43 protein-coding genes are annotated in these 55,768 nt (G+C 73.1%); 8 read left to right on the top strand and 35 right to left on the bottom strand.

Annotated elements, in window-relative coordinates:
• Positions 1 to 137 precede the first annotated feature (137 nt).
• The 13 genes from ACFRCR_RS00580 to ACFRCR_RS00520 form a co-directional block, all read right to left on the bottom strand.
• Positions 138 to 2,162 carry a hypothetical protein gene (locus tag ACFRCR_RS00580; RefSeq protein WP_377674566.1) on the bottom strand — a complete coding sequence of 675 codons (2,025 nt, stop codon included), beginning with the start codon at positions 2,160 to 2,162 and terminating at the stop codon, positions 138 to 140.
• A gap of 87 nt (positions 2,163 to 2,249) precedes the next feature.
• A complete protein-coding gene (locus ACFRCR_RS00575) occupies positions 2,250 to 3,890 on the bottom strand; it encodes a PQQ-binding-like beta-propeller repeat protein (RefSeq protein ID WP_377674564.1) in 1,641 nt (546 codons plus the stop codon).
• A gap of 118 nt (positions 3,891 to 4,008) precedes the next feature.
• Positions 4,009 to 5,583: a PQQ-binding-like beta-propeller repeat protein gene (locus tag ACFRCR_RS00570; protein WP_377674563.1), complete on the bottom strand. Its 1,575-nt coding sequence runs from the start codon at positions 5,581 to 5,583 to the stop codon at positions 4,009 to 4,011.
• A gap of 48 nt (positions 5,584 to 5,631) precedes the next feature.
• Positions 5,632 to 7,176 carry an alpha/beta hydrolase family protein gene (locus ACFRCR_RS00565; RefSeq protein ID WP_377674561.1) on the bottom strand — a complete coding sequence of 515 codons (1,545 nt, stop codon included), beginning with the start codon at positions 7,174 to 7,176 and terminating at the stop codon, positions 5,632 to 5,634.
• A 69-nt stretch (positions 7,177 to 7,245) separates the two neighbouring features.
• Positions 7,246 to 8,193 (bottom strand): GTPase Era, encoded by a 948-nt coding sequence (gene era / locus ACFRCR_RS00560; RefSeq protein ID WP_191795386.1) that lies wholly within the window; start codon positions 8,191 to 8,193, stop codon positions 7,246 to 7,248.
• On the bottom strand, positions 8,190 to 9,665 hold the full coding sequence (locus tag ACFRCR_RS00555; protein ID WP_377674559.1) for a hemolysin family protein: 1,476 nt from the start codon (positions 9,663 to 9,665) through the stop codon (positions 8,190 to 8,192). The genes era and ACFRCR_RS00555 overlap by 4 nt, the downstream gene beginning before the upstream one ends.
• On the bottom strand, positions 9,662 to 10,114 hold the full coding sequence (ybeY, locus tag ACFRCR_RS00550; RefSeq protein ID WP_030151649.1) for an rRNA maturation RNase YbeY: 453 nt from the start codon (positions 10,112 to 10,114) through the stop codon (positions 9,662 to 9,664). Before ybeY ends, ACFRCR_RS00555 begins: the two co-directional genes overlap by 4 nt.
• On the bottom strand, positions 10,114 to 11,241 hold the full coding sequence (locus tag ACFRCR_RS00545; protein ID WP_377674557.1) for a PhoH family protein: 1,128 nt from the start codon (positions 11,239 to 11,241) through the stop codon (positions 10,114 to 10,116). Before ACFRCR_RS00545 ends, ybeY begins: the two co-directional genes overlap by 1 nt.
• Before the next feature lie 143 nt (positions 11,242 to 11,384).
• Positions 11,385 to 11,753, bottom strand: coding sequence for a histidine triad nucleotide-binding protein (locus tag ACFRCR_RS00540; RefSeq protein WP_377674555.1), 369 nt, complete (start codon positions 11,751 to 11,753; stop codon positions 11,385 to 11,387).
• A 70-nt stretch (positions 11,754 to 11,823) separates the two neighbouring features.
• Entirely contained in the window at positions 11,824 to 12,660 is an 837-nt protein-coding gene (locus tag ACFRCR_RS00535) for a 16S rRNA (uracil(1498)-N(3))-methyltransferase (RefSeq protein ID WP_377674553.1), read from the bottom strand.
• A gap of 1 nt (position 12,661) precedes the next feature.
• Positions 12,662 to 13,774 carry a molecular chaperone DnaJ gene (gene dnaJ, locus ACFRCR_RS00530; protein ID WP_030151645.1) on the bottom strand — a complete coding sequence of 371 codons (1,113 nt, stop codon included), beginning with the start codon at positions 13,772 to 13,774 and terminating at the stop codon, positions 12,662 to 12,664.
• Positions 13,775 to 13,889: 115 nt separating this feature from the next.
• Positions 13,890 to 14,906: a heat-inducible transcriptional repressor HrcA gene (hrcA, locus tag ACFRCR_RS00525; protein ID WP_377674551.1), complete on the bottom strand. Its 1,017-nt coding sequence runs from the start codon at positions 14,904 to 14,906 to the stop codon at positions 13,890 to 13,892.
• A gap of 244 nt (positions 14,907 to 15,150) precedes the next feature.
• Entirely contained in the window at positions 15,151 to 16,593 is a 1,443-nt protein-coding gene (locus tag ACFRCR_RS00520; RefSeq protein WP_377674549.1) for an MFS transporter, read from the bottom strand.
• A gap of 132 nt (positions 16,594 to 16,725) precedes the next feature.
• Here ACFRCR_RS00520 and ACFRCR_RS00515 point away from each other — a divergent pair, with 132 nt between their 5' ends.
• Positions 16,726 to 17,592 (top strand): DUF3097 domain-containing protein, encoded by an 867-nt coding sequence (locus ACFRCR_RS00515; protein WP_377674547.1) that lies wholly within the window; start codon positions 16,726 to 16,728, stop codon positions 17,590 to 17,592.
• Between the two features lie 83 nt (positions 17,593 to 17,675).
• On the opposite strand, the gene ACFRCR_RS00510 is transcribed toward ACFRCR_RS00515, so the two are convergent.
• From ACFRCR_RS00510 to lepA, 5 genes are all read right to left on the bottom strand, one after another.
• Positions 17,676 to 18,227, bottom strand: coding sequence for a DUF4870 domain-containing protein (locus tag ACFRCR_RS00510; protein WP_377674545.1), 552 nt, complete (start codon positions 18,225 to 18,227; stop codon positions 17,676 to 17,678).
• Between the two features lie 224 nt (positions 18,228 to 18,451).
• Complete coding sequence (locus ACFRCR_RS00505) at positions 18,452 to 19,519, bottom strand: hypothetical protein (protein ID WP_377674543.1); 1,068 nt, start codon at positions 19,517 to 19,519, stop codon at positions 18,452 to 18,454.
• Positions 19,520 to 19,678: 159 nt separating this feature from the next.
• Complete coding sequence (locus tag ACFRCR_RS00500; protein ID WP_377674541.1) at positions 19,679 to 21,571, bottom strand: acyltransferase family protein; 1,893 nt, start codon at positions 21,569 to 21,571, stop codon at positions 19,679 to 19,681.
• Between the two features lie 179 nt (positions 21,572 to 21,750).
• The gene (gene hemW, locus ACFRCR_RS00495) at positions 21,751 to 23,154 is read right to left on the bottom strand and encodes a radical SAM family heme chaperone HemW (RefSeq protein WP_377674539.1); all 1,404 of its coding nucleotides are present in this window, start codon (positions 23,152 to 23,154) and stop codon (positions 21,751 to 21,753) included.
• A gap of 76 nt (positions 23,155 to 23,230) precedes the next feature.
• Positions 23,231 to 25,153 carry a translation elongation factor 4 gene (gene lepA, locus ACFRCR_RS00490; protein ID WP_377674537.1) on the bottom strand — a complete coding sequence of 641 codons (1,923 nt, stop codon included), beginning with the start codon at positions 25,151 to 25,153 and terminating at the stop codon, positions 23,231 to 23,233.
• Between the two features lie 251 nt (positions 25,154 to 25,404).
• Here lepA and ACFRCR_RS00485 point away from each other — a divergent pair, with 251 nt between their 5' ends.
• Together ACFRCR_RS00485 and rpsT are read left to right on the top strand one after the other, a co-directional pair.
• Positions 25,405 to 26,094, top strand: a complete 690-nt coding sequence (locus tag ACFRCR_RS00485) for a type II toxin-antitoxin system PemK/MazF family toxin (RefSeq protein ID WP_377674535.1) — start codon at positions 25,405 to 25,407, stop codon at positions 26,092 to 26,094.
• A 255-nt stretch (positions 26,095 to 26,349) separates the two neighbouring features.
• Positions 26,350 to 26,610, top strand: a complete 261-nt coding sequence (rpsT, locus tag ACFRCR_RS00480; RefSeq protein WP_030151635.1) for a 30S ribosomal protein S20 — start codon at positions 26,350 to 26,352, stop codon at positions 26,608 to 26,610.
• 161 nt (positions 26,611 to 26,771) lie between these two features.
• Here the strand turns inward: rpsT and ACFRCR_RS00475 are convergent, their stop codons facing one another.
• From ACFRCR_RS00475 to ACFRCR_RS00455, 5 genes are all read right to left on the bottom strand, one after another.
• Positions 26,772 to 27,287: a GNAT family N-acetyltransferase gene (locus ACFRCR_RS00475; protein ID WP_377674532.1), complete on the bottom strand. Its 516-nt coding sequence runs from the start codon at positions 27,285 to 27,287 to the stop codon at positions 26,772 to 26,774.
• Positions 27,284 to 28,300: a DNA polymerase III subunit delta gene (gene holA / locus ACFRCR_RS00470; protein ID WP_377674530.1), complete on the bottom strand. Its 1,017-nt coding sequence runs from the start codon at positions 28,298 to 28,300 to the stop codon at positions 27,284 to 27,286. The genes ACFRCR_RS00475 and holA overlap by 4 nt, the downstream gene beginning before the upstream one ends.
• Positions 28,301 to 28,489: 189 nt before the next feature.
• Positions 28,490 to 31,186 carry a ComEC/Rec2 family competence protein gene (locus ACFRCR_RS00465; RefSeq protein WP_377674528.1) on the bottom strand — a complete coding sequence of 899 codons (2,697 nt, stop codon included), beginning with the start codon at positions 31,184 to 31,186 and terminating at the stop codon, positions 28,490 to 28,492.
• Positions 31,187 to 31,190: 4 nt separating this feature from the next.
• Positions 31,191 to 32,174, bottom strand: a complete 984-nt coding sequence (locus ACFRCR_RS00460) for a helix-hairpin-helix domain-containing protein (RefSeq protein WP_377674526.1) — start codon at positions 32,172 to 32,174, stop codon at positions 31,191 to 31,193.
• Between the two features lie 107 nt (positions 32,175 to 32,281).
• Positions 32,282 to 33,136, bottom strand: coding sequence for a DegV family protein (locus tag ACFRCR_RS00455; RefSeq protein WP_377674524.1), 855 nt, complete (start codon positions 33,134 to 33,136; stop codon positions 32,282 to 32,284).
• A gap of 83 nt (positions 33,137 to 33,219) precedes the next feature.
• Between ACFRCR_RS00455 and ACFRCR_RS00450 the strand changes: the two genes are divergently transcribed.
• Both ACFRCR_RS00450 and ACFRCR_RS00445 read left to right on the top strand, forming a co-directional pair.
• Entirely contained in the window at positions 33,220 to 35,136 is a 1,917-nt protein-coding gene (locus ACFRCR_RS00450) for a helicase HerA-like domain-containing protein (protein ID WP_377674522.1), read from the top strand.
• A gap of 94 nt (positions 35,137 to 35,230) precedes the next feature.
• The gene (locus tag ACFRCR_RS00445; RefSeq protein ID WP_377674520.1) at positions 35,231 to 37,579 is read left to right on the top strand and encodes a hypothetical protein; all 2,349 of its coding nucleotides are present in this window, start codon (positions 35,231 to 35,233) and stop codon (positions 37,577 to 37,579) included.
• A gap of 75 nt (positions 37,580 to 37,654) precedes the next feature.
• Here ACFRCR_RS00445 and leuS read toward each other — a convergent pair whose 3' ends face one another.
• A complete protein-coding gene (leuS, locus tag ACFRCR_RS00440) occupies positions 37,655 to 40,564 on the bottom strand; it encodes a leucine--tRNA ligase (protein ID WP_377674568.1) in 2,910 nt (969 codons plus the stop codon).
• A 226-nt stretch (positions 40,565 to 40,790) separates the two neighbouring features.
• Positions 40,791 to 41,495 (bottom strand): vitamin K epoxide reductase family protein, encoded by a 705-nt coding sequence (locus ACFRCR_RS00435; protein ID WP_377674518.1) that lies wholly within the window; start codon positions 41,493 to 41,495, stop codon positions 40,791 to 40,793.
• Between the two features lie 186 nt (positions 41,496 to 41,681).
• Between ACFRCR_RS00435 and ACFRCR_RS00430 the strand changes: the two genes are divergently transcribed.
• Entirely contained in the window at positions 41,682 to 41,915 is a 234-nt protein-coding gene (locus ACFRCR_RS00430) for a PLDc N-terminal domain-containing protein (RefSeq protein ID WP_377674516.1), read from the top strand.
• 52 nt (positions 41,916 to 41,967) lie between these two features.
• Here ACFRCR_RS00430 and ACFRCR_RS00425 read toward each other — a convergent pair whose 3' ends face one another.
• The 8 genes from ACFRCR_RS00425 to ACFRCR_RS00390 all read right to left on the bottom strand — a co-directional run bounded on the left by ACFRCR_RS00425 (position 41,968) and on the right by ACFRCR_RS00390 (position 51,474).
• Entirely contained in the window at positions 41,968 to 43,272 is a 1,305-nt protein-coding gene (locus ACFRCR_RS00425) for an MFS transporter (RefSeq protein ID WP_377674514.1), read from the bottom strand.
• A 103-nt stretch (positions 43,273 to 43,375) separates the two neighbouring features.
• Complete coding sequence (locus ACFRCR_RS00420; protein ID WP_377674512.1) at positions 43,376 to 44,080, bottom strand: metal-dependent transcriptional regulator; 705 nt, start codon at positions 44,078 to 44,080, stop codon at positions 43,376 to 43,378.
• A 103-nt stretch (positions 44,081 to 44,183) separates the two neighbouring features.
• Positions 44,184 to 45,083: a metal ABC transporter permease gene (locus ACFRCR_RS00415; protein ID WP_377674510.1), complete on the bottom strand. Its 900-nt coding sequence runs from the start codon at positions 45,081 to 45,083 to the stop codon at positions 44,184 to 44,186.
• Positions 45,080 to 45,862 carry a metal ABC transporter ATP-binding protein gene (locus ACFRCR_RS00410; RefSeq protein ID WP_377674508.1) on the bottom strand — a complete coding sequence of 261 codons (783 nt, stop codon included), beginning with the start codon at positions 45,860 to 45,862 and terminating at the stop codon, positions 45,080 to 45,082. Before ACFRCR_RS00410 ends, ACFRCR_RS00415 begins: the two co-directional genes overlap by 4 nt.
• 110 nt (positions 45,863 to 45,972) lie before the next feature.
• Positions 45,973 to 46,941, bottom strand: coding sequence for a metal ABC transporter substrate-binding protein (locus ACFRCR_RS00405; protein ID WP_377674506.1), 969 nt, complete (start codon positions 46,939 to 46,941; stop codon positions 45,973 to 45,975).
• A 120-nt stretch (positions 46,942 to 47,061) separates the two neighbouring features.
• Complete coding sequence (locus ACFRCR_RS00400; protein ID WP_377674504.1) at positions 47,062 to 47,778, bottom strand: YceI family protein; 717 nt, start codon at positions 47,776 to 47,778, stop codon at positions 47,062 to 47,064.
• 85 nt (positions 47,779 to 47,863) lie between these two features.
• Positions 47,864 to 49,831: a metallophosphoesterase family protein gene (locus tag ACFRCR_RS00395; RefSeq protein WP_377674502.1), complete on the bottom strand. Its 1,968-nt coding sequence runs from the start codon at positions 49,829 to 49,831 to the stop codon at positions 47,864 to 47,866.
• A gap of 68 nt (positions 49,832 to 49,899) precedes the next feature.
• Positions 49,900 to 51,474: an MFS transporter gene (locus ACFRCR_RS00390; RefSeq protein ID WP_377674500.1), complete on the bottom strand. Its 1,575-nt coding sequence runs from the start codon at positions 51,472 to 51,474 to the stop codon at positions 49,900 to 49,902.
• Positions 51,475 to 51,578: 104 nt separating this feature from the next.
• Between ACFRCR_RS00390 and ACFRCR_RS00385 the strand changes: the two genes are divergently transcribed.
• Positions 51,579 to 52,148 (top strand): TetR/AcrR family transcriptional regulator, encoded by a 570-nt coding sequence (locus tag ACFRCR_RS00385; RefSeq protein ID WP_377674498.1) that lies wholly within the window; start codon positions 51,579 to 51,581, stop codon positions 52,146 to 52,148.
• A 413-nt stretch (positions 52,149 to 52,561) separates the two neighbouring features.
• Here the strand turns inward: ACFRCR_RS00385 and ACFRCR_RS00380 are convergent, their stop codons facing one another.
• Both ACFRCR_RS00380 and ACFRCR_RS00375 read right to left on the bottom strand, forming a co-directional pair.
• The gene (locus tag ACFRCR_RS00380; protein WP_377674496.1) at positions 52,562 to 53,194 is read right to left on the bottom strand and encodes an SGNH/GDSL hydrolase family protein; all 633 of its coding nucleotides are present in this window, start codon (positions 53,192 to 53,194) and stop codon (positions 52,562 to 52,564) included.
• Complete coding sequence (locus ACFRCR_RS00375; protein WP_377674494.1) at positions 53,191 to 54,012, bottom strand: FadR/GntR family transcriptional regulator; 822 nt, start codon at positions 54,010 to 54,012, stop codon at positions 53,191 to 53,193. Before ACFRCR_RS00375 ends, ACFRCR_RS00380 begins: the two co-directional genes overlap by 4 nt.
• Positions 54,013 to 54,106: 94 nt before the next feature.
• Here ACFRCR_RS00375 and ACFRCR_RS00370 point away from each other — a divergent pair, with 94 nt between their 5' ends.
• On the top strand, positions 54,107 to 55,732 hold the full coding sequence (locus ACFRCR_RS00370) for an ABC transporter substrate-binding protein (RefSeq protein WP_377674492.1): 1,626 nt from the start codon (positions 54,107 to 54,109) through the stop codon (positions 55,730 to 55,732).
• Positions 55,733 to 55,768 lie beyond the last annotated feature (36 nt).

The following is a 55,768-nucleotide window of genomic DNA, read 5'->3' as shown; positions in this document are numbered from 1 at the left end:
CCTCATGGCGGGACCGGACGAACCAGCGACGCCACGACAGTGACGCCGTCGGCCCGCCTCATGGCGGGACCGGACGAACCAGCGACGCCACGCGCGCGACGCCGCCGGCTCGTCCCAGCGCGAGGCCGCCGGGGAGGTCAGCGGCGCGAACGCAGCGCCGCGTCGACCGCCGGGTCGCCCAGGTTGCCGAGCCACTCGAGCAGCGCGGGGTACGTCGACGGGTTCGCCGCGACCTGGGGCCGCAGGTGCGGTGCCTCCTGGACGATCTGCGCGAGCACCTCGAGCGGGGTGGACGGGTCCAGGGCCTGAGCGGCGCTGAACCCCACCGGCTGCGGGTCCTGGTACGGGGGCAGGACCGCGGTGTCCCCCACGGGCTGTGCGGCGTAGCCGGGACGGGCCGCGTAGCCCGAGCGTTCGGGCACGACCGGTTGCACGGGGTGCGACGACGAGCCGCCCTGGGCCGGCAGGACCTGCGTCGGCTGGTACTGCTCGACCGGGCGGGCGGGCTGCGGCTGGGGGTCCTGCCGGACGGGCTGCGTCGGCTCCTGACTCGGCTGGTAGCGGACCTGCTGCACGGGCTGAGCCTGCTGCGGCTGGGCCTGCGCCGGCGTCTGGGCGGGCGTCGGACGCGACGACGGTGCCGCGACCGGATCGGGCTCGTGCTCACCGGCCTCGGGACCGTAGCCGTCCGGGCCGGTCGCATAGCTGCCGCTGCCGTACGGACCCGCGACGGGCTCCCGCACGGGCTTGGGGCGCGCAGGGCGCGGTGCGGGCGGCTGCCAGACGTACGCGCTCGGCGCGGCGTCCGACCCGACGGGCGACGCGGGCCGGTTCTCCGCGAAGTGGGTCCTGACCTCTGCCGGCACCGTGAGGGCGAACACCACGAGGAGCGGCAGTCCGTAGGCCAGCAGCAGGAGCGAGGTCCCAAAGCCTGTACCGGGCTGGTTCGTCGCGACGATCAGAAGGACGATGCCGAGGATCGCGACGACGCCCGCCGCACCCAGGGCGAGCGTCCGCCCGGCCACCGCGTCACGCGCGAGCGACCGACGGGCCACGAACGCGGCGCCCGCGGCGAGCAGCCCGAACACGATCGACAGGATCAGGATCGAGCCCCGACCGCCGTCTGCGAGGGTGAGGACACCGGACAACGCGGTCCCGACGGCGACCACCACGACGAGGTCGAGCGCGTGCACCGCGACCCCGACCCAGGTCGAGACGGGCGACGTCGACGAGGCGGTGGTGCGGGCGAGGGCGGGCGAGGCCGCGACCGCTGCCGCGGCCGGGACCAGCAGCAGCCCGAACTGCCCGAGCGCGAAGGAGTCGAAGCTGACCAGCAGGTTGCTGGTGTTGAGCACGAACAGCACCACGAGAGCGACACCCAGCCCGACGAGCACCAGGCGCCAGGCCTCGTCACGCCGCAGGATCCCCCACACCGGCCACCCGACGAGCGCCACGGTCACGGCCCCGGCGACGAGGAACCGGAGCACCAGCAGGACGGGAACCCCCAGGGAGAAGGTGAGGAGGAAGGCGACGAGCGCACCGACGACCGCCACACCGGCGATCACCGTCAGCACGAGCGACCAGAGCCGCGACACCGCCGCGTCCTGCTCGACCGGGCCGAGCTCGGCCTGCCGCGGCTGTGCCGCCAGGAGCGCCCCCGCGAGGCCGAGCGAGAGCGCCGTACCGACGCCGCCCCACCCGTTGTCGACCGACCGGTTCACCAGGTCCAGGACGATGTAGACCGCGGCCAGGAGCACGTACGGGGCGTTCGCGACCAGACGCGCGAGGCGGGTCGTGTGCACCGTCCACGTCGTCGGCAGGGCACCGGTCCGCGCCAGGTACGGGAGGGCGAGCGAGAGGAGCGAGACGACCGTGACGAGGATGACCTCGACCTTGTCCGACGCCTTGTGCCCGGCGTCCCACGGCATGGTGAGCGAGACGAACAGGAGCAGCGCCGCCACGCCGTCCCGCACGTAGTCGCTCACGGGGATACCGACGAACGGGTTGCTCCCGGCAGCCGGTCCCGGCTTCTGCTCGGCACCACCCGCGGGCTCGGCGGACACGTTCACGGGCCCGTCCGACGACGGGGCCTTCCGGGCCCCTCCGGCGGGAGTGCGTGGCTGCTGATCGGGGCCGGGCCCAGGGTCGGTCTCGTTGGTCATCGCGTTCTCCCTACAGATCACCCCGGGCTCGGTGTCGGTCGAGCGCCGGATCAGGCCACGACGGCCCCGTCAGTTTCTACCGGTAGATCACCGATGGCTCAAGTCTCCCACTCTGTACCTGCGCGTCCCACGACCCAGACGTACGACCTCGGTCCTCGTCACGGCGAACAGCACCCCCTGCGCGGAGACGACCTCCCGGTACTCCCCGTCGAGGGTCCTGCGCCACTCGGTGCGGCCGTCGAAGAGACTCACGGACACGACGCTCGTCGAGGCACCGTCCGTCCCGCCGAGCTCGTCGCCGACCGTCGCGAGCAGCACCGAGTCCCCGTCGGTGAACACCCGGACGATCTCCGTGGGCAACCACCGCTGCCACACCTCGCGGCCCGTCCTGGTCTCGAGCGCCAGCAGCCGCGATCCCGACTCCATCACGACGACGTCGTCGGTCTGGAGCCAGAGCACCTCGGGCCACTCCTCCCGGTGCCACAGGCGGTGCCCCGTGGTCGCGTCGTAGCCCGTGAACCCGGGCATCCGGACCACGAGCACCTGGGGCGGGCCGCCGTCGGTGACCTGGGGCACGAACGGCTCCCCGGCCACGCTGAACCTCTTCCGACCGTCCGGCCCGACCACGTCCACGCGGTCCTCCTGCCCGGTCCGGCGGTCGTCGACCACCCTGGCCGACGAGCCTCCCGGGAGGCCGCGCTCCCGCAACCATCCGCGTGCCTGCGCGCTGGAGAACTCTGCCGACGAGTCCCCCGCAGCGTCGAAGGTCTCCGAGACGTCGCCGGAACGGACGTGCAGCAGACCGCGCGCCACGACCATGCCGACGTCCGCGACGGGTGCGTCCGCCGTGGAGGTCCCTTCGGCCCCTGCGGACCCGACCGCGTCCACGGGAGCCGGCGCCACGCCGACGGTGCGGACCCGCTCGACGGCACCGTCGAGCGCGCCCTCCCAGGTCACGACGACGCCGTCCGCCCCACGAGCAGCGGTCGCGACGCGCCCTCCCGCGAGCGGTGTGGCCGCCTCGACGCCGTCGGTCAGCACCCGTGACCCGACGACCCGCCCGGTCCGGTCCAGGACCGACACGAGGAACGGGAACCCGTCGTCGTTCCGACCGGCCCCGACCGACGCGCCCCGGTCCGTGACGCACACGAGCGGCGAACCCTGGACGGCAGGGTCGAGGAGATCTGGCCCGCACGTCGTGGGCCCGGACGGCAGGTGGGCGGTCCACAGCTCGTCGCCCGTGGTGATGTCCCGGGCCGTCACCGTGCCCTCCGCTCCGGTGAGCACCACCTGCCCGTCGACGGCCGCGGGAAGCCCGTCCCCCGTCGAGGCCCGCCACAGGCTCGCAGGCTCGGAGGCGACGGGCCAGAGCCCTCCGGCCTGCGCGGCCACCCGGTCGGCGCGAGCCCGCTCCAGGACCGCCCCGACCGCGAGCGAGGCGCCTGCACCACCGGCCACGAGGACGACGGCGAGGACCACGCGGACCGGCCGGCCCCTCGTCCTGCCGCGCGCGCCGGGTGCGTCCTCTCCCCCCGACATCCGCCCGGCGCCGACCGACGACGAGCCTGCCCCTGCCCTTCCGGCAGCGGTGCCTCCCGGGTGCGCTCCGCCGCTCCCCGTCGTCCGTCCGGTGGCCCCCGCCGGCCCCGCGTCGAAGTCGTCGTCGAGCTCGGCCACCTCGACCAGCTCGACGGCGTGGGCATCATGCTCACGACGTCGTGGAGCCACCTCTCCACGGTAGTCCCGATGGGTCGACCGGGCCGGGCGGGGCGGGGTGCCGCCACCTCGGCGGTGCGCCACGACATGGCGCCGGGCCGTCCGCGCGACCTGGAGCTCCGGCGGGCCGTCAGCCGATGCCCAGCAGCGTGCCGTCGTCGGTCGCGACGACGAGCGTCCCACGCGCGCTGGCCCCCCACACGAAGAGATCGGTGAGGTCGCTCGACCACAGTTCCTGCCCGGAGTCCACGGAGACAGCCGTGATCCGGGTCCCGCCCCCCGCGCTCGTCCCCACGAGGTACAGGTCCGTCCCGTCGGTGTACGCCGACGAGTAGGCCAGGAGGTCGGAGGACTCCCACAACCGTCTCCCGGAGCCCAGGTCCACCGCCCGCAGCCGACCTGCCTCAGACAGGATCCCGACCTCGCCCACCTGGGCGACCGGGGCACTGACCCCGTCGGCGCTCCACCGGGTCCGTCCGGTCGCCGCGTCGAGGGCGGTCGTGCGCGGCGGCTCGATGTTCCCGGACTCGTCCATGACACCGCCGCCCTCGGTGACGAGGAACACCCGCGACGGTCCTCCGTCCGTCACGGCGAACTCCTGGACGGTGCCCCGGGTGCGGAAGAGCTCCGCCCCGCCGGGATCGAGGACGGTCGAGGCGCCGTCGGGATGCTGGACGACGGCGAGCCCGTCCCGCAACGGGCTGGTCCACGAGTCCTCGGCCTCGTCCACGGTCCGGCCCTGCGCGTCCAGCGTCACGAGGCGGCCCGCGACCGCGACCATGAGCACCGACCCTCCGTCCTGCAGGCCCAGGTAGTCCTCACCCGGCCCGTTCCCTCGGTCCTCGTCGATCTCCCGCGACCACCGCAGCTCACCGGTGGCGAGGTCCTCCAGGTCGACGACCACGTGCCCGTCGTCCCCCCACCTGACCGAGGCGACGCCGTCGTCGAAGACGGCCGCCCCCTGCGTCCCCTCGCGGAACGTGCGGGAGCCCGTGACCTCCCCGGTCGCGGCGACCATGACGTCGATGCGCACCGGGAGCGACTGCTCGAACGTCGCCCCGTCCGTGGGGACCGACCGGAGCTCGAACGTCGTGCAGACCAACGGGTCCTCCTGCTCCGCCCGCGTCCCGGTGCCGGTGCACCCGGTCGTGACCCGCGCCGTGTCCGACTCCGGCCGGGGCGCACCGCGCCACAGCTCCCGCCCGGTCGTCGGGTCGTACCCGACCGCAGGGCTACCGGGTACGACGAGCGTCCCGTCCACCACGACAGGTGACAACCACCAGCCCGAGTCGTCGTCGCCCGAGGCCCCCGGTTCGATCCGCCACCGGACTCCCACCTCCGGGCCCAGCGGTCTGATCCCCCCGGCGGCGACCACCCGCTCGACGCGCGCAGACTCGTTCATCTCGCCACGGACGACCCCTCCGACGGCGAGCAGGGCGACGACCGACACCCCTGCCCCCACGAGGAGGCGTGCCCTGCGCGACCACCTTCGACGGGCGGGCCGCTCGTCGACGCGCGGTTCGTCACCGGCGCCGACCTGCGGCACCCGGCCGACGCCCGCCCCCTGGACGGGCGCCGCACCGTCGGGCACCTCGCCGTGCGACCGCGGGCCGGGCCCGTCCGGCCCGCTCTGGTCCTCGTCGGTCTCCTCGATCACGAAGACGCGCACGCTCGACCTGACCGTGCCCCGCGAACGTCGTCCCATGGGACGACCCTAAGCGCCGGGACGACCCCAGGCGCCGACGACCGAGAATCAGATGCCGAGCTGGTACACGCCCCAGTAGGCGAGCGTCACGAGCAGGATCGTCGACCCCGCGACGGTCGCCCACAGCGTCGTGCGGGCGCCGACGCCGGTCGCCGGGCGCACGACGACGCCCCCGCCCGAGGCGTCGACCGCCTTGCGCGCCGTCCGCAGGTCCGACAGACGGTTGATGATGAGCGCCGCCGCGACGACGGTCGCCAGGCCCAGCAGACGCACCGCGACCCAACCGCCCTGGACCACCCACGCGTCCGTCCGGTAGTCGAGCGCGAGCCTCGCGACCGAGACCAGATAGACGACGAGGCCCACCATGGTCGCGACGGACCCGGCCGCAAGACCGACGAGCGGCCAGCGAAGACCCGCGGCGAGCCGTCCTGCCGGACGCGGCGTGCGGCGCAGCCGGCGTGCCACGCCCGTCACGAGCCACACGAGCGGACCGACCACGAGGAGCGCACCACCCACGATCACGAACCCGATGACGATGTCACCGTTCCCGTACCACCGAGGGTTGGGCACGGCGGACGCGAGATAGAGCTGGTTCGGCTGGCCGCCCGCCACGGTCGGGACGGCACCCGCCGTGCCCATGAGCCCCTGGACCCACGCCGAGACGTCGCGCGCGAACTCCGGCACGAGGACGTCGTCGATCTTGATCCCGTGGTTCGCACCCTCGTAGTAGCGCACCGTCACGTCGTGGTTCCCGTTCGCACCGGCCTCCGCGATGATGCGCAGCGCCCCCTGCTCGACCGGCATCGACGGGTCCGCCGTGCCGTAGACCACGAGGGTCGGCACGTCGAGGCGCGCGAGGTAGGGCGTGACGTCGAAGTCGGCGTACTCGAACCCTCCCCCCGGCATCTCCATGCCCACGGCTCGTGGGATCGCCCGGAAGACTCCCTGCGGCACCCCCGTGTTGCGCAGGTAGGAGTCGACCGCGAAGCCCGCCTGCTGGCGTGGCGGCACCACGGGTGCCGAGACCATGACCAGGAAGGACACGTCGGGATCCTGGTCCACCAGGACCGGTGCGATCCACGTGCCCTCCGACTCGGCGTACAGCCCGACCCGGTCAGGGTCCACCGAGGGCCGGGTCCGCAGGAGGTCCACCGAGTGCTGGTAGTCGGCCGCCATGCCGACGTAGTCGCGGTGCCGGGTCGTGTACGTGTCGAGCCGCTTGGAGGGCACGAGCGTCACGACGCCGGCGCTCGCCATCTCGGTCGCGACGTCGACGAACGCCTCGTCCGCCGCTCCCGTCCCGGCACCGTGGAGGAACACCACCGCGGGGCGCCCCTCGGGGGCGTCGACCGGCTCGCGCACGATCCCGTCGACGCTCGTCCCGTCGAGCCTGATGACGACCGGGGTCTCCGTGACCTCGTAGGTCCCCACCGGCTGGACGTCGGGCCCCTGACCGCCGATCGTCGTGTCCGACGTCGTGGGTTCGAGATGGTCGGTGACCGGCACGGGCGACCACTGGGGTCCGGTGACGGCCCCCACCAGGGCCAGGCCGATCGCGAGGGCGGCGCTCGTCGCCGCGGTACGGAAGATCACGACGGCATCGTCTCGCGCGAGCGGGGCCACCCGCCCTGGGAACGGCCCGACGTCGGACGGGGGTACACCCTAGAACCCGAGCCGGCGCAGCTGCTTGGGGTCGCGCTGCCAGTCCTTGGCGACCTTGACGTGCAGGTCGAGGTACACGCGCGCGCCCAGCAGCGCCTCGATGCCCTTGCGGGCCTCGGTCCCGACGTGGCGCAGGCGCGAGCCGCCGCGCCCGATGATGATCGCCTTCTGGCTGTCACGCTCCACGAAGAGGTTGACCCGCACGTCCAGGAGCGGCGGCCGGCCGGTCTCCGGGTTCCCCGACCCCTCGCGCGGCACGATCTCGTCGACGACCACGGCAAGGCTGTGCGGGAGCTCGTCGCGCACGCCCTCCAGGGCCGCCTCGCGGACGAGCTCGGCGACCATCACGGCCTCGGGCTCGTCGGTCAGCTCGCCGCCGGGGTACAGCTCGGGGCCCGGCGGCAGGTGCTTGATCAGCACCTCCTCCAGGGTCTCGACCTGGAAACCGTCCTTGGCCGAGACCGGCACGATGTCCTGCCACTCGCCGAGCTGGTCCACCGCGAGGAGGTGCTTCGTCAGGGTCTCGCGGTCGACGAGGTCGGCCTTGGTCACGACGGCCACGACCGGGGTCGGACGGCGGCCCTTCATGAGCTCCGCGAGCTGGGCCGCGATGTACTTGTCCCCCGGCCCCACCTTCTGGTCCGCCGGGAGGCAGAACGCGATGACGTCGACCTGGGCGAGGGTCTCACGGACCAGGTCGTTGAGCCGCTCGCCGAGGAGCGTACGCGGACGGTGCAGCCCGGGCGTGTCCACGAGGATGAGCTGTGCGTCGGGACGGTGCACGATGCCACGGATCGTGTGGCGGGTCGTCTGCGGTCGCCCGGAGGTGATCGCGACCTTCTGCCCGACCAGGGCGTTCGTGAGCGTGGACTTGCCCGCGTTGGGCCGTCCGACGAAGCACGCGAAGCCGGCCTTGTGCTCTGCTGCTGCGTGGTCGTTCTGGGTCACCGGTGTGCTTCTCTCTCGTTCGACTCTCCCGCTCGACGCGGGGTGTCACTGGTCCGCCCGGCACGCTCGGCGCGCTCGGGGGTCGACTGGTGGTCTCGGTGGCCGCGCTCGCGCGGCTCGGTGCGCTCGCGCACCTCGTTGCTCGACGACGCCCCCGGGTCGTCCGGGTCCTCGCGGTCGGCGACGACGGCGCACACGAGCACGGTCGCGAGCTGCTTGCGGCGCCCCTCGACGCGTTCACCCGTCATGTGCACGCCCTGGGCCTCCGCGGCCGACCCCGGCAGCGGGACCTTGCCGAGCGCCTTGGACAGCAGGCCCCCGACGGTGTCGACGTCGTCGTCCTCGATGTCGCGGTCGAAGAGCTCTCCGAGCTCGTCGAGCGACAGGCGGGCGGGCACCCGGAAGGTCCCGTCCCCCAGGTCCTCGACCTCGGGGCCGGACCGGTCGTGCTCGTCGGTCAGCTCTCCGACGATCTCCTCGAGAGCGTCCTCGATCGTCACGAGGCCCGCGACGCCGCCGTACTCGTCGACCACCATCGCGATGTGCGACGCCGAGGCCTGCATCTCGCGCAGGAGGTCGTCGACCGGCTTGGACTCCGGCACGAAGATCGCCGGGCGGGCGACGTCCTCGACGCGGCGCGACGCCGCCTCGGGCGAGGCGTGCACGACCTTGACGACGTCCTTGAAGTAGACGACGCCCACGAGGTCGTCGACCGACGTCCCCGTGACCGGCAGCCGCGAGAACCCGGAGCGCAGGAACAGGGCCAGCGCCTTGGACAGGGGCGTCGACGCCGGGGTCGTGATCATGTCGGTGCGGGGCACCATGACCTCACGGGTGAGGGTGTCACCGAGCTCGAAGACGGAGCGGATCATCTCGCGCTCCTCCTCCTCGATGATCTCGGACTCGTTGACGCGGTCGACCATGTCCCGCAGCTCACGCTCGTACGGCCCGTCGGCCTCGTCGCGCGAGGCCGTGACCCGCACCAGCCAGCCCGTCAGGGCGACCGCGGGGGTCAGGATCCCCGACAGTGCCACGAGCACCCGCACCGGGCGCTGGCGCCCGAGGGCGCGCGGCGCGACCCGGGCGAAGCCCAGCGCGACGAGGACCGAGAACAGCAGGGCCGCGAGCAGCGCCTGCCACCAGTCGTCGAGCCACGCCAGGACGAGCAGCGTCACGCAGGCGGCCGCCAGCATCTCGGCGACGACGCGCAGGAACGCGAGCGACGCCGCAGTGTGCGGAGGGTCCTCGGCCAGCGCCTGGACCCTGCGCACCCGGACCACGCGCGGCGGCAGCGGGCCACCCGCACCACCGCCGTTCGTGCCGGTGGTGGCGCCCTCGACCTCCGCGGCCGCCTCGCCCACCGCGGCCCGCGTGACACGCATGACCGCCGCCTCGCCCGCGCCGAGCGCCCCCGCGAGGACGACTCCGACGACCGCGAGGACCAGCAGCAGCGCGACGGGGACCTCGGTCATCGGCTGGCGAGGAAGGTCAGGAGCAGCTTGCGCTGCAGCGCGAACATCTCCTTCTCCTCCTCGGGCTCGGCATGGTCGTAGCCGAGCAGGTGGAGGATGCCGTGCGTCGTGAGCAGGAGCATCTCCTCGGCCGTCGAGTGGCCGGCCGTGACCGCCTGCTGCGCGGCGACCTCGGGGCACAGCACGATGTCGCCCAGCTCGCCCGCAGGGGTCACGTCCCCGTCGCGCCCGGGACGGAGCTCGTCCATGGGGAACGACAGGACGTCCGTGGGGCCAGGCTCGTCCATCCAGCGCACGTGCAGCTCGGCCATGACGTCGGACTCGACGAACCGGATGCCGAGCTCGCTCTGGGGGTGGACGTGCATCGCGTCCAGGACGTAGCGCGCGAGGGCCGCGAACTCCGCCTCGTCGACCTCGTAGCCGGACTCGTTGTTGATCTCGACGCTCATCAGCGTGCCCCTTGCTCTCGTTGGTCTCGGGTGTCTCGTGGGCGCTCGCGGCGTGCCGTGCCGCCGCGCCCGGCGCCGTGCGCGTGACCTCCGCCGTCGCGCGCCGGACGCGCGGTGCTCACGTCCCAGCGCGCATAGGCGTCGATGATGTCGCTCACGAGGCGGTGCCGCACGACGTCCGTGGAGGTCAGCCGGCAGAACTCGACGTCGTCGACCCCGGTCAGGACGTCCTCGATGACCCGCAGCCCCGACGGCGTCCCACCCGGCAGGTCGACCTGCGTCACGTCGCCCGTGATGACCATCTTGGAACCGAAGCCGAGGCGGGTCAGGAACATCTTCATCTGCTCGGTCGAGGTGTTCTGCGCCTCGTCGAGGATGATGAACGCGTCGTTGAGCGTGCGACCGCGCATGTATGCCAGCGGCGCGACCTCGATGGTCCCGGCCTCGATGAGCTTGGGGATCGACTCGGGGTCGATCATGTCGTGCAGCGCGTCGTACAGGGGGCGCAGGTACGGGTCGATCTTCTCGGAGAGCGAGCCGGGCAGGAACCCGAGACGCTCCCCCGCCTCGACGGCCGGGCGGGTCAGCACGATCCGGCTGACCTGCTTGGCCTGGAGCGCCTGGACGGCCTTGGCCATCGCGAGGTACGTCTTGCCCGTGCCGGCGGGACCTATCCCGAACGTCACGGTGCTCGCGTCGATCGCGTCGACGTAGCGCTTCTGCCCGACCGTCTTGGGACGGATGGTCCGGCCGCGGCTCGAGAGGATGTTGAACGTCAGGACCTCGGCCGGGCGGGTCGCGGTCGCCGCGGTGAGCATCGCCACCGAACGCGTCACGACGTCGGGCGTGAGACGGGTACCGGACTCGACGACCTCGACGAGCTCGTCGAGCAGCCGGGAGGCGAGCGCGACGTCGCCGACGGGGCCGGTGACCGCGATCTCGTTCCCGCGGGCGTGGACGTCGATCGTGGGGAACCCGGACTCGATCGCTCGCAGGACCACGTCACCGCTGCCGAGCAGGTCCACCATCGGCACGTGGGGCGGTACGACGATACGGTGCTCGACCCGGGTCCCGGAGGGGTGCGCGGCCGCTGGGCCGTCCGGTGCGGGTGGTGTCGAAGATGGCATGAGCCGGCTTGCGCCGAGGCACTCCTTCAGCAGGTCGGGTGGTTCGTGGTGCGTCCATGATATCGAGCGTGCTCGCGCGGGTCAGGGCGAATACCGGGCGCACCGGGCGGCCCGCAGGACCGGGCGGACGAGCGTCCTTGCGGTCAGGCCGGGTTCCACCCCAGCGCGGTCCCGCCGATGACGTGCCCGTGGACGTGGAAGACGCTCTGCCCGGCGCGCGGCCCCGAGTTGAAGATGAGCCGGAACTGCCCGTCGGCCTGCTCGCTCGCGACCTCGTCGGCCAGGGCGACGACCCCCGCGAGGAGGTCCGGGTCGGCGGCGGCGAGCTGCGCGATGTCGCCGTGGTGCGCACGAGGCACCACGAGGACGTGGAGCGGGGCCTGCGGGTTGATGTCCTTGAACGCCACGGCCTGGTCCGTGGTCGCCACGACCGTCGCGGGGATCTCTCCTGCGACGATCTTGCAGAACAGGCAGTCCGGGTCGGTCGGGCGCGAGGTGTCGTTGCTGGTCATGACGGCAGGCTACCCCCGGCTCGCCGGCACGGCCCGGGAGGCAGGTCGTGCGTCGGCACCACGCGCGAGGTCACCGCTCGTCGTCCGCCCCGCCCCACCGGCCGAGCCGCTGGACGAGCATCGCGATCGCGACCGGGCCTGCCGTCGAGGTCCGCAGCACGTGCGGGCCGAGGCGCGCGGTGCGCGCGCCGGCACCGGTCAGCGCTTCGACCTCCTTCTCGGAGATCCCACCCTCCGGCCCGACGACGACGAGCACCTCGGGCGCTCGTCCCGCCGCGGCCACGTCCTGGGACGCGGGGACGGGCAGAGCCACCTCGGCGAGCGGGGCGACGGCCTCCTCGTGCAGCACGATGACGGCACCGCCCGCGTCGACGACCTGACGCGTGCGCTCGACGAGCCCGCGCGTGTCGATCGCGACGTCGACCCGGGGAAGGCGGGCACGTCGCGCCTGCTTGGTCGCGGCGCGCACGGTCGCGAGCCAGCGGGCGCGCGACTTGGCCGCGCGGTCGCCACGCCACACCACGATCGAGCGCTCGGCCTGCCACGGGACCACGGCGTCGGCGCCGACCTCGGTCGCCGCCTCGATCGCCATCTCGTCACGGTCGCCCTTCGCGAGGGCCTGGACCAGCGTCACGACGACGTCGGGCGCGGGCTCCTCGACGACCTCACGGACGCGCAGGTGGACCCCGGAGGGCTCGACCCCTTCGATGGTGCACCGCAGGCGCAGGCCCTCGCCGTCGACGACGTCGGCCGCCTCCCCGACCCCGCGCCGCTGGACGACGCCCGCATGGCGCCCCTCGGCGCCGTCGAGCACGTAGAGCGAACCCGCCGGGAAGGCGGCGAGGCCACCCGCCGCCCCGCTCTCCGACGGGCTGCTCGCCTCCGCGAGAAAGACCGGCGCGCTCATGTCAGCGCCCCGAGAGCTTGTCGCGCAGGCGGGAGAACACGCCCGGGTGCGCGGCGGACAGGCGCGGGTCCGGGCGCTCCTCGCCGCGGGCCTTCGCGAGCGAGCGCAGCAGCTCCTCCTGCTCCTCGTCGAGGCCCGTGGGGACCTGGACCTCGACGTGCACGTTGAGGTCACCGCGACCACCGGTGTGCAGGTGGCCGACGCCGAGGTTCTTGAGCGTGACGATCTGACCGGGCTGGGTCCCGGGGCGCAGGTCGATCTCCTGCGGGCCGTCGAGGGTCTCGAGCTCCAGGACCGTCCCGAGGGCCGCAGCCGTCATGGGCACCTGGAGCGTGCAGTGCAGGTCGTCGCCACGACGCACGAAGACCTCGTGGTTGCGCTCGCGGATCTCGACGTAGAGGTCGCCCGCGGGGCCGCCGGCCGGGCCGACCTCGCCCTGCGACGTGAGCTTGATGCGGGTGCCCGTGTCGACGCCCGCGGGGACGTTCACCGTCAGGGTGCGACGGCTGCGCACGCGACCCTCGCCCGCGCACTCGGCGCACGGCTCGGGGATCACGGTGCCGAAGCCCTGGCACGCGGCACAGGGGGCGGTCGTCATGACCTGGCCGAGGAACGAACGGGCCACGCGCTGGACCGTGCCGCGGCCGTTGCACACGTCGCACGTGCGGGGCGACGTGCCGGGGCGACAGCACGAGCCCGAACAGGTTCCGCAGATCACCGCGGTGTCGACCTGGAGCTCGCGGCGCGCCCCGAAGGTCGCCTCCGAGAGGTCGATGTCGAGACGCACCAGGGCGTCCTGGCCGCGGCGTGCGCGCGGGATGGGGCCCGACTGCGCCTGGCCGCCCCCGAAGAACGTCTCGAAGATGTCCTGGAAGCCGAACCCTCCGCCCATGCCCCCACCGGCGGCCGACGGGTCCGAGCCGAGGTCGTACTGCTGGCGCTTGTCCGGGCTGGACAGCACCTCGTAGGCGCGGGACACGTCCTTGAACTTGTCCTCGGCGGCCTCGCCCGCGACGTCAGGGTGCAGCTCACGGGCCAGCTTGCGGTAGGCCTTCTTGATCTGGTCCTGGCTCGCGTCCCGGGGCACGCCCAGGATCTCGTAGTAGTCGCTCACAGGTCACTCTCTACTAGCGCACGCCGATCCAGGATCGGCGACTTCCGACAACACCGTGCGGTGACGACCAGGGTCGAAGGACCCGGCGCGGCGCCCGCCGGCGCAAGAACCGAACTCATGCGGTCAGGACGCGCGACAGGTACCGCGCGACCGCGCGGACCGAGGCGATCGTCCCGGGATAGTCCATGCGGGTCGGTCCGATCGAGCCGATCAGCGCGACCGAGTCCCCCTCGTTACCGTATCCGCTCGTCACGACCGAGGTTTCCGCGAGCCCCTCGAGCTGCGTCTCGTGACCGATGCGCACGCTCACCCCGGACTCCGCGGCCATCTCGGTCAACAACCCGAGCAGCACGACTTGTTCCTCGAGCGCCTCGAGGACCGGTCGCAGCGCGTGCTCGAACCTCATGCCGACCCGGGCCAGGTTGGCGGTGCCGGCGAGCACGATGCGCTCCTCCGACTCCTCGGACAGCGTCTCCTCGACGAGCAGCGCGAGCGAGCGAGCGAGGTCCTGGTGCTCGGGGCGGAACTCCTCGGCGACGTCGGCGAAGCCCTTGCCGAGCTCCGCCAGACGCTTGCCCGCCGCCACGGCGTTGAGCCGCGAGCGCAGCTCGGCGAGCGTGGCCTCGTCCGGCGCCTGGGTGACCTCGAGGGTGCGCTGCTCGACGCGGCCCGTGTCCGTGATGATGACCACGAGCAGCCGCCGGTCGCCGACCGGCACGAGCTCGAGGTGCCGCAGGCCCGACCGGCGCAGCGACGGGTACTGCACCACGGCGACCTGGCCCGTGAGCTGGGCGAGCAGACGCCCCGCGCGGGCCACGACGTCGTCGAGGTCGACGGCCTCCGACAGGAACGTCTCGATCGCCCGCCGCTCGGGCGAGGACAGGGGCTTGACCGTCGAGAGCCTGTCCACGAACAGGCGGTAGCCCTTGTCCGTGGGGATACGCCCGGCCGAGGTGTGGGGCTGGGCGATGTACCCGTCCTCCTCGAGGGCGGCCATGTCGTTGCGGATCGTCGCGGGGGACACCCCCAGGCGGTGCCGCTCGGCCAGGACCCGGGATCCCACCGGCTCCCTCGTCAGGACGTAGTCCTCGACGATCGCACGCAGCACGTCGAGCCGTCGTTCCTCGCTCATGGCCACCTCCCGATCGTCGCGCGTTCTCGCACTCTCCACCGTCGAGTGCTAATTCTACGCGGTCGCGAGAGGCGTGGGGCGCGACGTGCACATGCTCCTCACGGGGTCTTCCCGACCGTGGCCCGGCTGGGGCCGCAGCCGACGGAGCGGCCCGCGCTCCGCCGTCGGGCCCGAGGCTCTCCCCGGGCCTGGGCGTGCCGCCCACGCGGCACGGCGCCCGGCGGCGGCGCTCACGTGGCGGACGTCACCGTGCGGGCGTGGCGTGCGCGTGCCGCGACCGCAGGTCCACGACCGCGACCACGAGCGAGACCGCGACCAGGGCGACCGTGATGAGCATCGCGGTGCTCGCCGCGACGGCTCCCGTCGATCCGCCCGCCTTGAGCGAGTAGTACGTCGAGAGGACCACGGCGATGCCCATGGCAGATCCCACGCGCTGCCCGAGCTGGAGCATGCTGCCTGCGACGCCCGCGAGCTCGACGGGGACGCGGGCCAGGGTCAGGGTCTGGTTCGGGGAGATGACGGTCCCGCTGCCGATCCCCGTGATCATCATGGTCAGGGCGATGCCCCAGCCCGCGGCCGACGAGTCGTCCCCCGTGGCACGGATCGCGAGGATCACGCCCCCGAGCCCGACGAGCACCACCACGAGGCCCGCGACCACGAGCGGTCTGCCCCAGCGCGCGACCCCGCGACCCGCGAGCCACGACGCCACGCCCGACGCGATCGCGAACGGCATCCCGATGAGCCCCGCGTGCAGCGGCGTGAAGTGCAGGTCGTTCTGCAGGTACAGCGTCGCGACGAGGAAGATGCCCGTGAACCCCGCGAAGTACGTGATGCCGAGCAGCGTGCCGTTGCGGAACGACGTCAGCGACAGGACCCGCGGGTCCAGGACCGGGGCGCCCGTGGTGCGCTGGTATCGCCGCTCCCAGAACACTGCGGCGACGACCGCGACCGCCCCGAGCGCGAGCCACCACCAGCGGCCGGGGTCGTCGTCCTGGCCCGACGTCGTGACGAACGGCAGCATGACCGCGACCGTCGCGACCGCGACGAGGACGAGGCCCACGGGATCGAGCCTGCGCGGACCGGGCCTGCGCGCCGTCACGGGCAGGAACCTGATGGCCAGGGGCAGCACGACCGCGATGATCGGGACGTTGATCCCGAAGATCCACCGCCACCCGTTCTCCTCGCCCGCGACCTGGAGGATCAGTCCGCCCAGGAGCGGACCCAGCGCCGTCGAGACGCCGATCGTCGCGCCGAACATGCCGAACGCCTTGCCGCGCTCGTACCCCGAGAACATCTGCTGGATGAGCCCGATGACCTGAGGGTTGAGCATGCCCGCGCTCACGCCCTGCAGGAGCCGGGCGATCGCGAGCCACTCGTCGTTCGGCGCCAGGCCCGCCGCGAGGCTCGTGAGCGCGAAGCCGACGAGGCCGACGACGAACAGCGTGCGACGCCCGCCCGCGTCGCCCAGGCGGCCGGCCGGGACGAGCGCGAGCCCGAACGCGAGGGTGTAGCCCGCGACGATGAGCTGCAGCTCGGTCGGGCCCGCGTCGAGCGCCCTCTCGATCGACGGGAGCGCGACGTTGACGATCGACACGTCGAGCATCGTGACGAACCCGACCGCGAGGCACAGCCCCAGGACGCGCCACCGCTGGGCGTCGGGCGCGGCGGGACCGTTCGAAGTGCTCACCGGCCAGTCGTACCACGGCGCGTGGGCCCGCACCCGGCGAGCAGCCCCGCTCCGTCGAGGTCGGAGACGACCTCGCGCGTCGCCGCGCGCCCCTTCCGGGAGTGGGGGCCACGAGCGCCTAGGGTGACGTCGGTGAGCTTCGATCGCTACGGTTCCGACGTCCTGTCCAGCGCGACCCCCGCCCCGGTCCCCCACCGCCGGCGCCCGGTCTCCCGCCCGCAGCCCGCCGAGCGCGGCCTCGTCGTCGAGGACGTCGAGACCGGCTGGGTCGGCGCCGTGGTGCGGGTCGAGAAGTCCGGCGGCATGCACGTCGTCGTCCTCGAGGACCGTGCCCGCCGCACGCGCACCTTCCCCCTCGGCCCGGGCTTCTGGGTCGACGGCGAGCCCGTCGAGCTGACCGCCCCGGTGACCTCGACGGCGCCCGTCGCCCCGACGCGCACCGCGTCGGGTTCACGGGCGGTCGCGAACGTCCGGGCGCGCGTCGCACGCGGCAGCCGCATCTGGGTCGAGGGCAAGCACGACGCCGAGCTCGTCGAGAAGGTGTGGGGCGACGACCTGCGCATCGAGGGGGTCGTGGTCGAGCTGCTCGACGGCGTCGACAACCTCAGCGAAGCCCTCAAGGACTTCGGCCCGACGGCGGAGCGCAAGGTGGGCGTCCTGGTCGACCACCTGGTCCCCGGCAGCAAGGAGACGCGCCTGGTCGCGGAGGCCCTGCGAGGCGTGCGTCCCGGCACGGTCATGGTGCTGGGCCACCCCTACGTCGACGTGTGGCAGGCCGTGCGGCCCGAGCGCGTCGGCCTCGACGCGTGGCCCGTGATCGAGCGCGGCACCGAGTGGAAGCGCGGCATCCTGCGCGAGCTCGGGTGGCCGGCGGCCGAGCAGGCCGACGTGGCCCGGGGCTGGCAGCGGATCCTCGGGACCGTGCGCACCTACGCCGACCTCGAACCGTCGCTGCTCGGCCGCGTCGAGGAGCTCATCGACTTCGTGACGGCCGACTGAGGTCCGGCGCCCGCGGTGACGCGGCCAGAGGGGGTGTCCCAGGCCTGCCTGGGACACCCCCTCTCGACGTGCGTCGGCCTGCGCTACTTCACGATCTTCACGTCGATCGGGTAGCTGGTCGGACGGCCGTTGCTGACGGCCTGGAACGCGATGATGCCGAGCACGAGCGACGCCACCCAGACGCCGAGGACGACCAGACCGGACAGGAAGCCCGGGAGCACCCAGTTCGCGGCGAGCAGGACGAGGGCCACGGGGATCTGGAAGTTGAGCGCCTTCTTGGCCTCGGCGTCGACGACGTGGCTGCGCTCGCGGAAGACGAGCCAGATCACGAGCGGTGCGAGGAACCCGAGGATCCCACCCAGGAGGTGGGACAGGCTCGCCCAGGTCTTGGTGTCGGCGGGTGACAGCGGGGCGGCCGGGCCGCCCTGGTAGCCCGGCGGCGGGTACTGGCCCTGGGGCGGGTACTGACCCTGTTGGCCCGCGGGAGGGCCGTAGGGGGGCTGCTGACCGGGCCACCCCTGCTGGCCGGGCTGGCCCGGCTGCCCGTGCTGGGCTCCGGGCGTGCCGTGCTGGTCCGTCGGGGGCACGTACTGCCCGTAGTCAGGGACCTGGTCGGAAGGGTTCTGGCTGCTCATCGGGGCCTCTCTACGGACGGACCGGACCGTTCGGGACGGACCGGGCGCCTCACGCTAGCCGGTCCGGCACACCTGCGGCCACCGTGCCCGTCCCCTGAGCGGGCGATTCACCTTGCCGGCACCCGGCACACACCCCGCAGGGCCCGTGGGCGGACGACGACGGGCCGTCCCGCACACCCGAGGTGGAGGTGCGGCACGGCCCGGCGTCGGGACCTGTCCGGAGGTCAGACGGGCTGCTCGTCCACCAGACGGCGGTAGGCGTACGCGACCGCGATGTAGGACAGCGGGATCGTGACCAGCAGGCCGACGAAGCAGACCAGGAAACCCAGGATGTTGATCCCGAAGAGCGCCAGGAGCAGCAGGAAGACGGACCCGAAGTTCTTCGCGACGAGCGACCAGCTGGACTTGATCGCGGTGATCGCGTCCTGCTCCTTGTCGAGGGTGAAGTAGTAGACGAACGCCGAGAAGATCGCGACCGCGATGCCGGGCAGGATGCACAGGATCGTGCCGATGATCGTCATGACCGCCACGAGGAAGGCGGCCAGCAGGACGTTGCCCACGTTGGCGATCCGGAAGAACGCCGCGACGTCGGGCTTGCGCCCCTGCGTCTCGTCGAGAGCCCCCCGGGAGTAGAAGGCGGCGATGAGGTAGCTGATGATCACACCGACGATCGTCAGCAGGACGCTGACGAAGCTCAGCCCCAGCGCCTCGGCCATGTTGGTGTCCGAGAACCCGTCGGTGCGGTAGTCCGTGAAGTTGTCGAAGCCGCCGGAGATCCAGCTGAAGATCGCGTTGATCACCAGGAAGATCAGCGCCGCGAGGATCCACGGTCCCGGGTTGGCCCAGAACTTCTTCCACCCGAAGCCGATCGCGTCACCCACCGAGAACGCCGCGGCCCCCGCATACGCAGGCTGGCCGGGAGGCGGGTACGCGCCGGCCGGCGGTGGGTAGGCCCCTGCCGGCGGCGGGTACGGAGGCTGCTGCCCACCGGCGGGAGTGCCGTAGGGCTGCGCGGGGGGCGGGGTCGGGGCGCCGTACGGCGGGGCGACCGGAGGCCCGGGCTGCGCGGACGGCGCCGGCTGCGCGGGCGGCGCCGGCTGCACGGGCGGCGCCGGCTGCGCCGGGGGCTGCGTGGGCGGCGTCGCCGGCGGCTGGGCCGGGGGCTGGCTGGGGGGTACGGGCTCGGAGGGCGGTTGCGCGGCGGCCCCGGGGTCCGGTGTGCTCGCGTAGGGGTTCTGCGGGGTCGGCTCGTTCTCTTCCGGCGGCGGCCCGCCTGCGGTGTTGTCGCTCATCGTGATCCCTCGGGTCGGCGGGGTGCGGCAAGCCACACTGTGAACGGACTGTGACGATCGAACATTTCACAGATCACCCTCCACGATGGGGCGTTCGGGCCATTCCCGCCACAGGAAGCGTGGGACGCCCGAACCTCCTCGGGCGACGCCGGTGAGTCGTCAGGGTCCGCGGAGCGCGACCGCCTGCGCGAGGCCGCCCGAGACGACCCCCGCGTAGAGCGACGTCCCCTCGGAGGTCGGGTGCACGCCGTCGGGTCCGAGCAGCGCGGGCTGGGACGAGATCGCGCCGCTCCAGTCCGCGACCACGACGTTCCCGTGGCGCTGGGCCGCGCCGACCAGCTCGGCGTTCGTGACCGGCACCCACGACCGGTCGGCGTACCCCGTGACGAGCACGACCGTGTGGTCGGGACCGATCGCGGCGAGGACCTTGTCCATCATCGCGGCGTCGACCGTGCTGTTCGTCCCGAGAGAGAGCACGACGTAGGGCCGGAGGTTCCCGGCCGCGCGGACGGCGTCGACGAGGCCGACGGCGTCCTTCATCTGCCGGGCCACGGCACCGTCGATCAGCACGCCGGGAAGGGCCGCGGTCAGCGCGGGCGCGCTCGCCAACGTCACCGAGTCCCCGATGATCGTGACCTGGTCGCCGGGTGGAGGCGTCGGGGCCACGGCCGGGGTCTCCGGCGCGGGCTCCGCGGGCACGGGCGCCGCGTCGGGGGCCGGTGCCGCAGGCGCCTCACCGCCCGGCTGCTGGGTCAGCGCGGCGACCTCCGCGCCCGCGCGGATCTGCGCCTCGACCGAGGAGATCGCCGGGGCGCGCACGAAGCCCGTGACCGCGAGCCCGACGACCACCACGACCCCGCCGACCGTGAGCCACCCGCGGACCGGCAACGGGTTGCGGCCCGACGCGCCCCGGCGGAGCCACGCCACGACGGTCCGCACGTACCCCGCGAGGCCTCGTCCCATGACGGGACGCTCGACGTACCGGTAGGACAGCGCCGCGGCACCGAACGTCACGACGGTCGCGGCGAGCGCGACCCACGGGCCGGGGCTCGCGTACAGCCCGCCGCCTCCGGCGAGCGCTGCGGCCAGGACGAAGACGGGCCAGTGCCACAGGTACAGGCCGTACGAGCGCGCGCCCACCCAGCCCACCGGCCCCCGGTCCAACTGCTTGCCGAGGCCCGGTGCGTGCAGCACGAGGTTGACGACCCCGGCCGTCGCGAGCGACACGACGAACAGTCCACCCCGGTAGGTGATGCCGTCGTCCCACGGCATCCAGAGCATCGCGACGACCAGGACGGCCGCGCCCGCTGTCCCCGCGCCCACGACGAACAGGGTTCCCCTGCGGGTCGTGGTACGCGGCGCCTCGCGGACGAGCGTCGGACGCCCCGTGCGCAGGTGCCAGAACGAGAGGAACGCACCGATCATGAGCCCGAACAGGTGGGTGTCGGTGCCGAAGTAGACCCGGGTCGGGTCCGTGCCGGGCGAGTACAGGACCGCCATCGCGACGGCGGACCCGACGGCGAGCACCCCCGCCAGGACCAGAGCCCGACGCCGGGTGATCCGCAGTGCGAGCACCGCCAGGACCACGAGCGGCCACACCAGGTAGAACTGCTCCTCGACGGCGAGCGACCACAGGTTCGCGAAGATCTGGGGCGCCAGTCCCCCGGAGTACGTGCTGCCCTGGGCGATGTAGACCCAGTTGCTCGTGAACGTGGCGGCCCCTACCACCTGGGCCCCGATCCCCACGAGGAGATCGCCCCCGACGAGCCCCGCGGCGGCCGTGCACACGAGCACGACCAGCCCCAGCGCCGGAAGGAGCCTGCGGGCTCTCCGGACCCAGAACCGGGACAGGGACACGGCCCGCCGCGCCCGGAACTCGCGGACCAGGAGCGTCGTGATGAGGAACCCGGAGAGCACGAAGAAGATGTCGACGCCCACGTACCCGCCGGGGAGGACCTGCGGGGCGAAGTGGAAGACCATGACCGAGAGCACGGCCAGCGCGCGCAGCCCGTCGAGCCCGGCGATCCGCCGGTACCGGACCGTCGGTCGCACCGGTCGTGACGGACGGTACCCACCGGGAGCCGGTGGGCTCTGCGGCGGGGGCCCGACGAGGGACCTGTCAGGCGACTCGAGGTCGAGGTCAGCAGGTCGCAGTCGCTGCCACACGTCGACGCGGTCGGTCGAGGTCCTGGCTGCTCCGGCCTGCGCCCGAGCCGACTGTCCTACCGTCGTCACCCGTCAGTCAGCTCCCGTACCACCGTGTCCGCCAGCAGCCGTCCCCGCAGGGTCAGCACCCCGCGGCCTCGGATCGCCGCTCTTCCGTCGAGGAGGCCCGCCGCGACCATGCCGGCCACGTTGCGCCGACCCACCTCGGTAAGGACGCTCAGGTCCAGTCCTTCACGCAGTCGCACACCGAGCATGACGCGCTCGAGGTGAGCCTCCGAGACGGTCAGGAGCTCACGTCCGGCCGCCGGGCTGCCGCCCGCCTCGAGCATCGCCGCGTAGCGTCGCGGGTGCTTCACGTTCCACCATCGCACGCCCTCACGGCCGCCCGGTGCAGGCGCGGCCGCGTCGTCGGCCGTGTCGGAGACGCGGTCGGAGATGTCCGCGGAGTCCTCCGGATCGTCGGTACGGTTCGAGGCCCCTCCGATGTACGAGTGCGCCCCGGGGCCGATCCCCCACCAGTCCTCGCCCCGCCAGTACGCCAGGTTGTGACGGCACACGAACGCCGGGTCCGCCACCGCCTCACCCGGCACGGAGCCGTCGCCGGTCCCTGCCCGCCGGGCCCAGTTGCTCACCTCGTACCACTCCAGCCCGGCCGCGGTGAGCAGCTCGTCCGCGAGCTCGTACTTCTCGGCCTGGTCGTCCTCGCTCGGCAGGGAGACGTCCCCACGGCGCACCTGAGCGGCCATCTTGGTCCCCTGCTCCACGACGAGCGCGTACGCCGAGACATGGTCGACGCCCGTCGCGAGCGCGGCCTCGAGGCTCGTCCGCCAGTCGTCCAGGCTCTCGCCAGGCGTCCCGTAGATCAGGTCGAGCGACACCGCGAGCCCCGCGTCGCGCGCCCAGCGCACCACGTCGGGGATGCGGCGCGGGTCGTGCGTGCGCTCGAGCGTCGCGAGCACGCGCGGCACGGCCGACTGCATGCCGAACGACACCCGCGTGAAGCCCGCCGCCGCGAGCTCGGCGAGCGACTCCGGGGTCACCGAGTCGGGGTTCGCCTCGGTCGTGACCTCCGCACCCGGGGCGAGGCCCCACGCGTCGCGCACGCCCGCGAGCATGCGCCCCAGGTCGCCGGCCGGCAGCAACGTCGGGGTGCCGCCACCCACGAACACGGTCGAGACCGGGCGCGAGGCCAACCCGGCACGCTCCATGACCCGCGCCGCGAGGTCGATCTCCCGCAGCGCCGTGTCCGCGTACGACGCCTGGCTCGCGCCCCCGCCCAGCTCGGACGCCGTGTACGTGTTGAAGTCGCAGTAGCCGCACCGCACGGTGCAGAACGGCACGTGCAGGTACACGCCGAAGTCACGACCCGCGTGGTCGTCCGACCCCGCCCCACCGGGACCCGCACCCACCCACGCGGGGAGAGCGCCGTCGTCGGGCACGGGGATGCCGTCCGGGAGAGCCGGGCTCATCCCCGCACCCCGGACGCCGCGGAGCGCGCGGCCCCCAGCACGTCGAGGGCCACGCGCTCACGAGAAGAGCAGCACATCACTTCTTGGACTTGTCCTTCGCGTCCTTGCCGCCGCTGCTGCCCGCACCGTCGGAGGACAGCGCCGCGATGAAGGCGTCCTTGGGGACCTCGACCGTACCGATCGTCTTCATGCGCTTCTTGCCCTCCTTCTGCTTCTCGAGCAGCTTGCGCTTTCGGCTGATGTCACCGCCGTAGCACTTGGCGAGCACGTCCTTGCGGATCGCGCGGATGGTCTCGCGCGCGATCACGCGCGCACCCACGGCCGCCTGGATCGGGACCTCGAACTGCTGACGCGGGATGAGCTCCTTGAGCTTGGCCGTCATCATGACGCCGTACGAGTACGCCTTGTCCTTGTGCACGATCGCGCTGAACGCGTCGACCTGCTCGCCCTGCAGCAGGATGTCGACCTTCACCAGGTCCGCGGCCTGCTCGCCCGAGGGCTCGTAGTCGAGCGAGGCGTAGCCGCGCGTCTTGGACTTGAGCTGGTCGAAGAAGTCGAACACGATCTCCGCGAGCGGCAGCGTGTAGCGCATCTCGACACGGTCCTGCGAGAGGTGGTCCATGCCGCCCAGCACGCCGCGCTTGCCCTGGCACAGCTCCATGACCGCGCCGATGAACTCGGTCGGGCACAGGATCGTGGCCTTGACGATCGGCTCGCGGATCTCGCCGATCTTGCCGCCCGGGAACTCGCTCGGGTTCGTGACCGTGACGACCGAGCGGTCCTCGAGGGTCACCTCGTAGACGACGTTCGGGGCGGTCGAGATGAGGTCGAGATCGAACTCGCGCTCGAGGCGCTCGCGCACGATCTCCAGGTGCAGCAGCCCCAGGAAGCCCACGCGGAACCCGAAGCCGAGCGCGACCGAGGTCTCGGGCTCGTAGTTGAGCGCCGCGTCGTTGAGCTTGAGCTTGTCGAGCGCGTCGCGCAGGACCGGGTAGTCCGAGCCGTCGATCGGGTACAGGCCGGAGAACACCATGGGCTTGGGGTCGCTGTAGCCGCCCAGCGCGTCCTGCGCCGGCTTGGCCGCGTTGGTCACGGTGTCGCCGACCTTCGACTGGCGCACGTCCTTGACACCCGTGATGAGGTAGCCCACCTCGCCCACGCCGAGCCCCTTGGTCGGGTGCGGCTCGGGTGCGCTCACGCCGATCTCGAGGAGCTCGTGCGTCGCCTTGGTCGACATCATGACGATCTTCTCGCGCGGGTTCAGGTTGCCGTCGACCACGCGCACGTACGTCACGACGCCGCGGTACGTGTCGTACACCGAGTCGAAGATCATGGCGCGCGCCGGGGCGTCGGCGTCCCCCACGGGGGCCGGGACCTCCTCGACGATGCGGTCGAGCAGCTCGGTGACACCCACGCCCGTCTTGCCCGAGACCTTCAGGACGGTCGACGGGTCGACGCCCACGAGGCCTGCGATCTCCTCCGCGTACTTCTCGGGCTGCGCGGCCGGCAGGTCGATCTTGTTGAGCACCGGGATGATCGCGAGGTCGTTCTCCATCGCGAGGTACAGGTTCGCGAGGGTCTGCGCCTCGATGCCCTGCGCGGCGTCCACGAGCAGCACGGCCCCCTCGCACGCGGCGAGCGAGCGCGAGACCTCGTACGTGAAGTCGACGTGCCCGGGCGTGTCGATCATGTTCAGGGCGTAGGGCACCAGCGGGGCCGACGTGTCGTCCGGGTCGTCCCCCTCCCGCACGGCCCAGGGCATGCGCACGGCCTGCGACTTGATCGTGATGCCGCGCTCACGCTCGATGTCCATGCGGTCGAGGTACTGCGCACGCATGGCGCGCGCGTCGACGACGCCGGTGAGCTGGAGCATGCGGTCGGCCAGCGTGGACTTGCCGTGGTCGATGTGCGCGATGATGCAGAAGTTGCGCAGCAGCTCGGGCGGCGTCGCCGCGGGCTGGATGCGGGTGCTCAGCTGGGCGCTGGGGATCGGGGACAACTGGGGTGCGCTCCTGTGGTGGGTCAAGACGGGGCGGCGGACGGCGCCCGCCCCTGCGGATCGGTGCTCGACGACGGAGCGTGAGCCGCCGGGACGCGCCCGGCAGGTCGCTGGTCGTCGCACGCAGGGTCGGACAGCAACCACCATTGTCCCACGACCCCGCACGCGCGAGGCTCACCGGCCCCCCGGCGGCCGTCACCGCAGGGCCCGCACCCGGACGGGGCCGCGGCCGGTCCGGGTAGATTGCGGGCGTGGCTCAGAACAAGTGGATCTCCCTGCTCACGGACGCGGCGCGCGCGATCCTCGGCGCGCTCGGCGGCTCCTCCCGCCCGGCCGGCGGGGAGGACGGCCGGGAGTCCGCCCCCAAGCCCTCCGGCCCGACGGCGTCGGGCACCCCGCGCGGGGTGGCGCCGCGTCCGCGGACGGGAGCGACGGCGTCGGGCGCTCGCTCGCCGAAGCCCGGACCGCAGGCCGGCACCCGCAGGCCTGGCAGCGCCGCCGGCACCACGACCGCGCGCGGACCCCGGCCCACGGGCACCTACCCCGGCGACTTCACGGGTCGCGTGCGGGCCGAGTACTCCCCGCAGCTCGACGGCGACCCGGACCCCGGCGAGATCGTGTGGACCTGGGTGCCCTACGAGGAGGACTTCTCCCAGGGCAAGGACCGGCCGGTGCTGCTCGTCGGTCGCGACGGCAACTGGCTGCTCGGGACCATGCTCACGAGCAAGGACCACTCGCGCGACGCCGCCGACGAGGCGCGGTGGGGGCGGCACTGGCTCGACATCGGCTCGGGCCCGTGGGACTCCCGCGGCCGCGACAGCGAGGTGCGCCTCGACCGCGTGATCCGCGTCGACCCCGGCGCGGTGCGCCGCGAGGGCGCCGTCATGGACCGCCGCACGTTCGAGACGATCGTCCGTGAGATGGGCCGGATCCAGGGCTGAGCCCTCGCGCACAGGCGGTCCTCGTGGGCACCTGACCGGTCGGGAGGACGGGCGAAGACGGGCGATGACAGGCCGGAGCTGAGCATTCTGGCCGATCTCGCGGTCGGCTGGTAGTCTTGGTGGCTGCGTGTCCGCCCAGGTCGGCGGGCACAGTTCCAGCTCCTCTCCAAGGGTTCCCCACCCCCAGTCCCGGAGCTGGAATCGCCCTCTACGACCTATTCGATCGCTTCGGCGAACACACCAGAAAGTCCACACGTGGCAAACATCAAGTCTCAGATCAAGCGCATCAAGACGAACGAGAAGGCTCGTCTGCGCAACAAGGCCGTCAAGTCGGAGCTCAAGACGAACGTTCGCCGCGTTCGCGAGGCCGTCGCCGCCGGTGACAAGGAGGCCGCCGCCAGCGCCCTCGCCACCGCGTCGAAGAAGCTCGACAAGGCAGTCTCCAAGGGTGTCATCCACCAGAACCAGGCTGCGAACCGCAAGTCGGCTCTGGCGAAGGCCGTCAACGCTCTCTGAGCGTGACACTCCCTTCCACGCGTGACCTTGTGCGTCGCCCCTGATCCACCTCGGGCCGCACGGTGAACGTCGAGAGGCGCTGCTCCCTCCACGGGGCAGCGCCTCTCGTGCGTCCCGGGACGGGCGGGGATGCCCGGTGGTGGCGTGCTCGGTGATGCCTGTCAGGCGCGGCCCGCACCCAGCTCGGCCCGCAGGAGCACGCCGCTCCCGCCCGTGAACCGGATCGTGTGGAACGACGCCGCACGCGACACCTCGCGGAAGCCGAGGCCCTCGTGGAGCGTGAGCGAGGCGACGTTGGTCGCGTTCACTACGCAGCAGACGACGTCCGCCCGCTCGGCCACCCAGTCCATGCGCGCACGGGTCAGCGCGCTCCCGACGCCGCCGCGGCGAGAGCCCGGGTCGACCGTGACGCCCCCGAGGTAGTGGCCGACCGGTGCCGGCCCGTCCGCGTACGACCACCAGTGGGTCTTGCCCCAACCGACGACCACGTCGTCCACGGTCGCGACGAGCACGACCCGTTCCGCGTCGGTGAGGGCGAGCACGAGCTGGTCCGGGTCCGTGCCACGACGGGCACGACGCTCGATCCCGGCGACCGCGTCAAGGTCCCCCTCGGTCGCCCGCCGGACCCGCATGCCAGGACCCGTGTCCCCCGGCACCGCGCGCCCCTGGGTGCTCAACGTCCCGAGCCGTGCGCCCCGGCGATCGTCAGCACCGCGCGCTCGACCGCGAACACCGGGTCACGGCCACCGCCCTTGACCTCGGCATCGGCCTGTGCGACTGCGGTGATCGCGGCCGCGAGCCCCTCGGGGGTCCAGCTCGACAGGTCCTTCTTCGCACGGTCGATCTGCCAGGGGGCGAGGCCCAGGTCCTTGGCCGAGACTCCCCCGCGGCCGCGCATCGCGGCGACCTTGGCGAGCGTGCGCAGCTTGATCGCGAGCACGGCGACGAGCGGCACCGGGTCCACGCCGGTCGCGAGCGCGTGCCGCAGCAACGACACGGCCTCGCCGGCCCTGCCTGCGACGGCCGCGTCCGCCACCCGGAAGCCCGTGGCCTCGACCCTCCCCCCGTAGTAGCGGTCGACCGTCCCGGCGCTGATGGTGCCCGTCGTGTCGGCGACGAGCTGGGCGCAGGCGCTCGCGAGCTCGCGCAGGTCGTTGCCGAGCGCCTCGACGAGCGCCTTGACCGCGCCGGCGTCCGCCCGACGCCCCGCGGCCTTGAACTCCGCGGCGACGAACGAGAGCTTGTCGGCGTCCTTCTTGATGGCCTCGCACACCACGACCGGGGCTCCGCTAGCCCGGATCGCGTCGAGCATCTTCTTTCCCCGGACCCCGCCGCCGTGCACGACCACGACGGTCGTGTCCGGGTCCGGCGAGGCCACGTAGTCCACGACGTCCGGGATGAGCGCATCCGCCGCAGCCTCCGCGCCCCGGACGACCACGAACTTGGGCTCACCGAAGAGCGAGGGGCTCGCCGCGACGGTCAGCATGCCGGACTCGTAGGTCGCGGCCTCGATCTCCGACTTCTCCGCCTCCGGGTCACGGGCGCGTGCGAGCTCGAGCAACGAGTCGACGGCGCGCTCCGCGAGGAGCCCCTCGGGCCCCTGCACCAGCACCACGGGCGCGAGCTCGACCGCGTTCCAGGCGAGCGTCGCGGACGGACGGGCGGAGGTGCGGGAAGGAGCGGCAGCCATGGGCACAACGATCCCACGGCCCACCCACCAGGGGCACATCCCGGGACACGTCCCGGGATGACGTCCCGGCGAGACGTCCCTATGCCGAGCATGCGGCTTGCGTCGTGATCGGCCCGATTCCGGACGACAACCGCATGCTCGAGCAGCGGCAACCGCCTGGTCGGCAACCGAGCGGGCCGGCCCGTCCCGTCAGCCGTCCTCGCAGCCCGCGACGGCGAGCGCCCCGTCGCGCACGACGAGCGCGAACGTCCCGCACCGGTCGGTCCGCAGGACCGCTGCGCCGACGCTCTCGTAGAGGTCGAGCGCGGTGTCGGTCGGGTGGCCGTAGGTGTTCTCGCCCGAGCTCACGATCGCGACCGTGGGGCTCAGGGTCGCCGCGAGCCCGGTCGACTGGACGCGGGACCCGTGGTGGGCGACCTTGACGACGTCGACCTCGGCACCGTGGGCGCGGGACCGCAGGGTTCGGTCGAGGGCCTCCTGTCCGGCGTCCTCGAGGTCGCCGAGCGCGACGAGCGTGAGCTGAGGAGTCGTGACGAGCAGGGCGATGCTCGCGTCGTTCGCTCCTCCGTCGACCTCGGCCAGGGCGGGGCGTCCCCGCTGCGGGGACGGTGCGGCCTCGCCTGGCCCAGCCTGGAGCACCTCCCACGACACGTCGCCGAGCACCCCGCCGGCCGCCGCCTCGGCGACCTCGACGGGTACCCCTCGGGCGCCCAGGTCGTCGAGCACCCGATCGGCCTGCGCGGCCGGGTCCCCGAGGCCGGTCACGAGCACCCGGTCGACCTGGCGCCCGTCGAGCACCGCGTCGAGCCCGCCGACGTGGTCGGCGTGGAAGTGCGTGAGCACGAGCAGGTCGATGCGCTCGATCCCGAGCTCGTCGAGGCATGTCCCCGCGGCGTCCCCTGCGGGCCCGACGTCGACCATGAGGCCGCGCCCGGCACCGGTGCGGACGACCAGCCCGTCGCCCTGGCCGACGTCGCAGGCCGCGACCGCCCAGTCGGCCGGCACGTCCCGTCCTGCGGGGGCGATCCAGCGCGGCCACGCGTACGCCACACACCCGGACGCCACCGCGACGACCACCGCCCAGGCCACCAGGAAGCGCAGGGTCGCGCGGCGCCGTCGGGCGGCGAAGGCCTCCCGCAGGTTCGCTCGCGCCGCCGTGCGCCACGTGTGCGGCCACCCGCTCCCGCGGCTCCACGGCACCCGTACCCCGCCCAGGCCCGCTACCCACCGCCAGTGCCACGCCAGGACCAGCCCGACGACGGTCAGCACCGCGAGCGCCGCCGCGCCACCGGCCCCGCCCGGCCACGGCAGCCGCGCCCCGGGGAGGTCGGCGAAGAACCGCGCCACCGCGGCGATCCACCACGACGCCAACCCCGCGGGCCACGCCAGCACCACCCCGGCCGCGGGGAACCAGGGCGCCACGAGGGTCGCGAGCACCCCGAGCACGGTCGCCGGGACGAGCGCCGGCGCGGCGACCAGGTTGGCGGGCACCGCGTAGGTCGCGACCGAGGGGTCGAGCAGCACGAGGATCGGCGCGCACGCGAGCTGCGCCGTCAGCGGGACGGCGAGCGCGAACGCGGGCGCCTTCCCGATCCACGGCGTGAGGCGCCCCGCGACGGGCTGGGTCCCGAGGACCAGGGCGGCCGTCGCGACGCTCGACAGCACGAACCCGTACGACCGCGCGAGCCACGGGTCCAGGACGAGCAGCACCACGACGACGGCCGCGAGCGCCGGGAGCGCCCTGGACGGCCGACCCAGCCCGATCCCCACGAGCCCGACCACGCCCATCGCCGCCGCGCGCAGCACGCTCGGGTCGGGGTGGACCAGGAGCACGAACCCCGCCATGACCACGCCCGTCACGACCACGCGCACCTGACGCGGCGCGCGGGCCGTGGCGCACAGCGCCGCCACGGTCGCGACGACGATCGCGAAATGGCCGCCCGAGACCGCGGTCACGTGCGTCAGCCCCGTGGCCTGGAGAGCCTCGTCGAGCTCGTCGTCGATGCGCGACGTGTCGCCGACCGCGACGCCGGGAAGCAGCGCCCGCGCGTCGGCAGGCAGCCCGTCGGAGGCCGTGAGGAGGTCGGCCCGCAAGGTGTTCACGACGCCCAGCGCGGGGACGGGTGCGCCCGTGACCGTGGGAGGCCCGGTCGCGACGAGCGTCGCCACGGCCTTGTCCCCGGGGTCGGGCGGCATCAGCCTGCCTGACGCCCGGACCTCGCTCCCGTAGGCCAGGTCACCCCAGGCGAGGCCTGCGAGGACGTCGATCTGCCCTCCGGCGGGGGCTGCGGCACCGCGGCCTTCGAGCGCGTCCACGGCGAGCGTGGTGCGGACCGAGTCCGCAGCACCCGACCACGGGTTCGTGACCGTCGCCGGTTCACCCACGACCCGCCCCACGACCTCGACCGTCGCGCCCTGGGCGGCGAGGCCGGCGGCACCTCCCCGGTCCCGTACGACGAGGTGCACCGTCCCGGCGACCAGCACGGCCAGCACGCAGGCCACGATCAGGGCGCACTGCGCGAGCCACCGGCGTCCCGGGGTCCGGGGTTCCGGGGTGCATGGACCCGGGGTCTTGGGCTTCGGGGTACCGAGCGCCGGGACACGGGGCGCAGGGCCTCGGCGCGGGCGACACCGGTCGACGAGCAGCAGCGCCCCGAGAAGGGCCACCAGTGCCGTGCCCACGAGGGTCGCCGCCAGGACCGCCCGGGGCTCGGTCACGGTGAGCCACCACGCGCTCACCCATGCTGCCAGAGCCGCGGGCACGAGCCGGAGGTCGGTCGCGGTCGCCCGTGGGGGACGCACCGGGTTGCCCGGTGGCGGCTGGCCGGACGGACCGGAAGACCGCCCGGCCGACAGGACAGCCTCGACGTCCGGGTCGTCGCGCACCGTCTCAGACCTTCACCTGGTCGCGCAGCCTCGCGAGCAGCGCGTCCCCGATCCCGCTCACCTCCCCCAGCTCCTCGACCGTCGTGAACGGGCCGTTCGCCTCGCGCCACTCGACGATGCGGGCCGCGAGCACAGGACCGATCCCGGACAGTCCGTCGAGCGCGACCTCGTCGGCCGCGTTGAGGTCGACCGGGCCGTCCGGCGTCCCGCCCCCGGTCGCGGGTCCCGGGGCGGCGACCACGGCCTCGCCCGGCCTCGGCACGACGATCTGTTCGCCGTCCACGACCTCGCGCGCCAGGTTGACCCCGGCGAGGTCGGCGTCCGGCGTGGCGTCCCCGGCCGCGGTGAGCGCGTCCGCGACACGGGACCCCTCGGGCACCGTCACGAGCCCGGGCGCGGCCACGGCCCCGACCACGTGCACGACGACGTCGCTCACCGCCGGCGCCGGGTCCCCGGCTCCGGGAGCGGTGCCGGACGTTGGCCCGGAGGCACCGTCGTCCGCGGGCGCGACGGAGCCGTCGCCGTCCCCCTCGCGGGCGCCGACCTCCGTCACCGGGCTCGCGGCACCGAGGGCCGCCACCGGACGCAGGTCGTCACCGTCGGCGAGGGTCCACACCCCCGTGCCCGTCGCGAGCAGCAGCACCGTGACCGCGGCGACCACCGCGGTCCTGGCCCCGACGGACCAGCGGCGCGGGCCGCCGTCGGGCACGTGCTCGAACCCCGAGTGCGTCGTCGGGTGACCGTTCGCCGCCGTGTACGCCTCGGCGACCGCGTGCAGCGGACCGTGCCGTGGCACCGGCTCGCCCGGCAGGCCTTCCTCCCCCGCGACGGGCGACCCTGGACGTGGGGCCGAACGCTGCGGGGCGTCGTCGCTCGACCCCGGGTCGAGGGTCGGGTCGACGCTTCGCAGCCGCCGCAGACGGTCCCCTCCGCCGGGGCGGGGCAGGTCGTCGGCGGCGGTCGGTGGGCGCGTCCGGGAGAAGGTCACTCGGGCACGCTATGCGCCTGTCCACGCCGTCCGCGGAGCAGCGGACCGGTGCTGTGGACACGATGCACCGCAGCCCGACCTGTGCACGGCTGGCCGCGAGGAACGACCTACGGTGCGCGGTCCGCCACGACGATCGCCAGCACACCCGGTCCAGCATGGGCCCCGACGACCGCGCTCACGGGGGTGACCTCGGCCCGCACGCCGGTCTCGTCCCACAGCCGGTCGGCCACGTCCCTCGCCGCGCCGTCGTCGCCCAGGTAGTGCACCGCGAGCTCGGGATCGGACCGACGCTCGACCGAGTCGACCGCGACCTGGATCAGCCGGTCGACCGCCGCACCGCGCGTCCGGACCTTCTGGATCACCTCGATACGCCCGTCGCGCACCGCGAGCAGCGGCCGGACGCCGAGGACCGAGCCGAGGGTCGCGGCCGCGACGCCCAGGCGGCCGCCACGGCGCAGGTGGTCGAGCGACTCGACCATGAAGATCGCGCGGCTCGAGTCCGCGACCGCGATCGCGCGGCGGGCCACCTCGTCGACCGGCCCGCCGGACGCCGCGACCTCGGCCGCCGCGAGCGCGGCGAACCCGAGGCCCATCGCGACGGTCCGCGAGTCCACGACCCGCACAGGCACCGGTGAGCGCGTCGCCGCGAGCGCGGCCGCGTGCACCGTGCCCGACAGGTCGCCCGACAGGTGGATCGAGACGATCGACCGCGCACCGGCCCGCGCCGCCGCCTCGTAGGCCGTGACCAGGGCGTGCGGTGTCGGCTGCGACGTCGTCACCCGCTGGCCGGCACCGATCCGGTGCGCGACGTCGTCGGGCGACACGTCGATCCCCTCGAGGAACACCTCGTCCCCGGCGAGCACGTGCAGGGGCACCACGGACAGCGCCGGGAGGTCACCGGAGGGGAGGGAGGCGGTCGAGTCCGTGACGACGTGGACGGCCGGGGGCTTCGCAGGACTCATCTTCGGGACACCTTACGTGGCGTGCGCAGGGCGTCGCATCCTGCGCCGCGCGCTCCCCGGGACACCGCCCTAGTATCCGAGACATGCCCGACGACGCAGCCCCCTCCCCCGCAGAGCTCGCCGCCCTGAAGGCAGCCGCCGCGCAGGCGGCAGCCGAGGCGGCCGAGGCCAAGGCCGCCGCGCCACAGGCCGCGCTCGAGGCCGCCGAGGCCGCGACGGCAGGGAACACCGGCGCGGACTCGCCCGCCCGACCCGGCGCCGAGGTGCGCGACGCACCGGCCGACGCGGCGCCGTCGGGCACGCCAGATCCTGCTCCGGCAGCCGCACCTCCCGCGCAGGTTCCTCCGTCGGGCCCTCTGGGCGGCTACCCCGCAGAGGTCGCCGCAGGCTATGCCTACCGCGGCGGCACGCTCGCGCTCGGTGCGCTGCTCGAGGCGCCGGGCACGGCAGGCGGCGACCCCGTGCCGCGCCCCGACGTCCAGGTCGGGTTCTCGCTCGCGATGCTCAACCGCCACGGGCTGGTCGCCGGGGCCACCGGGACGGGCAAGACCAAGACGCTGCAGGGCATGGCCGAGGGACTCTCGGGCGCGGGCGTGCCGACGTTCGTCGCGGACGTCAAGGGCGACCTGTCGGGGCTCGCGGTACCCGGCGCGAGCGGGGAGAAGATCCTCGAGCGCACCGCGAGCATCGGGCAGGACTGGGAGCCGACCACGTACCCGGTCGAGTTCTACTCGCTCGGCGGGCTCGGCAAGGGCGTCCCGGTCCGCACGACCGTGAGCGACTTCGGGCCGCTGCTGCTGTCCAAGGTGCTGGGGCTCAACGACACGCAGGAGTCGAGCCTGGGGCTCATCTTCCACTGGGCGGACACGCAGGGACTCGCGCTGCTCGACCTCAAGGACCTGCAGTCGACCATCGCGTACCTCACCTCGGACGAGGGCAAGGCCGAGCTCAGGGGCATCGGCGGGCTGTCCGCCGCCACGGCTGGTGTGATCCTGCGCGAGATCGTGACGCTCCAGGCGCAGGGGGCGGACGTGTTCTTCGGCGAGCCCGCGTTCGACACGACCGAGCTGCTGCGCGTCGCGGCCGACGGGCGCGGCACGATCTCGGCGCTCGAGCTGCCCGCCGTCCAGGACCGTCCCGCGCTCTTCTCGACGTTCCTCATGTGGCTGCTCGCCGACCTGTACCAGGACCTGCCCGAGGTCGGCGACCTCGACAAGCCCCGGCTCGTGTTCTTCTTCGACGAGGCGCACCTGCTGTTCACGGGCGCGACCAAGGAGTTCGTGGCGCAGGTCGTGCAGACCGTGCGCCTCATCCGGTCCAAGGGCGTGGGCGTGTTCTTCGTGACGCAGAGTCCCAAGGACGTGCCCGCCGACGTCCTGGCCCAGCTCGGCAACCGGGTCCAGCACGCGCTGCGCGCCTTCACACCCGACGACGCCGCGGCCCTGCGCGCGGCCGTGCGGACGTTCCCGCGGTCACCCTACGACCTGGAGCAGCTGCTGCAGTCGCTCGGGACGGGCGAGGCCGTGGTCACGGTGCTGACCGAGAAGGGCGCCCCGACACCGGTCGCGTGGACCCGGGTGCGTGCACCGCAGTCCTCGATGGAACCCGCACCGGAGGCCGTGGTCGACGCGATCGTCGCGGGCTCGCCGCTCGCCACGCGGTACGGCGTGGCGGTCGACAACGAGTCGGCGTACGAGCTGCTGACCGCGCGCATCGCCGCGCAGCACGCCGCGGCCGAGCAGGCGGAGCTCGCCGAGAGACAGGCCAAGGAGCAGGAGGCGGCACAGAAGGAGGCCGACAAGGCTGCCAAGAAGCAGGCCGACGAGCTCGAGAAGATGCGCGCCAAGCTCGAACGGGACGCGGCGCGCTCCGAGGGCGGGTCCCGGACAGCGCCCCGGAAGTCGAGCGCGTCGTCGGGCCTCGACAAGCTCCTGGGGTCGATGGCGACGCAGCTCGGTCGCGAGATCACGCGCACGGTGTTCGGGACGCGCCGTCGCTGACCCGCCCGGCACCGGGCGTCGTGCCCTTGACATGGCGCTACACTCGGGCGCGTCGCGCGAGGACGCTCGACGCGGATTCCACCAGGGGAGCACCTTGTCGTCACACCTTCCGTCCCCCGTCCGCCGGGTGCGGCAACGGCTCGTCACCGTGCTGCTCGCCCTGGCGCTCCTCTCACCGGCCGGAGCACCCGCCGCGGCCGCACCCCCCGACCCGGACCCGGTGGCCGTCGACGCCGCGGCGAGCGAGGAGAGCACACCGGGTCTCCCCGGCCCCGTGCGTCGCGTCGCCCTGACGGACACCTCGGTCGTCGTCGAGGTGCAGAGCCCGACCGGTCCGAAGATCCTGACGTCCCCGCGAGTCCCGGAAGGGACCCCGCCGACCTGGTCGGACGCATGGGGGTCCCAGCCCCTGACCGGGTCGCTCGTCGCCGCCGAGGGCGACGTCGTCCACACCCACGACCCCGGACGAGGGGTGGACGTCCTCACCTGGCGTGCGGACGGCGGCGGGAAGCGCGACGTCCCCGCGGGCTCCCGGCTCGGTGGCTCCGGCTCGTTCGTGTCGGTTCCCGCGGCCCCGTCCGGGGTGCAGGTCCAGCAGTCGGTCAGCGGCGCCGCCGTCTCGCCGGTGCTGACGGGGATGCCGGCGACCACCCTCGTCGTCGACGGCACGCGAGCAGCCAGGCTGCTGGGGGGATTCAAGGTCGTGTCGGACGTCGACCCCTGGACGGACACCCTCGGGCGCGGTATCACGTGCGAGGCGGGAGCAGCTGCCACCCAGGACCTCGGCGGACGATGGTTGGTCGTGGCGTGCCCGGAGGGCGTCTACGCCCTCGACCAGGCCGATGCGTACCGCCCGGTGCGGCTCGCTGCCGGGCCCGCTCCGCTCACCGACCCGTCGGCCGCAGCCGGGCTCGTCCTCGGCCTCGAACGTCGCCCTGGCGCGGAGACGAGCGATCTCGTCGCGATCTCGATCCTCGACGGCTCCCGTCGGGTCCTCGGGACGAGCAGCCTCCCCGGGATCGACCTCGACGACTCCCGACGCGCCGCGGCCTACGTCGACGGTGCGGGCACCGTACGCGTCGTCGACTTCACGCAGTGGACCGCGGCAGGAGCCGACCGGACGGACGTCACCGCCCCCACGACGACCGTGAGCACGGACGCGGTCTCCACGACCCTGGAGGTGACGGTCCATCTCACCAGCGTCGACCCTGACACCGACCCCGTGTTCCTGGCGAGCGGGATTGACAGGAACGAGGTGAGATACCGTTCGCGACCGGCCGGCTCCACCACTTTCGGCCCCTACGTGGCCGAGAACAGCGGGAACACCGGGACGGCCCGAGTCGTGACGGCTCTCGCAGGTTCGCGCACGTGCTTCTCGGCGCGAGCGGTCGACCGTGCGGGCAACGTCGGGGCGTGGTCGGCCGAGCGGTGCTCCGACGTGGACGGCACGGCACCCGTGGTCAAGGCGTCCGCCCCGGCGACGGTCCGGGCCGTCGGGGGCACGGGGAGGCCGGCCCTCACGTGGAGCGCCACCGACGCGGGGGGCATCGGATCGTCCGACGTGCGCTACCGGGTCACCCCGCGTGGCGGGGTGCCCGGCCCGTACCAGTACCCCCGGGACGGTCAGCAGACCACGGCGACCACCTTCGCGGTCTCCGCCGCGCCCGGGGACACCGTGTGCTTCGCCGTGCGGGTGCGCGACCTGGCGGGGAACCTGAGCGCGTACTCCTCCTCGCGCTGCTCGCTCGTCGACGGCACGCTCCCCACGATCACGTCCGCGACCGTGCCCCGGTACTTCTCGGTCTCCGCCGCACAGAACCCGTCCGGCGCGGTCGACGCCACGGTTCCGGTGGCCTTCTCCTTCGCCGGCGCCGACGACGTGGGCGTCGCGTCGTACGAGGTTCAGCTGCGCCGCACCCTCGGCCGGGACGGCGCCTTGTCCGGTTGGACCAGCCCTGGTCCGTCCTGGAAGACCACGACGGCGACCCGGGTGCAGGTGGACCTGCTGCTCGGCGACCAGGCGTGCTTCCGCGTGCGAGCGCGTGACAAGGCCGGGAACGTCGGCGACTGGTCGACCATGGTCTGCACCAACGTCGCGTCGAGCGTGCAGTTCCTCCAGGCCCACGTCACGTCGGGTTCGACCGGGATGTCGGGACCGCAGATCGTCGCCTCCGTCTACCAGGGAGGCATCGTGGCGCGGTCGTACGAGGTGCAGACCGGGCGCATCGTCCGCCTCCGGGTCAAGACCGGGCCGACCGCGGGCGTCATGGCCGTCCATCTCGGCAGCACGCACCTGGGGACGATCGACGGGCGCTCGGCGACGTCCGCGTGGAAGTACGTGTCCCTCCGGACCCCCGGGAGCGTCGCGGTGACGGGACAGCTCCGGCTGGAGCCGGTCGGCAAGGGGATCTCGCAGATCAGCGAGTGGATGGTCATCCGCTGACGACCCGACCCGACGCCGCTGAGGGCGGAGCTCTCGCGAGAGAGCTCCGCCCTCAGCGGCGGTACGAGGACGACGTCAGGCAGGGACCACGTTCACGAGCTTCGGGGCGCGGACGATGACCGTGCGGATCCCCCGCCCGTCGAGCGTGCGCTGCACGTTCGCGTCCGCCAGTGCCAGCTCACGCAGCTCGTCCTCGCCGATCGACGGCGGGACCTCGAGCCGGCTGCGCACCTTGCCCTGGACCTGCACGACGCACGTCACGGTGTCCTCGACCAGGTACTCGTCGAGCGCGACCGGGAAGGGCTCGTGGGCCAGCGACCGCGGGTGGCCCAGGCGGGACCACAGCTCCTCCGCGATGTGCGGGGCGATGGGGGCCACCATGAGGATCAGCGGCTCGATCGCCTCGCGCGGCACGCGGTCCAGCCCCGTGAGGTGGTTGTTGAGCGCGATGAGCTTGGCGATCGCCGTGTTGGAGCGCATGTGCTCCATCTCGACGCGCACGTCCGCGATCGTCCGGTGGACCAGGCGCAGGGTCGCGACCTCGGCGGGCTGGTCCGAGACGGTCGTCTCGCCCGTGTCCTCGCTGACGACGTTGCGCCACAGCCGCTGCAGGAAGCGCTGCGAGCCGACGACGGCGCGCGTGTCCCAGGGGCGCGACAGGTCGAGCGGCCCCATGGACATCTCGTACACGCGGAACGTGTCGGCGCCGTAGGCCTCGTACATGTCGTCGGGCGTCACGACGTTCTTGAGCGACTTGCCCATCTTCCCGTACTCGCGCTCGACGGGCTCGCCCTTCCACAGGTAGCGGACCTCATCGCCGCTGTTCTCTTCGACGACCTCTTCCGCCGGCACGTACGCTCCGCGCGAGTCGGTGTAGGCGTAGGCCTGCACGTAGCCCTGGTTGAAGAGCTTGTGGAACGGCTCGGTGCTGGTCACGTGCCCGAGGTCCAGGAGAACCTTGTGCCAGAAGCGCGCGTAGAGCAGGTGCAGCACGGCGTGCTCGACGCCGCCCACGTACAGGTCGACGCCGCCCGCGGGTCCGGCCGTGGCGTTGTGCCCGGGGCCGGTCCAGTACTTCTCGAGCTCCGGGGAGGCCATGTGCTCGGTGTCCGCGGGGTCGAGGTAGCGCAGGTAGTACCAGCACGACCCGGCCCAGTTGGGCATGGTGTTGGTGTCGCGACGGTAGGTCTTGGGGCCGTCGCCCAGGTCGAGCGTGACGTTGACCCAGTCCTCGTTGCGGCCGAGCGGCGGCTCGGGCGAGGAGTCGGCGTCGTCGGGCTCGTAGGTGCGCGGCGAGTAGTCGGGGACCTCGGGCAGGTTGACGGGCAGCAGCGAGTCGGGCAGCGCGATGGGCTGGTCGTTCTCGTCGTAGACGATGGGGAACGGCTCGCCCCAGTAGCGCTGGCGGCTGAAGAGCCAGTCGCGCAGGCGGTAGGTCACGGTGCCCGTGCCGATGCCCTTGGCCTCGAGCCACTCGATCATGGCGCGCTTGGCGTCGGCCACGTTCAGGCCGTCGAGCGAGATCTCGTCGTTGGACGAGTTGACGATCTCGCCGTCGCCGGTCCAGGCGCCCTCGTGGTCTGCGGGGACCGCGATGGTGTGGACCACGGGCAGCTCGAAGGCCTCGGCGAACGCGTGGTCGCGCTCGTCGCCGCCGGGGACGGCCATGATGGCGCCCGTGCCGTAGCCCATGAGGACGTAGTCCGCGGTGAACACCGGGATGAGCGCGGCGTTGACGGGGTTCACCGCGAGGTGACCCGTGAAGACACCGGTCTTCTTGCCCGCGTCGGCCTGGCGCTCGACCGCGGTCTTGGCCGCGGCCTCCTTGCGGTAGGCGGCGACGGCGTCGATCGGGGTCGCGTGGCCACCGGTCCATGCGGCGCGCGTGCCGTCGGGCCACTCGGCGGGGACCTCGTCGAGCAGGGGGTGCTCGGGCGAGACGACCAGGAACGTCGCACCGAACAGCGTGTCGGGGCGCGTCGTGAAGACCTCGACGTCCTGGCTGCCGGCGGCCCCCAGGCCGTCGATCGCGAAGCGCACGTTCGCGCCCTCGCTGCGGCCGATCCAGTTGCGCTGCATCGACTTGACCTTCTCGGGCCAGTCGATGAGGTCCAGGTCGTCGGCCAGGCGGTCGGCGTACGCCGTGATGCGCATGTTCCACTGGCGCAGGCTGCGCTGGAAGACGGGGAAGTTGCCGCGCTCGGAGCGACCGTCGGACGTGACCTCCTCGTTGGCGAGCACGGTGCCCAGGCCGGGCGCCCAGTTCACGGGCGACTCGGACACGTAGGCCAGGCGCTGCGGGTCGATCACGGCGCGCTGCGCGACGCGGTCGAGGTCCGCCCAGCGGGTGCCCTCGGGGTGGCCGGGGACGGCCCGCGTGCCGGCGGCGTACTCGGCCTCGAGCTCGGTGATGGGGCGTGCGCGGCCCGTGCCGCCGTCGGGGCGCACGGCGTCCTCGTCGTACCAGGCCTCGAAGATCTGCAGGAAGATCCACTGGGTCCAGCGGACGTACTCGGGGTCGATCGTCGCGAACGAGCGGCGCGAGTCGTGCCCCAGGCCCAGGCGGCGCAGCTGGCGCTTCATGTTGGCCATGTTGGCCTCGGTCGTGACGCGCGGGTGCTGGCCGGTCTGCACCGCGAACTGCTCGGCGGGCAGGCCGAACGCGTCGTAGCCGAGGGCGTGCAGGACGTTGTCGCCGCACATGCGCCGGAAGCGCCCGACGACGTCCGTCGCGATGTACCCGAGCGGGTGACCCACGTGCAGGCCCGCGCCCGAGGGGTACGGGAACATGTCCATGATGAAGTAGGGCGAGCGCCCGTCGGCGTGCTTGCCGTCGCCGTCGGTGAGGTGCCCCGAGGGGTTGGCCGCCCAGAACGTGCCGCGCTCCTCCCACGCGTCCTGCCACCGGAGCTCGATGTCCTGCGCGAGGGCGGGCGTGTAGCGGTGGGAGGTCGTCTCGAGCGAGGCCGCGGGGGCGGGGTGCACGGACTCGGCGGGGTTCTCGGGGGCGGGGTTCTCAGGCGTGCTCACCCGGCGAGTTTACCGTTCGGCGCGGCCTCGTCCGGCAGGCGGGCGCGGGCTGGACGCCCGCGTCCCGCCCGGCCCGACGGCGCCGCACACCTGCGCCGCCGAGGGCTCCGTCCGCCCGGGTCGGGTCCGGGCGGACGGGTGGACGGGTGGACCGGGCCGACGGGTGGGGACCGGGTGCCGGTCAGACGGTCTGCAGGTACTCGACGATCGTGGGACCCATCTCGAGGAAGACCCAGGCCACGAGGAGCACGTAGAGCACGGCGAGGAGCGTCCCCTTGTTGTCGACGATCACGCGGCGCACCCCCTCGGAGACCTTGAGGTACCCCTCCTGGACGGCGTGCACCACCTGGAACCAGAAGATCGGCAGCATCGCGGCCCACACGACCATGCAGAACGGGCAGAGCACGACGAGCACGTACAGGCTGGTCCACACGAGGAACACGATGAGGCCCATGGCGACGGTCGTGACGGCGAGCATGGTGAGCCAGAACCAGCGGGGCAGGCGGGCGCCGGTGAGGACCACGACACCGATCGTCATGACCACGGGGAAGGCGGCGACGCCGAGGAACGGGTTGGGGAACCCGAGGAGCGCCCCCTGCCACGAGGCCATGGCGGGGCCGCAGTCGAGGAACGGGTTGAGGGAGCACGCCGCGACGTGGTTCGGGTCGATGAGCTTGAGGTAGCGCTCGATCGCGAGCCAGGCCGCACCGACCAGCCCGACCGCGCCGGCGACCAGGAGCACCCACCCGAACGCGCGAGGGGTCAGGTTCTTGGCGTCGGGGACGCCGAGGCCTCCCCCCTCGTCCGGGGTGCGGAGGTCGGCGGAGTCGCCGGGCGTGCCCGGGGCGCGCCCGGTGCGGGAAGGACGGGTGGGGCTCTCGCTCACGAACCGCTCCTGAAGGGTCTGCGTGTGCACTTCCGGCACACAGGTGGGCCCAAGGTACCGGCGATCTCTGAGGCTTGGCTGAAAGCACCACGTACGCGCGGCTCGTGGGCCCGCGCCGCGCGCCCGGGATGGAGCACGCGTAGCGTCGTGGGGACAGGTTGACGTACCGACACGGGAGGGATGTTCATGGCGCACAAGAAGTCGTGGAGCGAGTTCAGCGGTCGCAAGAAGGCGTTGATGGTGGTGGCCTCGATCGTGCAGGTCTCGCTCACGGTCGCGGGCTACCGCGACCTGGCCAGGCGGTCCGCCGACGAGGTCGAGGGCCCGAAGCTCGCGTGGGGCGTGGCGATGCTCGCGAACTGGGTGGGTCCGATCGCCTACTTCGCGAAGGGCCGCAAGGGGCTGGGCCTCAACGCCTGAGGCGTCCCCCACGGGTGCGACGGCTCGACCCTCCGGGGAGGGTCGAGCCGGATCAGGCGCTGCCGGCCCGCGACGGCTCCGCGTGCGCGTCCTGACGGGCGTGCACGACGCGCTGGCGCCCGAACAGGGCGATGATCGCGAGGCCGGCGAGCGTGAGTGCCAGGCCGGTCCACGCGAGGTCGAGGTAGCCCCAGCCGGCGGCGATGACGAGGCCGCCGAGGAACGCACCGTTGGCGTTGCCGACGTTGAGCGCCGAGTGGCACAGCGCCGCCCCGAGCGACGGCGCGCCGGGAGAGAGGTCCATGAGCCGGGTCTGGAGCGCGAGACCCAGGATCTGCGACGTCACGCCCAGCAGGAACAGGGACGCGACGGCCGGGACCGGGCTCTGGCCCGTGAGCGCGAACGCGACGAGGGCGAGGGCCGTCGAGCCGAACCCGATCCACACGGTGCGCAGGACGTCCTTGTCGGCGAGCCGTCCGCCGACGATCGTCCCGAGCGTCATGCCGAGGCCGAAGATCGCGAGGACCACGGGCACGACGCCGAGCGCGAGGCCCGTGACCTCGGTCATGGTGGGCGCGACGTAGGAGTAGACGGCGAACATGCCGCCGAAGCCGATCGCGCCGCCCACGAAGCTGATCCACAGCGGGCCGTTCCTCAGCGCGGCGACCTCCTGGCTCACGCTCGACCCGGTGTCGCCCGCGCCGGCGGGGACCCAGCGCCACAGGGCCGCGAGCGTGATGCCGCCCAGGACGCCGATGAGCACGAACGCGGCACGCCAACCGAGCTGCTGGCCCGCGAACGTCGACAGCGGCACGCCCACGACGTTCGCGATCGTGAGGCCGGTCATCATCATGGCCACGGCGTGGCCGCGGCGCCCGGGCCCGGCGACGGCGGCGCCGACCGCGGCGCCGACCCCGAAGAACGCCCCGTGCGGCAGGCCTGCGAGGAAGCGGCCCGCGATGAGCCCCTCGATGCTGGGGGCCGCTGCCGAGAGCACGTTGCCGAGCGTGTAGGCGAGCATGAGCGCGATGAGCAGCTTCTTGCGCGAGACGCGCGCCGCGAGCACGGTCAGCAGGGGTGCGCCGACGACGACGCCCACGGCGTAGGCCGTGATGGCGTGCCCGGTGAGCGGGATGGAGGCGTCGAACGCGTCGGCGATGTCGGGCAGCAGGCCCATGGTCGCGAACTCGGTCGTGCCGATCGTGAAGCCGCCCGCGGCGAGCGCGAGCAGCGCGAGCCCGGTGGCGCGGGTGCCGCGGGCTGCGCCGCCGCCTGCCCGACGACGTCGCGCGCCCGGGGCGGGCGCGTCGGCGTGGGTGTCGGTCGGGCCGGGCAGGCTGGTGCTGTCGACGGTCAAGGCGGACCCTTTCGAGGGTGTTCAGGGACGGACTACTGCGGATCGAATCGATTCGAACCGTTCGCTGACACCGTCGGCAGCGTGCTGCGGGGAGAACGTCAGTCTAGACCGGGGCGTGGCCCGCGGCGAGGGGCTGCGGCACGACCCACACGCGGGACGCCGCCGGGAGCCCCAGGTGCACCGGGCTCTCGTCGCTCCCCCACGTGATGGCCATGGTGCCCGCGTACTCGCGCCTCTCCTGCACGCAGACCTCGGCGTCGAGCCCCAGACCCAGCTCGGCGAGGTACCGCAGCACGTCCGGGTCCGAGTCGGAGATCCGCGCGACGACCGCGCACGCCCCCGCGTCGAGCTCCGAGAGCCGGACCGCCGCCGGTCGCGGGACGTGGCCCGACGCCGTCGGGATCGGGTCACCGTGCGGGTCGCGCGTCGGGTGTCCGAGCAACGCGTCGATGCGGTCGAGCATGAGGTCGGACACCGCGTGCTCCAGGACCTCGGCCTCGTCGTGCACCTCGTCCCACGAGTACCCCAGCTCCGAGACCAGGTACGTCTCGAGGATGCGGTGCCGCCGGACCATCGCGACCGCGTGGGAACGCCCCAGGTCCGTGAGCTCGATCGCGCCGTAGCGGGCGTGCACCAGCAGGCCCTGCGAGGACAGGCGACGCACGGTCTCCGAGACGGTCGAGGCCCCGACCCCCAGCCGGTCCGCGAGGAGCTTGGTGGTCACGGGCTCGTCGGACCACTCCTGCGCCGACCACACCACCTTGAGGTAGTCCTGGGCGACGGAGGTCAGGTCGAGGGGATGGTCCACGGCGCTCACTCTATTTCACGGCCCTCCACGGGGCCGGGCGGACCGAGGCACGGACACCCGGGCACGCGTCGGCCCCCGGCAGCCCGCGCCCCGCCCCGGCCCCTCACCCGGCGACCAGCTCCACGGGCTCGCGCTCCGCCGTCGGGCCTGCGGCCTGCACGCGCGGGCGGCGGGCCAGGTGCACCACGTACGCGACCGCGAACACCACGCCCTGCGCCACCACGATCGTCGCGGCGCTCGCGGTGTCGAGGTAGTAGCTCGCGTAGATCCCGACGACCGCGCAGCCCACCGCGACGAGCGGCGCGACCACGAGCATGCGGGACATGCGGTCGACCAGGAGGTAGGCCGTGGCCCCCGGCGTGATGACCAGGGCCACGACGAGGACGACGCCGACCGCCTGGAGCGCGACCACCACGGTCAGCGCGAGCGAGCCGAGCAGCAGCGCGGACAACCGGCGCGGCGAGATGCCGACCGCGTGCGCGTGCACGGGGTCGAACGCGAAGAGCGTCAGGTCCCGCCGCTTGAGCACGAGCACCACGGTCGTCAGCGCGCCGAGCACCACGACCTGCCACAGGTCCGTGTCGGTGATGCCGAGCATGTTGCCGAACAGGATGTGGCCCAGGTCGATCTGGCTCGGTGTGACCGAGACGAGCACGATCCCGATCGCGAACAGCGTCGTGAAGACCACGCCGATCGCCGCGTCCTCCTTGAGCCGGCTCGTGTCCCGGACCGTGCCGATCAGCGCGACCGCCCCGATCCCGAACACGAGCGCGCCCACCGCGAACGGCACGCCGACGATGTAGGACAGCACGACGCCCGGCAGCACGGCGTGCGAGACCGCGTCCCCGAGCAGCGACCAGCCGATCATGATGAGCCAGCAGCTCAGGAGCGCGCACACGATGCTCGCGACGACCGCGACGAGCAGCGCGCGCTGCACGAACTCGTACTCGAGGGGCGCAGCGAGCCACGTCCCCGCGGCAGAGAGCAGGTCCAGCGGGTTCATCGGGCGGCTCCTTCGGTCGTCGCGGAGCCCCGGCTCGCCGCGAGAGGGTCGATCCCGAACGTGCGGGCCAGGTTCTCGGGGCGCAGCACCACGTCGGGTGGACCGGTCATGATGACGCGGCGCTGGAGCAGGATCGCGTCGTCGACGAGGTCCGGCAGGGAGGACAGGTCGTGCGTCGAGACCAGGACGGCGCAACCGGCCGCCGCCAGGCTCCTCAGCACGGCGGTGATCTGCGCCTCCGAGACCTTGTCTACCCCGGCGAACGGCTCGTCGAGCAGCAGCAGCCGCGCGCCCTGGGCGATCGCGCGGGCGACGAAGACCCGCTTGCGCTGCCCCCCGGACAGCCGACCGATCTGACGGTGCGCGAGGTCCGCGAGCCCCACGCGCTCCAGGGCGTCGGCCACGGCCCGGCGGTCCTCGGCCCGCGCCCGGCGCGTCGGCCCGAGCCCCCCGTAGCGCCCCATGGACACGACGTCGCGCACGTCGACCGGGAACGCCCAGTCGACGTCCTCGGACTGCGGAACGTAGCCGACGAGCCCGTCCTTGCGCGCCGCGTCCGCGTCGTGGCCGTAGATCCGCACGTCCCCGGCCTGGGTCACGCCGTTGCCGCGCGTCATGCCCATGACGGAGCGGAACAGGGTCGACTTGCCCGAGCCGTTCGCCCCGATCAGCCCGGTCACGGTGCCGGGAGCGAGCGACAGGCCGACGTCCTCGAGCGCGAGGACCTCGCGGTACCGGACGGTGAGACCGTGGACGGCGAGGGCGGGCGTGGGGTCCATGTGCGGCTCCGGGAGGTCGGGTCGGGTGGTGGTTCGGCCGGTTGCTCGGCCGGTTGTTCGGCCGGTGGCCGGACCGGGGGTCTCCCCCACGGTCGCCCGGCGAGCGCTCGTCACGACCCGCCCCGCAGTCCCGCGCCGATGACGCGCGCGTCGTGGGCGAGCAGGTCGAGATAGGTGGGGACGGCGCCGTCGGGCCGGGACAGCGAGTCGACGTAGAGCGTGCCCGCGTACGTCGCGCCCGTCTCCGCCGCGACCTGCCGCTGGGCTGCGGCCGAGACCGTGGTCTCGCAGAACACGGCGCGCACCTCGTTCTCCCGGACGTAGTCGATGACGCGCGCGACCTGCTGCGGCGTGCCCTGCTGGTCGGCGTTGACGGGCCACAGGAACCTCTCGTCGAGCCCGACGTCGCGCGCCAGGTAGGAGAAGGCCCCCTCGCACGTGACGAGCGCGCGGGAGCCGGCCGGGACCTGGTCGACCTCGGCCGCGAGCTCACGGCCCACGGCCTCGATGCGCTCGGCATAGTCGGCGGCGTTCGCACGGTAGTCGGCTGCGTTCGCCGGGTCCGCCGCCGCGAAGGCCTCGCCGATGTTGTGCGCGTAGATCGCGCCGTTGACGGGTGACATCCAGGCGTGCGGGTTGGGGCGCCCGTCGTACGCCCCGGAGCCGATCTCGATCACGTCGACACCCTCGGAGACCGTGACGTGCGGGGCGTCGAGCCGCGCGACGAAAGGCTCGAACCACTTCTCGAGCCCGAGCCCGTTGTCGAGGACCAGGTCCGCGCTCGCGGCGCGGCGCAGGTCCGCGGGCGTGGGCTCGTAGCCGTGGATCTCGGCACCGACCTTGGTCAGGGACGCGACCTCGACGTGGTCCCCGCCGACCTCGCGGGCCATGTCGGCGAGGACGGTGAAGGTGGTCAGCACCTCCAGCCGCCCGACGGCGTCGCTCGCCCCCCCGACGAGGCTCTCCTCGGGCCCGGGTTCGCCCTGGGCGAGGTCGACCGCGCACCCCGTGGCGAGGAGCAGTGCGACGAGTCCTCCGAGGAGGGGTTTCACCCCTGTGCGAAGTCGAAAGTTCGGCATACCGAACTTTAACCATGGACGAGGCTCCGCGTCGAGTACCCGGGGGTGAGGGTCGAGCACGGGTCCGCTTCCCGCGGGATGCGGACGGGGACGCCCGGCCGGACGATGCCGGGAGGCGGTTCAGGGCGCGGGAGTCTGCGCGGGCGCACCGCGTTCGAGCTGGAGCAGCATCTCGACGGTGCCCGTCGGGTCGAGCGTCACGAACGGCAGCTCCGGCACGTGCACCCCGTAGTCGGCGAACGTCACCGGGATGGCCCCGCTGACCTGGACCCCGTCGCCCGAGCGCCGCGCCTCGAGCGTCACGGTCACGGGTTCGGTCACGTCGCGGATCGTGAGGGTTCCCCGGGCCTTGACCGTCAGGGGCTCTCCCCGGTTCTCGATCCCCGCGAGGTCGACCGGCTCGGTGAGGATGAACACCGCGTTGGGGAAGACGTCGGTCTCGAGGAGGCGCCGGAACGCGTCGTCACGCACCACGCTGTCGCTCGCGATCGATGCCGTGTCCACCGTGACGTCGGCCCGGACGAGCTCGCCGTCGGTGACCACGAGCGAGCCGCCGACCGCCTCGGTACGGCCCACGACCGTGCCCTTCTCACCGCTGAGAACCTCGTCGACCCGGTACCCGGCCTGCGAGCCGGGACTCACGACCCACGTGCCGTCCGGGTCGAAGGGCCCTGGGTCGGGCGACTCCGACGGCGGGGCGCTCTCCCCCGGCGTCTGCAGGCCCAGCGGAGGCGGCGGGTTGCCCGCGGAGATGCGGGTCACGACGTACGGCCCGGCGAGCACGATCACCAGCGCCGCGACGACCGCGACGAGGATCCACCGGGCACCTCTGCTCATGCCCCGTATTCTGCCGTGCCGCTCACGACCGTCCGGACCTCGAGGGTCCGATTCACCCGGTCCGGCGGGATCGCTCACGGGTCCCTCACCTCCGCCCGCTCGCCGAGGGCCCGGCACCGACGATCAGGGCGTCCGGCACGACGGCGCCCTGGTCCTGCCCGGGCGCCCCGGCGCCCTCACCATCGCTCCCGTCGCCCGAGCCGTCCCCCTCCTCGGTGCCGTCGGGAACGACGCCCCCGTCTGTGCCCTCGGTGCCCTCGGTGCCGTCGACGCCCTCGAGGACCTCCTCGGACGCCGGCACGGGGAACGGCTCGCGCGCCGCGACCTGGGCGCTGCCGTCGGGGAAGACCTGCACGAGCTGCCAGTCGACGAACTCCCGGGCGACCGGGTCGAAACGCAGGACCGTCATCTCGGCGACTCCCTTGAGGGGCCCGACCGTCGGCTCGCCGGACTCTGCACCCGCGGTGCTCGCGCTGACGTAGCGGATGCCGAGCCCGAACTGCTCGGGCCCCTTGCGCCGGTGCGTGTGGCCCGAGACCTGGAGCGGGACGCACCCCGACTCGAGGGACTCGTTCCCGATGCGCGGGGTGTGGATGAGGAGCAGGTCGACGCCGTCCTTCGCCGAGCACGCGGTCTCGGCGAGCCTCTCCGCCTGCTCGGTCGGGGTCTCGGGCCGGGCCGCCTTGGAGCCCGCCCCGATCCGCGTCTCGAGCGCGTCGCGGTCGCCGAGGATGCGGACGCCGTCGACCTCGATCACGTCGCCGTCGAGGATCTTGACCCCCCGCCGGCGCTCCTGCGCCGAGGTCTCGACGCTGTCGTGGTTCCCGTCCGCGACGACCATCGTGGCGCCGTCGGGCACGGCGGAGATGAAGGAGTTCACGCAGAACTGCTCGACGCTCGTCCCGTTCATGGTCGTGTCGCCCGCGTTGAGGACGATGTCCGCCCCCGACCGGACACCCGCGGTCTTGATGAGCGGGGTCATGCCGGTGTTGCAGTGCAGGTCGGAGACGACCAGCATCGAGACGAGCTCGTCCTCGGGAGTCGCGGACGGCGCCTCGGTCGCCCCGGGGGTGCCGGGGCGGCGTGCCGGGTCGTCGGTCTCCCCGCCGGTCGCTTCGGCCGCGCTGCCCGACGGCGTCTCCCCGGTAGGGTCCGCACCCTCGCCCTGCGCACCGGCAGGGTCGTCTGCGAGACCGTCCACCCCGAGGTCCCCTTCCGCCGGGGGCTCGGCAGCCGCGTCCCGCGCGGCCTGCGCCTCGGCCTCTGCCTGGGCGGCCGCGGCCTCCTCGAGCACGTCCCGCTCGTCCCACGCGGCCACGAGCGCGTCGTTCGCTCCCGCGTAGAACTTCTCGTTGTCCCGGTAGGCGTTCAGGAGCTGGCCGCCGTAGGTGTCGACGACGCCGGCGAGCCGTCCCGTGATCCGGGCGCCCTCGAGCGGGGTGCCTTCGAAGACCGCGGACGCGGGACGCGAGTCCGTCTGCGCGGGCTCCTCGCCCGACGCCGAGACCACGCCGACGACGAGCGAGACGACGAGGACGCCCGCGGTGAGCTCCCAGGTCCGCGGGACGAGGGCGTCGGAGATCTCGACGCGTCGGCCGCGACCGAGCAGGAGGTAGAGACCGGCGCCGCCCGCTGCGACGACGAGCATCGCCAGGCCCGTGCGGGCCAGCGCGTCGACCACGAGCGCACGGGCGACCTGGTCGATCGTGGTCTGCGGGCCGCTGAAGAACTGCAGGTACCCCTGCAGGTCCTGGCTGAGCGCGGCGATCGTGGTGGCCTGGTCGAACGCCGTGAGGTCCGCAGGGATCTCCTCGACCGTGATCCGGGCTCCCAGCCCGGCCGGCAGCGGCGAGTCGATCTCGAGCGTGCCGAGCGGCCCCAGGTCGACCACGACGAGGCTGTCGGTCGTCACCTCGTACCGCGCCTCGTGGGGACCGAGGCTGAGGTCGGCCGTCGCGGTGGTCACGCCGAAGACGACGCAGGGGACGAGGAGCGCGAGCCCGACCAGCGCGCGTCGGACCCAGCGGGGCGGGGTGGTACGGGGGCGATTCATCACCTCTCACCCTTCCCGATCCGCCACCCGGATGCCAGCGGGCACGCTCGCCGGCATCCGGGTGAATGTCACGCCCGCGCGGAGCGCAGCGCCACGAGGGCGATCGTGGCCGCCACCAGCATGAGGCCGAAGCCGATCCACGACGTCGTCCCCACACCGCTGCCGAAGGCCTCGTGCGCCGAGGCCAGCAGAGCCTGGGCCTGGTCGGCCGGCAGGGTCTCGGCGACCTGTGTCGCGCCCCCGAGGGTCTCGGCGGCTGCGGCCGCGTCCGCGACCGGGACGCCGTCGGGCACGACGACGTTGCGGTGGTAGGACGCCGTGAGGATGCTGCCGAGGACGGCCGTGCCGAGCACGGCGCCGACCTCGTACGCGGTCTCCGAGATCGCCGAGGCGGCCCCGGCCTTGTCGGCCGGGACGGCCGAGACGATCAGGTCGTTCGACACGGTCTCGGCCGCGCCGATCCCGATCGCGAGGACCACGAACGCGACGACGAGCACCATGAGCGTGCTCGCACCCGCGCTCAGGGCCACGATCGCGTAGCCCGCCGCCGCGAACAGCAGCGCGACCGCGACCACGTACGACGGTCGGACCCTGCGCACGACCCGCACGACGAGCAGGCCCGCGACGATCATCGCGGCCAGCCCCGGCAGCAGCGCGTAGCCGGCCTTCATGGGGCTCAGTCCGATCACGAGCTGGACGTCCTGCGACACGAAGAACAGGAAGCCCACGAGCGAGAACACGGACAAGAGGTTGATCACGACCGCACCCGAGAACTCGCCCCGGCGGAACAGGCGCACGTCGATCATGGGGTCGGGCCGCCCGAGCTGGCGACGCACGAACACCCACCCGGCGACGACCCCGAGGACGAGCGCACCCACGGCGAGCGCGCTGGGCCCGGACTTGGCGAGGGTCTTGATGCCGAGCACGATCGGCGCCATGGTCGCCATCGAGAGCACGATCGACAGGACGTCGACCCGGCCGGGGTTCGCATCCTTCGACTCCGGCACGAAGATCGGCGCCAGGACCAGGAGGAGGAGCAGCACGGGAACCGCGAGCAGGAAGACCGAGCCCCACCACGAGTGCTCGAGCAGGAAGCCGCCCGCGATCGGGCCGATCGCGTTGCCGGCCGCGAAGCCCGCGGCCCAGATCGCGATCGCGAGCCGGCGCTCCTCGCGGTCGGTGAAGATGTTGCGCAGCAGCGAGAGCGTCGGCGGCATGATCATGGCGCCGAAGAACCCGAGCCCTGCGCGCGACGCGACGAGCGCCTCGGCGCTGGGCGCGTAGGCCGCGACGACCGAGATCGCGGCGAAGCCGACGGCCCCGATCAGCAGCAGCCTGCGGCGCCCGATGCGGTCGGCGAACGAGCCCATCGAGACGAGCAGCCCGGCGAGCACGAGCGGGTAGATGTCGATCATCCACAGCAGCTGGGTCCCTGTGGGTCGCAGCGCCTCGGAGATCTGCGGCAGCGCGAAGGTGAGGACCGTGTTGTCGATCGAGACGAGCAGCACGGGGAGCATGAGCACGGCGAGCGCGATCCACCGGCGGTTGCGGGTCAGCGGCGCGCCGGAGGTCGCGGGGGTGGTCGAGGCGCCCTGGGGGCCGTGCGGGTCCCGGGGCGTCCGGTTGTCCTGGACGAGAGTCACGGGAGCAGTCCTTTCACGTACGAGGACGGTCGGGGCGGCGCTGTGGCGCCGGACTGCCAACCGTCCAGACGGTACAGTAACCGACCGGACGGTACACTTTCAAGATGCCGCCGCCCCCTGCCGCTCGCGCCAAGGTCCTCGAGGCATTCGCCACCCTGCTCGTCACTCAGGGAGAACGCGCGGCCACGCTCGACGCCGTCGCCGCGGAGGCCGGTGTCTCCAAGGGCGGCCTGCTCTATCACTTCGGTTCCAAGATCGCGCTCGCCGAGGGGCTCATGGGGCTCCTGCGCGAGCTGACCGCCGCAGACGTCGAGACCATGCGCTCGTGGCCGGCCGGACCCGTCGACTACTTCATCCGGACGTCCGCCGACTCGGACAGCGGCTTCGAGCTCGTCTACGTCGCCGTCTCACGGCTGGCCCAGGGCAGTTACCCGCAGGCCCGTGCCGCGCTCGACGACGCCCACGACGCCTGGACCGGCGCCGTGCTCGAGGTCGTCGGCGACCCCGTCCTCACCCGGGCGATCATGCTTATCGGCGACGGCCTGTACGCCCAGGCCAGCGAGCACTTCGCGAGCGGCGAGGCCCCCTCGGCCGCGAGCCAGGACCAGGCCGGCTCGATCGACGAGCTCCTCGCCCTGATCGACGAGATGGTCGCGCTCCGCACCGGGCGCTGACTCCCGACCGCCAGACCGCCGCCAGGTGCGCGAACCGGTGCGACGTCGTCGGGCACCGCGCAGGATCCGGACCGTGACCGACCGCGCCGGACGACCCCGGACGTGCGGGAGGCGTCGGCCGCCCCCAGTGGCAACCGACGCCCCATTCCTCCCGCACACCTCATGCGGTCCCCCCGCCCTGCGAGCAGTGCGGGGAGATCCCGTACCTCGTCCCGGTCCCACGGTCCGTAGCGTGGGGGCGTCCGGGAAGACGACGGTCAGGGAGTGCCCGAGGGGCACTCACGGACCAGTGTCCCCCCTCGGCCGCGCGTCCGCCAGACCGGACGTCGCATGCGTTGCGCACTGCACACGTCCGGATGCGGGAGGCGCCCCTCCCGACCGCGGCACGACGTCACGCCGACCGGGCGACACCCTCATCCCAGCCGCACCACGCCGGTCCACGCCTCCGCGAGCAGGTCGTGACCCGCCGGGGTGGGGTGCACTCCGTCGTACGCCCAGGCCTGCGGGCCGAGCCCGCTCGTCGCGACGGCCTGCGCGAACGGCCCGTCGGTCGCCACGAGCGGCAGCCCGTACTCCCCCGCGAGCCGCCGCACGACCTGGATCTTGGGGTCGAGGTCCTCGCGCCAGCCCCACTGCTCCGCGCGGACCGGCACCAGGAAGGGCTCGACCAGGACGATCGACGCCTGCGGCGCACCGACCCTCGTGCGGTCGAGCAGGTCGCGGTAGCCGGCCTCGAACGCCTCGGCGCTCGTCACGTCCCCGGCGTCGTACCGGCGCCACGTGTCGTTGATCCCGATCTTGATCGACACGAGGTCGGGCTCGAGCGCGAGGACGTCCGCGTCCCACCTCGCTTGGAGGTCCACGACCCGGTGACCGCTCACGCCACGGTTGAGCACCTCGACCCCGTGACGCCCGCACACGCCGGCGACCCGGGACGCGTAGCCGTGCCCGAGCCCGAACTCCCCCTCCGCGAGCCGGCCGGCGTCCGTGATCGAGTCGCCGATCAGGACGGCCCGCGACCCCGGTGCCAGCACCGCGCGGCTCACGCCGTGCCCGCCTCGACGGCCGCGACAGGACGTCCGCCCCGCCCCGTCCGCGCAGCGCTCGCGGCCGCCGCACGCTCGGCCTCGACCGCTGCGGCCACGTGGCGCAGCGCGTCCTGGAGCGGGGCGTAGTGCGCGACGACCGCGGCCCGGTACGCGTCGGCGTCCCCCGCCTCGGCCGCCCGCAGCATCGCCCCGTGCGCCTTCGCCGTGAGGTCGATCTGCTCGGGCGCCGGCAGGCCCAGCTTGGGCGAGACCACCTGGTGCACGTCCCAGAACGCGGTGCCGAGCTGCGCGACGAGGAAGTTGTCGAGGTGCGCGAGCAGGTGCGAGTGGAACTCGCGGTCCTCCTCGAAGAAGTCCTCGCCCTTCTGCGCCTTGCGCTCCATCGCGGCGACGAGGCTCTCGAGGTCGGGGTTCGACGTCCCGGCCATCTCGGTGACGATCTGCTCGGCCATCGACAGGTCGAGCGCCTGACGCACCTCGACCACCTCGCGCAGCGCCGAGAAGTCGTCGCCCGGGATCAGCACCCCGCGGAACACGAGCCCCTCGACCAACGGCTTGAGCGAGAGCTGGCCCACGTAGGTGCCGTAGCCGTGGCGCACCTCGACGATGTCGAGGGCCGCGAGGGTCCTGATCGCCTCGCGGACGTTCGACCTGCTGACCCCGAGGAGCGAGCAGAGCTCGGCCTCGGTCGGCAGCAGGTCTCCGGGCCGCAGATGGGCCCGCAGGATGTACTCCTTGATCTGTTCGGTGGTCGTCGGGGGACGCACCCCCTGACCTCCGAAGCCCAGATGTCCCCCGGGCTCGGTAGCTGTCATGCGCCTTGACCTCCTCAGAAATTGCCTCTACGGTTCAACCCTACCAGCGTCAGACATCAGACGTCCTATATCTGGAGAGTTCATGGCTACCTCGATGGCGACTAGCACGAACGCGACCGACACCTCTCGCCGGAGCTTCCTCAAGCTCGCCGGCGTGATCGGCGCAGGAGCGGTGATCGCAGGCACGATCGCCGCCTGCGGCGGACCCGCGTCCACCTCGGCCGACCCGCAGACCACCCCCGCCGGTGGCGGGGCCAAGCCCAACCTCGACGGCACGATCGAGGCGGGCATCTCCTACGCCCTGTCGACCGGCTTCGACCCCATGACGACGTCCGGCGCCGTGACCATGGCCGCCAACTGGCACGTCCTCGAGGGACTCGTCGAGCTCGACCCCGCAGCCCGCACGCCCTACGCCGCGCTCGGCAAGGAACTGCCCAAGAAGATCGACGAGACCACCTGGGAGGTCACGCTGCGCGACGGCGCGACGTTCCACGACGGCTCCCCCGTCACGACCGACGACGTGGTCTTCAGCTTCAACCGCGTCCTCGACCCGGCGAACGCCTCGCTCTACTCGCAGTTCCTGCCGTTCCTCGCCTCGGTCGCCGCCAAGGACGACAAGACCGTCACGTTCACGCTCAACTACCCGTTCGGGCTGTTCGTCGACCGCGTCTCGGTCGTCAAGATCGTCCCGAAGGCGATCGTCGAGGCCGACCCCAAGGCCTACGACTCGCTGCCCGTGGGCTCGGGCCCGTACAGGCTCACGAGCGCGACGGTCGACGACAAGATCACGTTCGAGCGCTTCGACGCCTACAACGGCTCCCGCCCGGCGCTCGCCAAGGCCATGACGTGGAACCTGCTCTCCGACGCCGCCGCCCGCGTGACCGCGGTCGAGTCGGGCCGCGTCCAGGCCATCGAGGACGTGCCCTACCTCGACGCCGACCGGCTCGCGAACGCCGTGACCGTCGAGTCCGTCCAGTCGTTCGGCCTGCTGTTCATGATGTTCGACTGCTCCAAGGCGCCGTTCACCGACAAGCGCGTCCGTCAGGCGTTCTTCCACGCGCTCGACATGGACAAGATCATCAGCACGGGCCTGCTCGGCAACGCGACCGCCGCGACCAGCTTCCTGCACAAGGAGCACCCGTCGTACGTCAAGGCCTCGACGGTCTACTCGCACGACCCCGCCAAGGCCAAGAAGCTCCTCGCCGACGCGGGCGTGAGCAGCATGGCGATCACGCTCCTGACGACCGACACGAGCTGGGTCAAGGACGTCGCCCCGCTCATCAAGGAGGACCTCGACGCCGTCGGGATCGCCACGACCCTGGACATCGGCCAGTCCGGCGGACAGTACAAGAAGGTCGACGACGGCGGGCTCGAGGTCATGGTGGCCCCCGGCGACCCGTCCGTCTTCGGCAACGACCCCGACCTGCTCCTGCGCTGGTGGTACTCGGGCTCGGTCTGGCCGGTCAAGCGCTACCGCTGGGCGAGCACGCCCGAGTTCGCGGAGGTCACGCGCCTGCTCGACCAGGGCGCCGCCGAGCAGGACGCCGCCCAGCAGAAGAAGACCTGGGGCGAGGTGTTCGACATCCTCTCCGACGAGGTCCCGCTGTACCCGCTGCTGCACCGCAAGCTTCCCAGCGCGTGGGAGGACTCGGCGCTCGACGGGTTCAAGCCCCTCCCCGTCACGGGCCTGTCCTTCCTGGACGTCTCCCGCACCGCCTGACGTCCCCGTGTTCCGGGTGGCGGCGGCGCCTTGCGC

It is taken from the genome of Oerskovia sp. NPDC056781, from assembly GCF_042789955.1.
Classification (GTDB): Bacteria; Actinomycetota; Actinomycetes; order Actinomycetales; family Cellulomonadaceae; genus Oerskovia; species Oerskovia rustica.
The sequence above is the reverse complement of the archived record's forward strand: the minus strand, read 5'-3'. Positions and strand labels throughout refer to the sequence as shown.

Coding starts and splice junctions, on each gene's coding strand:
- ACFRCR_RS00535 (WP_377674553.1), bottom strand. CDS start 12,660: ATGAGCGCGCCGGTCTTTCTCGCGGAGGCGAGCAGCCCGTCGGAGAGC.
- ACFRCR_RS00405 (WP_377674506.1), bottom strand. CDS start 46,941: ATGCCGAACTTTCGACTTCGCACAGGGGTGAAACCCCTCCTCGGAGGA.
- ACFRCR_RS00570 (WP_377674563.1), bottom strand. CDS start 5,583: ATGGGACGACGTTCGCGGGGCACGGTCAGGTCGAGCGTGCGCGTCTTC.
- ACFRCR_RS00370 (WP_377674492.1), top strand. CDS start 54,107: ATGGCGACTAGCACGAACGCGACCGACACCTCTCGCCGGAGCTTCCTC.
- hrcA (WP_377674551.1), bottom strand. CDS start 14,906: ATGAGCGAGGAACGACGGCTCGACGTGCTGCGTGCGATCGTCGAGGAC.
- ybeY (WP_030151649.1), bottom strand. CDS start 10,114: ATGAGCGTCGAGATCAACAACGAGTCCGGCTACGAGGTCGACGAGGCG.
- ACFRCR_RS00545 (WP_377674557.1), bottom strand. CDS start 11,241: ATGCCATCTTCGACACCACCCGCACCGGACGGCCCAGCGGCCGCGCAC.
- ACFRCR_RS00430 (WP_377674516.1), top strand. CDS start 41,682: ATGGCGCACAAGAAGTCGTGGAGCGAGTTCAGCGGTCGCAAGAAGGCG.
- ACFRCR_RS00375 (WP_377674494.1), bottom strand. CDS start 54,012: ATGACAGCTACCGAGCCCGGGGGACATCTGGGCTTCGGAGGTCAGGGG.
- ACFRCR_RS00385 (WP_377674498.1), top strand. CDS start 51,579: ATGCCGCCGCCCCCTGCCGCTCGCGCCAAGGTCCTCGAGGCATTCGCC.
- ACFRCR_RS00555 (WP_377674559.1), bottom strand. CDS start 9,665: ATGACCGAGGTCCCCGTCGCGCTGCTGCTGGTCCTCGCGGTCGTCGGA.
- ACFRCR_RS00410 (WP_377674508.1), bottom strand. CDS start 45,862: ATGGACCCCACGCCCGCCCTCGCCGTCCACGGTCTCACCGTCCGGTAC.
- ACFRCR_RS00455 (WP_377674524.1), bottom strand. CDS start 33,136: ATGAGTCCTGCGAAGCCCCCGGCCGTCCACGTCGTCACGGACTCGACC.
- ACFRCR_RS00415 (WP_377674510.1), bottom strand. CDS start 45,083: ATGAACCCGCTGGACCTGCTCTCTGCCGCGGGGACGTGGCTCGCTGCG.
- ACFRCR_RS00580 (WP_377674566.1), bottom strand. CDS start 2,162: ATGACCAACGAGACCGACCCTGGGCCCGGCCCCGATCAGCAGCCACGC.
- ACFRCR_RS00505 (WP_377674543.1), bottom strand. CDS start 19,519: ATGAGCGACAACACCGCAGGCGGGCCGCCGCCGGAAGAGAACGAGCCG.
- ACFRCR_RS00395 (WP_377674502.1), bottom strand. CDS start 49,831: ATGAATCGCCCCCGTACCACCCCGCCCCGCTGGGTCCGACGCGCGCTG.
- ACFRCR_RS00510 (WP_377674545.1), bottom strand. CDS start 18,227: ATGAGCAGCCAGAACCCTTCCGACCAGGTCCCTGACTACGGGCAGTAC.
- ACFRCR_RS00400 (WP_377674504.1), bottom strand. CDS start 47,778: ATGAGCAGAGGTGCCCGGTGGATCCTCGTCGCGGTCGTCGCGGCGCTG.
- hemW (WP_377674539.1), bottom strand. CDS start 23,154: ATGAGCCCGGCTCTCCCGGACGGCATCCCCGTGCCCGACGACGGCGCT.
- holA (WP_377674530.1), bottom strand. CDS start 28,300: ATGGCTGCCGCTCCTTCCCGCACCTCCGCCCGTCCGTCCGCGACGCTC.
- ACFRCR_RS00540 (WP_377674555.1), bottom strand. CDS start 11,753: ATGACCAGCAACGACACCTCGCGCCCGACCGACCCGGACTGCCTGTTC.
- ACFRCR_RS00450 (WP_377674522.1), top strand. CDS start 33,220: ATGCCCGACGACGCAGCCCCCTCCCCCGCAGAGCTCGCCGCCCTGAAG.